The organism is Pseudomonas sp. KCJK9058 (assembly GCF_046230975.1).
Taxonomy (GTDB): domain Bacteria; phylum Pseudomonadota; class Gammaproteobacteria; order Pseudomonadales; family Pseudomonadaceae; genus Aquipseudomonas; species Aquipseudomonas alloputida.
Genome location: NZ_JBJJLR010000001.1, coordinates 55,718 through 110,872, shown reverse-complemented (window position 1 = coordinate 110,872; position 55,155 = coordinate 55,718). Strand labels below are relative to the sequence as shown.

At 63.0% G+C, this 55,155-nt stretch carries 51 protein-coding genes, 1 other RNA gene and 1 pseudogene (2 of these 53 only partly in view); 29 read left to right on the top strand and 24 right to left on the bottom strand.

The window, feature by feature from the left end:
• The 6 genes in view from ACK59Z_RS00515 to lptM are tightly spaced (at most 13 nt apart) and all read right to left on the bottom strand, a layout consistent with a single transcriptional unit that may run on beyond the window.
• Positions 1 to 137 carry the 5' portion of an HAD family hydrolase gene (locus tag ACK59Z_RS00515; protein ID WP_003253644.1) on the bottom strand. 559 nt of this gene lie to the left of the window's left edge, so only the first 137 of its 696 coding nucleotides appear in the window; its start codon is at positions 135 to 137; its stop codon lies off the left edge, out of view.
• Complete coding sequence (gene xerC / locus ACK59Z_RS00510; protein ID WP_003253645.1) at positions 134 to 1,033, bottom strand: tyrosine recombinase XerC; 900 nt, start codon at positions 1,031 to 1,033, stop codon at positions 134 to 136. The genes ACK59Z_RS00515 and xerC overlap by 4 nt, the downstream gene beginning before the upstream one ends.
• Complete coding sequence (locus ACK59Z_RS00505; RefSeq protein WP_003253646.1) at positions 1,033 to 1,743, bottom strand: DUF484 family protein; 711 nt, start codon at positions 1,741 to 1,743, stop codon at positions 1,033 to 1,035. Before ACK59Z_RS00505 ends, xerC begins: the two co-directional genes overlap by 1 nt.
• A 13-nt stretch (positions 1,744 to 1,756) precedes the next feature.
• Positions 1,757 to 2,587, bottom strand: a complete 831-nt coding sequence (dapF, locus tag ACK59Z_RS00500; RefSeq protein ID WP_014754812.1) for a diaminopimelate epimerase — start codon at positions 2,585 to 2,587, stop codon at positions 1,757 to 1,759.
• Positions 2,588 to 2,591: 4 nt separating this feature from the next.
• Positions 2,592 to 3,839: a diaminopimelate decarboxylase gene (gene lysA, locus ACK59Z_RS00495; protein ID WP_003253648.1), complete on the bottom strand. Its 1,248-nt coding sequence runs from the start codon at positions 3,837 to 3,839 to the stop codon at positions 2,592 to 2,594.
• Between the two features lie 9 nt (positions 3,840 to 3,848).
• Positions 3,849 to 4,067: an LPS translocon maturation chaperone LptM gene (lptM, locus tag ACK59Z_RS00490; RefSeq protein WP_108191106.1), complete on the bottom strand. Its 219-nt coding sequence runs from the start codon at positions 4,065 to 4,067 to the stop codon at positions 3,849 to 3,851.
• Between the two features lie 239 nt (positions 4,068 to 4,306).
• Here lptM and cyaY point away from each other — a divergent pair, with 239 nt between their 5' ends.
• From cyaY to rnk, 3 genes are all read left to right on the top strand, one after another.
• A complete protein-coding gene (gene cyaY, locus ACK59Z_RS00485) occupies positions 4,307 to 4,639 on the top strand; it encodes an iron donor protein CyaY (RefSeq protein ID WP_004575827.1) in 333 nt (110 codons plus the stop codon).
• 1 nt (position 4,640) lies between these two features.
• Positions 4,641 to 4,865, top strand: coding sequence for a DUF1289 domain-containing protein (locus tag ACK59Z_RS00480; protein WP_003253651.1), 225 nt, complete (start codon positions 4,641 to 4,643; stop codon positions 4,863 to 4,865).
• Between the two features lie 146 nt (positions 4,866 to 5,011).
• A complete protein-coding gene (gene rnk / locus ACK59Z_RS00475) occupies positions 5,012 to 5,422 on the top strand; it encodes a nucleoside diphosphate kinase regulator (protein WP_003253652.1) in 411 nt (136 codons plus the stop codon).
• 90 nt (positions 5,423 to 5,512) lie between these two features.
• On the opposite strand, the gene ACK59Z_RS00470 is transcribed toward rnk, so the two are convergent.
• A complete protein-coding gene (locus tag ACK59Z_RS00470; protein WP_108191107.1) occupies positions 5,513 to 8,368 on the bottom strand; it encodes a class I adenylate cyclase in 2,856 nt (951 codons plus the stop codon).
• Positions 8,369 to 8,534: 166 nt separating this feature from the next.
• Here ACK59Z_RS00470 and ACK59Z_RS00465 point away from each other — a divergent pair, with 166 nt between their 5' ends.
• A complete protein-coding gene (locus ACK59Z_RS00465; RefSeq protein WP_003253654.1) occupies positions 8,535 to 8,987 on the top strand; it encodes a YaiI/YqxD family protein in 453 nt (150 codons plus the stop codon).
• 201 nt (positions 8,988 to 9,188) lie between these two features.
• On the opposite strand, the gene elbB is transcribed toward ACK59Z_RS00465, so the two are convergent.
• Positions 9,189 to 9,848, bottom strand: a complete 660-nt coding sequence (gene elbB, locus ACK59Z_RS00460; RefSeq protein ID WP_409292058.1) for an isoprenoid biosynthesis glyoxalase ElbB — start codon at positions 9,846 to 9,848, stop codon at positions 9,189 to 9,191.
• A 112-nt stretch (positions 9,849 to 9,960) separates the two neighbouring features.
• Here elbB and ACK59Z_RS00455 point away from each other — a divergent pair.
• Positions 9,961 to 10,587: pseudogene (locus ACK59Z_RS00455) on the top strand (sterol desaturase family protein); the annotation flags it as partial.
• A gap of 501 nt (positions 10,588 to 11,088) precedes the next feature.
• Here ACK59Z_RS00455 and ACK59Z_RS00450 read toward each other — a convergent pair.
• On the bottom strand, positions 11,089 to 11,733 hold the full coding sequence (locus ACK59Z_RS00450; RefSeq protein WP_012054060.1) for a DedA family protein: 645 nt from the start codon (positions 11,731 to 11,733) through the stop codon (positions 11,089 to 11,091).
• A 213-nt stretch (positions 11,734 to 11,946) separates the two neighbouring features.
• Here ACK59Z_RS00450 and ppk1 point away from each other — a divergent pair, with 213 nt between their 5' ends.
• Complete coding sequence (ppk1, locus tag ACK59Z_RS00445) at positions 11,947 to 14,190, top strand: polyphosphate kinase 1 (RefSeq protein WP_108191109.1); 2,244 nt, start codon at positions 11,947 to 11,949, stop codon at positions 14,188 to 14,190.
• Here the strand turns inward: ppk1 and ppx are convergent.
• The gene (gene ppx / locus ACK59Z_RS00440; RefSeq protein WP_003253659.1) at positions 14,177 to 15,679 is read right to left on the bottom strand and encodes an exopolyphosphatase; all 1,503 of its coding nucleotides are present in this window, start codon (positions 15,677 to 15,679) and stop codon (positions 14,177 to 14,179) included. The two genes, ppk1 and ppx, sit on opposite strands and share 14 nt — an antisense overlap.
• A 253-nt stretch (positions 15,680 to 15,932) precedes the next feature.
• On the opposite strand from ppx, the gene trxA reads away from it, so the two are divergent.
• The 5 genes from trxA (at position 15,933) to ACK59Z_RS00415 (ending at position 21,288) form a co-directional block, all read left to right on the top strand.
• A complete protein-coding gene (gene trxA / locus ACK59Z_RS00435; protein ID WP_003253660.1) occupies positions 15,933 to 16,262 on the top strand; it encodes a thioredoxin TrxA in 330 nt (109 codons plus the stop codon).
• Positions 16,263 to 16,489: 227 nt separating this feature from the next.
• Entirely contained in the window at positions 16,490 to 17,749 is a 1,260-nt protein-coding gene (gene rho / locus ACK59Z_RS00430; RefSeq protein WP_003253661.1) for a transcription termination factor Rho, read from the top strand.
• Positions 17,750 to 17,956: 207 nt separating this feature from the next.
• Positions 17,957 to 19,423, top strand: coding sequence for a 4-hydroxy-3-polyprenylbenzoate decarboxylase (gene ubiD, locus ACK59Z_RS00425; protein ID WP_003253663.1), 1,467 nt, complete (start codon positions 17,957 to 17,959; stop codon positions 19,421 to 19,423).
• Entirely contained in the window at positions 19,423 to 20,391 is a 969-nt protein-coding gene (locus ACK59Z_RS00420; RefSeq protein ID WP_003253665.1) for a CDP-6-deoxy-delta-3,4-glucoseen reductase, read from the top strand. Before ubiD ends, ACK59Z_RS00420 begins: the two co-directional genes overlap by 1 nt.
• 246 nt (positions 20,392 to 20,637) lie before the next feature.
• Entirely contained in the window at positions 20,638 to 21,288 is a 651-nt protein-coding gene (locus ACK59Z_RS00415) for a gamma-glutamylcyclotransferase (protein ID WP_012054059.1), read from the top strand.
• Between the two features lie 165 nt (positions 21,289 to 21,453).
• Here the strand turns inward: ACK59Z_RS00415 and ACK59Z_RS00410 are convergent, their stop codons facing one another.
• Positions 21,454 to 22,431, bottom strand: coding sequence for an NADPH:quinone oxidoreductase family protein (locus tag ACK59Z_RS00410; protein WP_012054058.1), 978 nt, complete (start codon positions 22,429 to 22,431; stop codon positions 21,454 to 21,456).
• 157 nt (positions 22,432 to 22,588) lie between these two features.
• Between ACK59Z_RS00410 and ACK59Z_RS00405 the strand changes: the two genes are divergently transcribed.
• Positions 22,589 to 22,993, top strand: coding sequence for a flagellar basal body-associated protein FliL (locus tag ACK59Z_RS00405; protein WP_003253671.1), 405 nt, complete (start codon positions 22,589 to 22,591; stop codon positions 22,991 to 22,993).
• 163 nt (positions 22,994 to 23,156) lie between these two features.
• Positions 23,157 to 23,591: a type II toxin-antitoxin system PemK/MazF family toxin gene (locus tag ACK59Z_RS00400; RefSeq protein ID WP_060489058.1), complete on the top strand. Its 435-nt coding sequence runs from the start codon at positions 23,157 to 23,159 to the stop codon at positions 23,589 to 23,591.
• Positions 23,592 to 23,771: 180 nt separating this feature from the next.
• On the opposite strand, the gene ACK59Z_RS00395 is transcribed toward ACK59Z_RS00400, so the two are convergent.
• The 4 genes from ACK59Z_RS00395 to ACK59Z_RS00380 form a co-directional block, all read right to left on the bottom strand.
• The gene (locus ACK59Z_RS00395; protein WP_108191111.1) at positions 23,772 to 24,884 is read right to left on the bottom strand and encodes an ABC transporter permease; all 1,113 of its coding nucleotides are present in this window, start codon (positions 24,882 to 24,884) and stop codon (positions 23,772 to 23,774) included.
• A 1-nt stretch (position 24,885) separates the two neighbouring features.
• On the bottom strand, positions 24,886 to 27,606 hold the full coding sequence (rbbA, locus tag ACK59Z_RS00390; RefSeq protein ID WP_014754796.1) for a ribosome-associated ATPase/putative transporter RbbA: 2,721 nt from the start codon (positions 27,604 to 27,606) through the stop codon (positions 24,886 to 24,888).
• Entirely contained in the window at positions 27,603 to 28,562 is a 960-nt protein-coding gene (locus ACK59Z_RS00385; protein WP_003253678.1) for an HlyD family secretion protein, read from the bottom strand. The genes rbbA and ACK59Z_RS00385 overlap by 4 nt, the downstream gene beginning before the upstream one ends.
• Positions 28,563 to 28,657: 95 nt before the next feature.
• Positions 28,658 to 29,107: an EVE domain-containing protein gene (locus ACK59Z_RS00380; protein WP_003253680.1), complete on the bottom strand. Its 450-nt coding sequence runs from the start codon at positions 29,105 to 29,107 to the stop codon at positions 28,658 to 28,660.
• A gap of 178 nt (positions 29,108 to 29,285) precedes the next feature.
• On the opposite strand from ACK59Z_RS00380, the gene ACK59Z_RS00375 reads away from it, so the two are divergent.
• Positions 29,286 to 29,438 carry a hypothetical protein gene (locus ACK59Z_RS00375; RefSeq protein ID WP_003253683.1) on the top strand — a complete coding sequence of 51 codons (153 nt, stop codon included), beginning with the start codon at positions 29,286 to 29,288 and terminating at the stop codon, positions 29,436 to 29,438.
• A gap of 19 nt (positions 29,439 to 29,457) precedes the next feature.
• Here ACK59Z_RS00375 and ACK59Z_RS00370 read toward each other — a convergent pair whose 3' ends face one another.
• The 4 genes from ACK59Z_RS00370 to ACK59Z_RS00355 form a co-directional block, all read right to left on the bottom strand.
• On the bottom strand, positions 29,458 to 30,066 hold the full coding sequence (locus ACK59Z_RS00370) for a 5-formyltetrahydrofolate cyclo-ligase (RefSeq protein WP_003253685.1): 609 nt from the start codon (positions 30,064 to 30,066) through the stop codon (positions 29,458 to 29,460).
• Between the two features lie 124 nt (positions 30,067 to 30,190).
• Positions 30,191 to 30,370: non-coding RNA, 6S RNA (ssrS, locus tag ACK59Z_RS00365), on the bottom strand.
• Between the two features lie 17 nt (positions 30,371 to 30,387).
• Positions 30,388 to 30,708 carry a cell division protein ZapA gene (locus tag ACK59Z_RS00360; protein WP_010955726.1) on the bottom strand — a complete coding sequence of 107 codons (321 nt, stop codon included), beginning with the start codon at positions 30,706 to 30,708 and terminating at the stop codon, positions 30,388 to 30,390.
• Positions 30,705 to 30,887 (bottom strand): TIGR02449 family protein, encoded by a 183-nt coding sequence (locus ACK59Z_RS00355; protein ID WP_029886233.1) that lies wholly within the window; start codon positions 30,885 to 30,887, stop codon positions 30,705 to 30,707. The genes ACK59Z_RS00360 and ACK59Z_RS00355 overlap by 4 nt, the downstream gene beginning before the upstream one ends.
• Positions 30,888 to 31,068: 181 nt before the next feature.
• On the opposite strand from ACK59Z_RS00355, the gene ACK59Z_RS00350 reads away from it, so the two are divergent.
• The 10 genes from ACK59Z_RS00350 (at position 31,069) to gcvP (ending at position 43,543) form a co-directional block, all read left to right on the top strand.
• The gene (locus tag ACK59Z_RS00350; RefSeq protein ID WP_108191113.1) at positions 31,069 to 31,623 is read left to right on the top strand and encodes a YecA family protein; all 555 of its coding nucleotides are present in this window, start codon (positions 31,069 to 31,071) and stop codon (positions 31,621 to 31,623) included.
• A gap of 21 nt (positions 31,624 to 31,644) precedes the next feature.
• Entirely contained in the window at positions 31,645 to 32,979 is a 1,335-nt protein-coding gene (gene pepP, locus ACK59Z_RS00345; RefSeq protein ID WP_003253692.1) for a Xaa-Pro aminopeptidase, read from the top strand.
• Positions 32,976 to 34,175, top strand: a complete 1,200-nt coding sequence (ubiH, locus tag ACK59Z_RS00340) for a 2-octaprenyl-6-methoxyphenyl hydroxylase (protein ID WP_108191114.1) — start codon at positions 32,976 to 32,978, stop codon at positions 34,173 to 34,175. Before pepP ends, ubiH begins: the two co-directional genes overlap by 4 nt.
• The gene (locus ACK59Z_RS00335; protein ID WP_003253696.1) at positions 34,172 to 34,654 is read left to right on the top strand and encodes a DUF4442 domain-containing protein; all 483 of its coding nucleotides are present in this window, start codon (positions 34,172 to 34,174) and stop codon (positions 34,652 to 34,654) included. The genes ubiH and ACK59Z_RS00335 overlap by 4 nt, the downstream gene beginning before the upstream one ends.
• Before the next feature lie 9 nt (positions 34,655 to 34,663).
• A complete protein-coding gene (locus tag ACK59Z_RS00330; RefSeq protein WP_162996151.1) occupies positions 34,664 to 35,881 on the top strand; it encodes a 2-octaprenyl-3-methyl-6-methoxy-1,4-benzoquinol hydroxylase in 1,218 nt (405 codons plus the stop codon).
• A gap of 168 nt (positions 35,882 to 36,049) precedes the next feature.
• Complete coding sequence (locus ACK59Z_RS00325) at positions 36,050 to 37,051, top strand: extracellular solute-binding protein (RefSeq protein ID WP_012054051.1); 1,002 nt, start codon at positions 36,050 to 36,052, stop codon at positions 37,049 to 37,051.
• Positions 37,052 to 37,205: 154 nt separating this feature from the next.
• Positions 37,206 to 38,828: an ABC transporter permease gene (locus tag ACK59Z_RS00320; protein WP_409292053.1), complete on the top strand. Its 1,623-nt coding sequence runs from the start codon at positions 37,206 to 37,208 to the stop codon at positions 38,826 to 38,828.
• A 127-nt stretch (positions 38,829 to 38,955) separates the two neighbouring features.
• The gene (gcvT, locus tag ACK59Z_RS00315) at positions 38,956 to 40,038 is read left to right on the top strand and encodes a glycine cleavage system aminomethyltransferase GcvT (RefSeq protein ID WP_003253703.1); all 1,083 of its coding nucleotides are present in this window, start codon (positions 38,956 to 38,958) and stop codon (positions 40,036 to 40,038) included.
• Between the two features lie 51 nt (positions 40,039 to 40,089).
• Positions 40,090 to 40,473, top strand: a complete 384-nt coding sequence (gene gcvH / locus ACK59Z_RS00310; RefSeq protein WP_020191591.1) for a glycine cleavage system protein GcvH — start codon at positions 40,090 to 40,092, stop codon at positions 40,471 to 40,473.
• Positions 40,474 to 40,669: 196 nt separating this feature from the next.
• Positions 40,670 to 43,543: an aminomethyl-transferring glycine dehydrogenase gene (gene gcvP, locus ACK59Z_RS00305; protein WP_108191115.1), complete on the top strand. Its 2,874-nt coding sequence runs from the start codon at positions 40,670 to 40,672 to the stop codon at positions 43,541 to 43,543.
• A 65-nt stretch (positions 43,544 to 43,608) separates the two neighbouring features.
• On the opposite strand, the gene ACK59Z_RS00300 is transcribed toward gcvP, so the two are convergent.
• The 3 genes from ACK59Z_RS00300 to ACK59Z_RS00290 all read right to left on the bottom strand — a co-directional run bounded on the left by ACK59Z_RS00300 (position 43,609) and on the right by ACK59Z_RS00290 (position 46,177).
• On the bottom strand, positions 43,609 to 43,923 hold the full coding sequence (locus ACK59Z_RS00300) for a DUF2388 domain-containing protein (protein ID WP_003253711.1): 315 nt from the start codon (positions 43,921 to 43,923) through the stop codon (positions 43,609 to 43,611).
• Between the two features lie 88 nt (positions 43,924 to 44,011).
• On the bottom strand, positions 44,012 to 45,685 hold the full coding sequence (locus ACK59Z_RS00295; protein WP_409292051.1) for a GspE/PulE family protein: 1,674 nt from the start codon (positions 45,683 to 45,685) through the stop codon (positions 44,012 to 44,014).
• A gap of 186 nt (positions 45,686 to 45,871) precedes the next feature.
• Complete coding sequence (locus tag ACK59Z_RS00290) at positions 45,872 to 46,177, bottom strand: hypothetical protein (RefSeq protein WP_108191117.1); 306 nt, start codon at positions 46,175 to 46,177, stop codon at positions 45,872 to 45,874.
• Positions 46,178 to 46,303: 126 nt separating this feature from the next.
• On the opposite strand from ACK59Z_RS00290, the gene ACK59Z_RS00285 reads away from it, so the two are divergent.
• Complete coding sequence (locus tag ACK59Z_RS00285) at positions 46,304 to 46,774, top strand: Lrp/AsnC family transcriptional regulator (RefSeq protein WP_003253717.1); 471 nt, start codon at positions 46,304 to 46,306, stop codon at positions 46,772 to 46,774.
• A 131-nt stretch (positions 46,775 to 46,905) separates the two neighbouring features.
• Here the strand turns inward: ACK59Z_RS00285 and ACK59Z_RS00280 are convergent, their stop codons facing one another.
• Positions 46,906 to 48,273 (bottom strand): inorganic triphosphatase, encoded by a 1,368-nt coding sequence (locus ACK59Z_RS00280; protein WP_003253720.1) that lies wholly within the window; start codon positions 48,271 to 48,273, stop codon positions 46,906 to 46,908.
• Between the two features lie 116 nt (positions 48,274 to 48,389).
• Here ACK59Z_RS00280 and argE point away from each other — a divergent pair, with 116 nt between their 5' ends.
• Together argE and argA are read left to right on the top strand one after the other, a co-directional pair.
• Complete coding sequence (gene argE, locus ACK59Z_RS00275; RefSeq protein ID WP_003253722.1) at positions 48,390 to 49,532, top strand: acetylornithine deacetylase; 1,143 nt, start codon at positions 48,390 to 48,392, stop codon at positions 49,530 to 49,532.
• Between the two features lie 124 nt (positions 49,533 to 49,656).
• A complete protein-coding gene (gene argA, locus ACK59Z_RS00270) occupies positions 49,657 to 50,955 on the top strand; it encodes an amino-acid N-acetyltransferase (protein ID WP_003253723.1) in 1,299 nt (432 codons plus the stop codon).
• A 147-nt stretch (positions 50,956 to 51,102) separates the two neighbouring features.
• On the opposite strand, the gene ACK59Z_RS00265 is transcribed toward argA, so the two are convergent.
• On the bottom strand, positions 51,103 to 52,479 hold the full coding sequence (locus ACK59Z_RS00265) for a glutamine synthetase family protein (protein ID WP_003253725.1): 1,377 nt from the start codon (positions 52,477 to 52,479) through the stop codon (positions 51,103 to 51,105).
• Between the two features lie 574 nt (positions 52,480 to 53,053).
• Between ACK59Z_RS00265 and ACK59Z_RS00260 the strand changes: the two genes are divergently transcribed.
• Together ACK59Z_RS00260 and ACK59Z_RS00255 are read left to right on the top strand one after the other, a co-directional pair.
• Positions 53,054 to 54,412, top strand: coding sequence for a glutamine synthetase family protein (locus tag ACK59Z_RS00260; RefSeq protein ID WP_003253727.1), 1,359 nt, complete (start codon positions 53,054 to 53,056; stop codon positions 54,410 to 54,412).
• Positions 54,413 to 54,460: 48 nt separating this feature from the next.
• On the top strand, positions 54,461 to 55,155 hold the 5' portion of the coding sequence (locus tag ACK59Z_RS00255) for an aspartate aminotransferase family protein (protein WP_019437291.1). The gene runs 667 nt beyond the window's last position; 695 of the gene's 1,362 nt are visible here — the first part of the coding sequence; it begins with the start codon at positions 54,461 to 54,463; its stop codon lies beyond the right edge, outside the window.

Here is a 55,155-nt window from a genome sequence, read left to right as displayed (position 1 = left end):
TGTTCCACCGGCACACTGCCGAGGGTGGGTGCGTTGGCCTCGAGCCAGTCGCGCAGCACGACTTCCGCGGTAGCAATCACCGGCGCGGTGTCCCACAGGGTATCGTCGAGGTCGAAGGTGATCAGCTTGATGCTCATGAGTCTGTGCCTTTGCTGCGTTTGGCCCGAGGGTGGGCGCTGTCGTACACCGCGGCCAGGTGCTGGAAGTCCAGGTGGGTGTAGATTTGCGTCGTGCTGATGTCGGCGTGGCCGAGCATCTCCTGCACCGCGCGCAGGTCCTGGGATGATTCCAGCACATGGCTGGCGAAGGAATGGCGAAGCATGTGCGGGTGCAGGTGTTGGCCCAGCTCACGCTCACCGGCGGCCTTTACCCGCAGCCGAACTGCCTGGGGGCTGATGCGATTGCCCTGGCGGGTGATGAACACTGCACGGTCGCGTGGGTTGCCGATGCCGCGCAAGCGGTACCAGGCCTGCAACGCCTCGCGAGCCTTGCGACCCACCGGCAGTACGCGGGCTTTTCCACCCTTGCCCAGTACCTGCACCAGGCCGGCGGCGAGGTCGAGGTGATCAAGGTCGAGGTTGGTCAGTTCCGATAGGCGTAGGCCTGAGGAATAAAACAGCTCGAGGATCGCCTGGTCACGCCGGGCAATGAAGTCGTCGTCGACGCCACCATCGAGCAGCTGCAGTGCGCGATCGGTATCCAGTACCTTGGGCAGCCGACGCTCACCTTTGGGTGCGCTCAGGCCGGTGGCCGGGTCGTGCTGGCACAGGCCTTCGCGGTTGAGGTAACGGTACAGGCCGCGTACTGCCGACAGCAGGCGTGCCAGGCTGCGCGGGGACTGGCCATGGTGGTGCAAGCGGGCGATCAGCTGGCGCAGTTGCTGGATTTGCAGCGCCTGCCACTCGGCAATGCCGTGTTCTTTGCAGTAGGCGATGACTTTTTCCAGGTCGCGACGGTAGCCCAGCAAGGTGTGCTCCGACACCTGGCGCTCGTTGCGCAGGTGTGCGCAATAAGCCTCCAGCTGGCGTTTCATCAGCGTACCGAGCGCAGTGTCTGGGTAACGCGTGGCACAACGCGGCCGAGCACTTCGGCGATATAGCCGAGGAAAAGGGTGCCGACGCTGCTCTTGTAGTGTTGCGGGTCGCGGCTGCCGATGGCCAGAACCCCATGCAGCCCTTGGTACTCAAGAGCTGCCACGGCGCTGGAGCCTACTTCCCGGCGCTGTTCTTCACCGAACAGGAAAGCCAGTTCGTGCTCGCGCAGGTTGCCACTGACGGTCTTGCCACCGCCCAGCAGGGCACCGATGGCTTGCTGCGCCTCGGCATTGCTGACCCAGCGCCCCACCGGCGCGACGTTGTCGCCGAACAGGATCAGGCTGACGAAGGGCACCTGGAATTCCTGGCGCAGGCTGTCTTCGACCGCCATTACCACTTCTTCCAGGCTGCCGGCATCGAGCAGGTCAAGGATCAGCCGGCGGGTCTTGTCGAACAGCCGGTCGTTGTCGCGGGCCACGTCCATCAGTTGCGACAGGCGATGGCGCATTTCGATGTTGCGGTCACGCAGCAGCTTGAGCTGGCGTTCCACCAGCGACACGCTGTCTCCTCGCTGGTGCGGGATGTGCTGTTCGATCAGCAGCTCGTCGTGCTCGGCGAAGAAGGTGGGGTGGGCGCGCAGGTAGGCGACCACCGCTTCGGCATCGAGCTCGGCGGACTGCTTGGGTACAACCTTGGGCTGATCGGTCATGGCGGTTACTCGTTTAGAGACGAACCTGTCCTTCGTAGACGCGTACGGCCGGGCCGGTCATCATCACGGGCTTGCCGGGGCCGGCCCATTCGATGTGCAGGCGACCACCGGGCAGGTCGAGGGACACCGGGGAATCCATCCAGCCCTGGCTGATCGCCGCCACGGCTGCGGCGCAGGCGCCGGTGCCGCAAGCCTGGGTTTCGCCGGCGCCGCGTTCCCACACGCGCAGGTTGGCGCGGTGGCGGTCGATGACTTGAATGAAGCCGGCATTCACCCGCTGTGGGAAGCGTGGGTGGTTTTCGATCTTCGGGCCCAGCTCATGCACAGGCGCAGTAGACACGTCGTCGACACGCAGCACGGCGTGCGGGTTACCCATGGACACGGCGGCTATCGAGTACAACTGGCCGTCAACTTCCAGCGGGTAGCTTGGCGCCTGTGCGTCGGCGACAAAGGGAATTTCGGCAGGGATGAAGCGCGGCGGGCCCATGTTGACACTCACCTGGCCGTCGTTCTGCACGTCCAGCACGATGATGCCGCTCTTGGTTTCCACGCGGATGCGCTTTTTGGCGGTCAGGCGCTTGTCCAGCACAAAGCGGGCAAAGCAGCGCGCACCGTTGCCGCATTGCTCGACCTCGGAGCCGTCGGCGTTGAAGATGCGGTAGCGGAAGTCCACTTCCGGGTTGTTCGGCGCCTCGACGATCAGCAACTGGTCAAAGCCGATGCCGGTGTGACGGTCACCCCATTGCTTGGCGTGCTTGGGCTGAATGTGCGCGTGCTGGCTGACCAGGTCCAGGACCATGAAGTCGTTGCCCAGCCCATGCATCTTGGTAAAACGCAGCAGCATGGGCTTACTCCGGCAGCAGGCTTTCGCCAGCATACAGTTCGGCGACGGTCTCGCGGCGGCGTACTTCGAACGCCTGGTCGCCGTCGACCAGGATTTCAGCGCAACGGCCGCGGGTGTTGTAGTTGGAGCTCATGACAAAACCATAGGCGCCCGCGGACTCTACGGCCAGCAGGTCACCTTCGGCCAGGTTGAGTACGCGGTCCTTGCCGAGGAAGTCGCCAGTCTCGCAGATAGGGCCGACCAGGTCATAGGCACGGCCTTCGCCTGCACGTGGCTTGACCGCGCTGACACCCATCCAGGCCTGGTACAGGGCCGGGCGGATCAGGTCGTTCATCGCTGCATCGATGATCGCGAAGTCCTTGTGTTCGGTGTGCTTGAGGTATTCCACGCGGGTCAGCAGCACGCCAGCATTGGCGACGATGTAGCGGCCAGGCTCGAACACCAGGGCCAGGTCGCGCTCGCCCACGCGTTCGCGGATGGCCTTGATGTAGTCGGCCACCTGTGGTGGCTGTTCGTCGCGGTAGCGCACACCGACACCGCCACCCAGGTCCAGGTGGCGCAGGTGTATGCCGCACTCGGCCAGGCGGTCGACCAGCACCAGCAGGCGGTCGAGGGCGTCGAGGAATGGCTCGACGGTGGTCAGTTGCGAGCCGATGTGACAGTCGACACCGACCACTTCCAGGTTCGGTAGCTGTGCGGCGCGTACGTAGATGGCCTCGGCATCGGCAATGGCGATGCCGAACTTGTTTTCTTTAAGGCCGGTGGAGATGTACGGGTGAGTACCGGCATCGACGTCCGGGTTGACCCGCAGCGACACCGGGGCAACCTTGCCCATTTCGGCGGCGACTACTTGCAGGCGCTCCAGCTCGTCGGTGGATTCGACGTTGAAGCAGTGCACGCCAACTTCCAGGGCACGGCGCATGTCTTCACGGGTTTTGCCAACGCCGGAGAACACCACGCGGTCGGCACGCCCGCCAGCGGCCAGTACACGCTCCAGTTCACCACCGGAGACAATGTCAAAGCCTGCGCCCAGGCGCGCCAGCACGTTCAGCACGCCAAGGTTGGAGTTGGCCTTGACCGCGAAGCACACCAGGTGCTCGGTGCCTTGCAGGGCGTCTGCGTAGCTACGGTACTGGGCCTCGATGTGGGCGCGCGAGTACACATAGGTGGGGGTGCCGTAACGTTCAGCAATGGCCGACAGGGCCACGCCTTCCGCGAACAGCTCACCGTCGCGGTAGTTGAAAGCGTTCATCTGGTTTCCTTACTGCGCTGGCGACTGCTCGGACTCGGACTCGGACTGCAGCTCGGGCTGCTGTTCTTGTGCCGGGGCCGGCTTGGCTTTTGGCTGGTGCTGGTGCGACTTGTGCGCTTTGCCGTTATCGCCATCTTCAGGCAGATACAGCGGGCCTTTCTGGCCACAGGCCGAAACGAGGCAGGCAACAGCGACCAGCGCCGCGAAGGAGGAAATCAGGCGCTTCATGGGTGAAATCCTTAGAAAAATGCAGTATTGCGCCCGAGTATACCGAGCGACCGGCGGCTTGCCTATGCAAGGACCGGTCCGCCGGGCGGGCTATGCTTAGCCTCTGCGCAGCCCCCCGTAGGAGCGGGCTCGCCCGCGAAGAGGCCGGTGAACGCAACGGCTAAACCTTTGCATTCGGCGGCAAGCGCCCGTATCTTGCCCGGCTTGCCTGTAACGCAGCCAATTTCGAGGTTCCTGCAATGAGTTTGAGTGAAGCGCGTTTCCATGATCTGGTCGACGCGACCCAACAGGCCCTGGAAGATCTGTTCGACGAGAGCGGTCTGGACCTGGACATGGAGAACTCCGCCGGTGTCCTGACCGTCAAGTTCGAGGGCGGCGCCCAGCTGATCTTCAGCCGTCAGGAGCCATTGCGCCAGCTGTGGCTTGCCGACCGCTCCGGTGGTTTCCACTTCGATTACGACGAGGACAGCGGCAAGTGGGTGTGCGAAAAGAGCGAAGAGTTGCTGGGTGAAATGCTCGAGCGTATCGTCTGGGAGCGGGCCGGCGAGAAGCTGGACTTCGACGAAATCTGACATGAGTAGCGCCCAGGCCCGGCCGCCCAAGCCGCTTTACAGCAACGTCAGCCCTGCAGTGCCGTCACCGTGCATCAGCGTATGCCGGCTGGACGAACAGCGGGTGTGCACCGGTTGCCATCGGCATGTCGAGCACATTCGCGAATGGCGCTCGGCCGATGACGAACGGCGCCGGCAGATCTGCCGCGAGGCCCAGGTCTTGCGCGAGCAGGCTAAGGCACACTGAGCGCAGGGGCTTGAGTATTTGCCCGGCTGTGGTAGTGTCGGGTTCTGCGTCGGTGACGCCAAAGCCTTCTCAAACCCCGCCCTTGGGCGGGGTTTTGCTTTATTTGCACATTGAAAACTGCCTGTTCAAAGGAGTCTGACTGGATCATGAGCACCAAGCCTTCCCTCATCCTCACCCGATTGGACGTACAACGTCTGGAGCGTCTGATCGACAGCCTCGACGAGAGTACGCCGGGTGTGCTCGCCCTGCAGGACGAGCTTGACCGCGCCGAGCAGGTGGTCGGTCACGAGGAAGTGCCGGCGGGCGTGGTGACCATGAACTCGCGGGTGCACTGCCGTGAGGAAGCCAGCGGCAAGGACTACCACCTGACACTGGTGTACCCCAAGGATGCCGGGCCGGAAGGCAAGGTCTCGATCCTGGCGCCGATTGGCTGCGCTTTGCTGGGGCTGTCGGTGGGCGAGCAGATCGACTGGCCGGCACCGGGGGGCAAGACCCTCAAGCTGAAGCTGCTGGAAGTGGAGTACCAGCCGGAGGCGGCGGGCGATTACGACCTGTAAGGGCCAGGGGGCCGTTTCGCGGCCCGTTTGCAGCGCAAGGCTGTTGCTACAGAGAGATGCACTCTTTTGTCGCCGCCTTGTGCTGCGAGTTCAGGCGCCCTCCGCCAAAACCTGCTCCAACCCCTCATTCAAAGCCTGCTCCAGCACCCGCTTGTAGCTCAGGTAGGCCTGCGTTGCCCCCAGCCGGTCATCCAGCAACTCGGACAAATCCAGGTCGGTGATATAGCACCGGTACTGCGCTGTGCCACGGCGCTGACCGATGATCTGCCTGGCCACCACCGCATACAGCTGCTCACCATGTTCCAGCTCGGAAAACTCCTGCTGGTCGCAGTACAGCGTCACATGCGCCACGCCCGCTACACCCGCCTGGATAATCGCCTGTACCTCATAGTAAGGCTGGTCGCTGCCCTCGGCCGGGGCCAGGCGCGGCTCGATGTTGCGTGCCTTGCCTGGGCCGGTGGGCAGCAGCTGCGCGTAGTGGATATCCAGCCAGGCGGGTCGCAGGCTATCGAGGGGCAGGTGGGCATCGCGGCGCATCACCACCGAGCGCAGAAAACGTTGCAGTGGCAACAGCAGATGCGCTTCGTCATGCAGCGGCAGGCGTTGTTGCCACAATGCGTTGTATTCATCCAGCACATACACATCGGCCCAGCCGCCCTGCAGGCGGTAGAACACCTGAATGCAGGCTGGTCGGCCTTGCTCCAGCACCAGGCGCAGGTCGTGGTCCTGCAGCGCATTGGCATCCAGGTACAGCGGGCTGTAGGTGCCTCGCTCTTCGCCCAGGTAGGCCAGTAGCGCCTCATGCTCGGCCAGGGTCGTCAGGCTGACATGCTCGGGCAACAGCTCCAGCACATGGGTGTGGTGGGCCACTTGCAGCAGGTAGCGGTGGTGGAGCCCTTGATCCCGCAGCAGCTGGGCGGTGTCGAAAATTTCCTCTACGCGCTGGCCGATCGGCTGGGCGCGGCTTTGGCAGAAGCAGCGTACTCGCACCCTTGGCCGGTGGCCGCGCTGCGCCGGGCTGTTGAGGAAGTCGCGCAGGCAGCGCACCAGCGCGTGTTCACCGTCATAGCGCTGGACCAGCACCTCGTTCCAGCTGTTGACGGTGACCTGGTCCAGGGTCAGCACCAGGTTTTCGCGCACGCCAGCGTAGCTCAACGCGTCGGTGCGCTCTGTGGTCATCAAAACGTTCAGCTCGCGGTGGTGGCGCAGCGGGTCGACGCCGACGTTGACCAGCAACAACACCTCATCGGCAACGCTGGGCTGCAAAAGGCGCACTTCGCTGACGGTCGGCAAGGGCAGGGGGATACTTTGCCGCAGACAGCCCAGCAGGTTGAACAGCTCGAATTCCCCGAGGTCGCTGGCCCCTGGATGCAGCGCCATGCGGGTGCTGCTGTCGATCACTCCGTTGCGATGGGCCCAGGTCAGCAGTTCGAGTAGCTCGCGGCAGCGTTTGATCGGGCTGAAGTGCTGCACCTCATGGGTGCTCAGGTTGCCGCTGTACAGCTCCCAGTGGTAGCTGCCCGGCTCCTTGCGGTTGGGTGCCTGGACCAGCGTCAGGGTGCCTTCGGCGAGGTCAGGGGCGATGCCGGGGTTAATCACTTCGACCTTGCCGGCGCGGCGCTCGAAGGCTGCGTACAGGCGCCGGCCCAGCACATTGAGGTCGCGCTGGTCGGCGCGGCTGCTGGCGTTCTGGGTGCGAGCGAACTGGCTGAGGAAGCGATAACTGAGGTTAAGCTCGGCCACCAGCTCACGCCGCTCGACGGCAACCTGCTGCACTTTCCATTGGCTGCGGCTGTCCAGCAGGGCCAACTGGCGCTGGTCCCAGCCCCACTCGTCGGTCAGGCGCTGCAGCAGCCGGCGTTGCCAGCCATGGCTGCGGCCTTGGTCGCTGAGCTTCTTGTTCACCTTCAGGTACAGGCTGCGCCGTACCAGCTCCAGGCGCGCGGGTTCGCCGCGTTGCAGCAGGTAACGTTCGATGCGCCGGTAGACCATCACGTAGGGGTCCAGCTCGTCGAGGTCGAGCTGGTTGGCAAATACTGCCTGCTTGTAGTCCAGGCTCAGGCAGCGCACCGCAGGGTGTTCGCCGGCGTAGGCTTCGGTCAGCAGCAGTTTGAGCAGCGATTTGTAGGGCGAGTCGATGCCTTTGAACAATTGCCACAGGCCAGCGCCGACGAACTCACCGGGCGGAATGTGCGCCAGGTTGCCGAGGTCAAGGGCTTCCTGGCTGCGGATAAAGCGCTTGGACAGCAACGTCTGGGTGTAGCTGTAGTAATTGTGTTCCTCGTACACCGGTACCAGCCACCACAGCGGCGTACGCCCGGCCAGCCACAGGGTGGTGCGGTAGAACTCGTCCAGCAGCAGGTAGTGCTGGGTGGTGCCGCAGTCGTCGGAGCCGAGCTGGCCATCGCGCTGACCCTGGGCGAAGCCCTGTGTGTCGATCAGGAAAAAGTGTGCTTCGGCGCCCAGGCTTGCCGCCCAGGCCTCCAGCAGCTGGCACTTGCGGCGCAGCTCACCCAGCAGCTGTTCGGGCAAGCCGGGTGCATGGCACACCCACAGGTCCATGTCGCTGTGCTCGGCCTGCGCCAGCGAGCCCAGGCTGCCCATCAGGAACAGGCCGTGGATCGGGCGTGGCGGGTTGCCATGCTGGGCCTTGTAGGTGAACGAGCGGGCCAGGCGTTGGGCATCGGCCACCAACTCGGCGCTTGGCTCGTAAGCCGATACGCCCGCAGGGGTGCTGCCGGAGACGTAACCCGGCAATAGCGGGTGGTTCACGTGAAACAGCAGCGGCAGCAACGACAGTACCTGTTGCTGGCGCGTTGACAGGCCTTCCTTTGCCCGCTGCAGTCGGCCCTGGTTCAGATGCAGGAAGCGCGCACGCAATGTCGCCAGGACCTTGCGGTCGATGCCTTCGTCCAGGTCAGGGCGGATTTCGTGAGGGTGGTTCATTGCGCGCTCGGGCAGGCCATTGAAGCTGTGGCGAGTTTAGCCTGAGTGGCGGGGTCGGATAAGCGGTAATTGAAATTCTGGCGCCATTTTTCCAGCGCTGGCCTGCTCCAGCTTTCGCTGCGCTTCAGGCATGATGGGCGCATTGAGTTCATGTAGAGAGTGTCCAATGCGTGTATGGATCGATGCCGACGCCTGCCCCAAGGCGGCCAAGGATCTGATCGTCAAGTTCGCCCTCAAGCGCAAGTTCGAGGTGGTGATGGTGGCGGGGCAGGCGGTGGCCAAGCCGGCGTTCGCGATCGTGCGTCTGATCGTGGTGCCCAGCGGCATGGATGCGGCCGACGATTACATTGTGGAGCACGCCGTGCCTGGCGAGCTGGTGATCTGCAGTGACGTGCCGCTGGCCGACCGCCTGGTGAAAAAGGGCGTGGCCGCACTGGACCCGCGTGGGCGTGAGTTCGACGAGCGCAACATGGGCGACCGCCTGGCGGCGCGCAACCTGTTCACCGAGCTGCGTGAGCAGGGGCAGGTGGGGGGCGGGCAGGCGGCCTATGGCGAACGTGAGAAACAGGCGTTTGCCAATGCACTGGACCGGATCATTGCCCGCCTCTCGAAAAGCTGAGCGCTGACACGGTTCCTGTCGGCGACAGCCCAGCGTGGCGCGGTGGATGGTACCGGCTTTGCCGGTGTTCGCGGGTGAACCCGCTCCTACAGGTGATCGCGCAGGCTTTTCATGAGTTGCCCCCACAGGTACCGCGTGACCTTGAAGCCTGCGCTGGACCTGTGGGAGCGGGCATGCCCGCGAAGAAGCCAACGCAGTAACTTACTCGTGCGTCAGCTCCAGCACTCGGTCTACCAGCTTGTAGATCCCGCCCGCCGCCTCGCTGATCGACTTGGCCTCCATGTACGCCGGGGTCGTCACGAGCTTGCGCTGGGTGTCTTCGACAATGTCGTGTACATCGCACGCTTCATGGGTGCCGCCCATCTTCTCGACAGCCGCCGCAGTGCCGGCATCGCTGCCGATGGTGCAGACCACGCCCGGCCCGTAGATCTTCGCCGCAAGCGCCGGCGAGATGCAGATCAGGCCAACGGGTTTGCAGGCGTCGGCAAAGGCTTCGGCCAAGGCCAGCACGTCTGGGTTCACGCTGCAGTTGGCGCCTTCCACGGCAAAGTTGGACAGGTTTTTAGCCACCCCGAAACCGCCCGGCACGATCAGTGCGTCGAAGTCTTCGGCCTTGGCTTCACGGATATCCTTGACCTCGCCGCGAGCAATGCGCGCCGACTCCACCAGCACATTGCGCGATGCGGGCATTTCTTCGCCGGTCAGATGGTTGATTACATGCATCTGTGCGATGTTCGGCGCGAAGCACTGCACCTGCGCACCGCGCTGGTCGAGGCGCAGCAGCGTGATCACGCTTTCGTGGATTTCGGCGCCGTCATACACGCCACAGCCGGAAAGAATCACCGCTACTTTTTTTGTCATGCTCATTACTCCAGTGTCGAGGCGCTAAATGTCCTCTAGTTTGGCAGATGTCGCCATAGGGATTCCTGCGGGGGCGGCCTAATCTTGGTGGATAACGCCTGAGGTCGCGCCCATGGACCTGATACTGCTGGCCGTGCCGTTCTTTTTTGTGCTGATAGCCGTAGAGCTGGTCGCCGACCGCGTGCGCGGCCAGCACAACTTCACCCTGGCCGACTCGATCAACAGCCTGAGTACCGGCGCACTGTCGACCAGTACCGGCCTGCTGACCAAAGGCGTAGGGCTGGTCGCCTATGCTCTGGTCTTCGAGCACCTGGCGCTGTTGCATTTGCCGGCGCAGGCAGGGTGGGTCTGGTTGCTGGCCTTTGTCCTGTACGACTTCTGCTACTACTGGCTGCACCGCCTGGGGCATGAGCGCAACGTACTGTGGGCTGCGCACTCGGTGCATCACCAGAGCGAGGAGTACAACCTCACCACGGCGCTGCGCCAGACCAGTAGCGGGTTCCTCTTCTCGTGGTTGTTCTACCTGCCGCTGGCGCTGCTGGGTGTGCCGCCACTGGTGTTCATCACCGTCGCCTCGCTCAACCTGCTGTATCAGTTCTGGGTGCATACCCGGCATATCCCTAAACTTGGCTGGCTGGAGTGGGTGTTGATCACGCCGTCCAATCATCGCGTCCACCATGCGCAAAACCCTGCTTACTTGGATCGCAATTACGGTGGTGTGTTCATTCTCTGGGACCGTCTGTTCGGCACGTTCAAGGAGGAGGACCCGGCCGAGCCGGTGGTGTTCGGGGTGACCACGCCGCTGGCCAGCTGGAACCCGCTATGGGCCAACCTGCAGTTCTATGCCCAGCTCTGGCGCGACGCCCGGCGCACCACCAGCCTGTGGGACAAGCTGCGTATCTGGTTCATGCCTACCGGCTGGCGCCCGGCCGATGTGGCCGCACGCTACCCACAGGCCAAACAGGACTTGGCGCTTTTTCGCAAGTTTGAGATTGCCCTGGGGCGCGGGCAGCAAGCCTATGTGGCGGCGCAGTTCGTGGTTTATGTGGCCTTGGGCAGCTACCTGATGGACGTGGCCGACCGCGTGCCGGCCGCCGCGCTGGTGCTCGGCTGGTCACTGATGGCGTTTGGTTTGTTCGTGCTGGGCGCGTTGCTGGAGAACCGGCCCTGGTCTGCACGCCTGGAGCTGGCGCGGTTGTGTCTGAATGCGCCGGCATTGTACCTGGCCGGCGCCTTGGGCTTAGCGGTGGTCGCGCCGCTGGCCTGGTTTCTGCTCGTGGCTTACAGCCTGCTCAGCCTCTGGGGGCTGGGCCTGGCTCGCCGCCCTGCGCTCCGCGCGCAGAGTACGGAAGCGCCGGCGCAGCCACAGCAGGCCGCCCAGCGCCACCAGGCCGCCAAGCACCCATAGCTCGTAACGTTTGACGTTGCCCAGCAAGCCTTCGAGGATGGCGCCGAAGTGGTAGGCGGCGGCGCCCAGGGCCACTGCCCAGATGCCCGCGCCAATCCCGTTCAGCAGCAGGTAGCGACGTGGCGGGTAACCCGACAGGCCGATGGCCACCGGCATGACCGTGCGCAAACCATAGACAAAGCGGAAGCTCAGCACCCAGATATCGGGGTGGCGGCGGATATGGTCCAGCGCCCGGTCGCCCATTGCCTGCCAGCGCGGCTTGCGCGCCAGGATCCTGCGCCCGTGGCGTCGGCCCATGAAGTACCACAACTGGTCGCCCGCGTAGCTGCCGAAGAAGGCCACCAGGCACACCAGATTGATATCCATGTAACCGCGGAACGCAAGGAACCCCGCAAGCACCAGAATGGTCTCGCCTTCAAAGAAGGTGCCTAGAAAAAGGGCGAAGTAGCCGAAATCCTGCAGGAATTGTTGAAGCATTTTCTGAGGTGCTGGCGAAATGAACGCGCAGCCTACCCCTTCGCGCGCGTTCGTGAAAGTGTCCAAATGTGTCTCGACGTGAACAATTCCAGCGCAGACAATGCCAGAGGCCCCTTGCCACGGCTTGCCCATATGTGTAACACGGGCGTCATAATGGGCGCTTATCTTGCCGCTCAATAGATGATAGGGCGTTAACGTCCTCAGGAACGCCAGATGAATAATGAAGTGCTAAGCCCTGTCGCGATCAAGGATGCTCAGGAGCTCCCAGAAGAGATGCTGCAGACCCCGCCAGACCTGCCTCCGGCGGCTGAGCCTGTAGCGGAGCCGGTGGCCGAGCCTGTAGCTCCGGTGCCTGCGCCGTCCCCGGCCATCGCCGTCCCTGGCCTGGACGACAGCAGCCTGTACATTCATCGCGAACTCTCGCAACTGCAGTTCAATATCCGGGTGCTGGAGCAGGCACTGGATGAGAGCTATCCGCTGCTGGAACGCCTCAAGTTCCTGTTGATCTTCTCCAGCAACCTCGACGAGTTCTTTGAGATTCGTGTCGCAGGCCTGAAGAAGCAGATCAACTTCGCCCGTGAACAGGCCGGCGCCGATGGCCTGCAGCCGCACCAGGCGCTGGCGCGTATCAGCGAACTGGTGCACATCGAGGTAGAGCGCCAGTACGCGATCCTCAACGACGTGCTGCTGCCAGAGCTGGAAAAGCACCAGATCCGCTTCATCCGCCGCCGCTACTGGACACCCAAGCTCAAGACCTGGGTACGCCGCTACTTCCGCGACGAAATTGCCCCGATCATTACCCCGATTGGCCTCGACCCGACTCACCCGTTCCCGCTGCTGGTGAACAAGAGCCTCAACTTCATCGTTGAGCTCGAGGGGGTGGACGCCTTCGGTCGCGACTCGGGCCTGGCGATCATTCCGGCGCCACGCCTGCTGCCGCGGGTTATTCGCGTGCCGGAAGAGGTGGGCGGCCCGGGCGCAAACTACGTGTTCCTGTCGTCGATGATCCACGCGCACGCCGACGACCTGTTCCAGGGCATGAAGGTGAAAGGCTGCTATCAGTTCCGTCTGACGCGCAACGCCGACCTGGCGCTGGACTCTGAAGAGGTCGACGACCTGGCCCGTGCGCTGCGCGGCGAGCTGTTCTCGCGCCGCTACGGTGACGCCGTGCGCCTGGAAGTGGCCGACACCTGCCCGAAACACCTGTCGGACTACCTGTTGAAGCAGTTCAGCCTCAGCGAAAGTGAGCTGTACCAGGTCAATGGCCCGGTCAACCTCACCCGCCTGTTCAGCATCACCGGCCTGGACAGCCACCCGGAGCTGCAATACACACCGTTCACCCCGGCGATCCCCAAGCTGCTGGCGAACGCTGACAACATTTTCAGTGTGATCAGCAAGCAGGACATCCTGCTGATGCACCCGTTCGAGTCCTTCACGCCAGTGGTCGACCTGCTGCGCCAGGCCGCCAAGGACCCGCACGTGCTCGCCGTGCGCCAGACTCTGTACCGCTCGGGGGCTAACTCGGAAATCGTCGACGCCCTGGTGGACGCAGCGCGTAACGGCAAGGAGGTCACTGCGGTGATCGAGTTGCGTGCGCGCTTTGACGAAGAGTCCAATCTGCAGATGGCCAGCCGCCTGCAAGCGGCCGGTGCGGTAGTGATCTACGGTGTGGTCGGGTTCAAGACCCACGCCAAGATGATGCTGATTCTGCGCCGCGAGCAGGGCGAGATCGTGCGTTATGCGCACCTGGGTACCGGTAACTACCACGCCGGCAACGCCCGCCTGTACACCGACTACAGCCTGCTGACCTCTGACGATGCGCTCACCGAAGACGTCGGCAAGCTGTTCAGCCAGTTGATCGGCATGGGCAAGACCTTGCGCATGAAGAAGCTGCTGCATGCCCCGTTCACCCTGAAAAAGGGCATGCTCGACATGATCGCGCGGGAAACCCAGTTTGCCCTTGAAGGCAAGCCGGCGCACATCATCGCCAAGTTCAACTCGCTGACCGACGCCAAAGTCATCAAGGCGCTGTACAAGGCCAGCCAGTCGGGCGTGAAAATCGACTTGGTGGTGCGTGGCATGTGCTGTCTGCGCCCGGGCATTCCGGGGGTTTCGCACAACATCCAGGTGCGCTCGATCATTGGCCGCTTCCTCGAGCACACGCGGGTGTTCTACTTCCTCAATGGCGGCGAAGAGCAGATCTTCCTGTCTAGCGCCGACTGGATGGAGCGCAACCTCGACAAGCGTGTCGAGACCTGCTTCCCGGTGGAAGGCAAGAAACTGTTGCTGCGGGTGAAGAAGGAGCTGGAAGGCTACCTGACCGACAATACCCACGCCTGGACCTTGCAGCCGGACGGGCGCTACGTGCGCAGCACCCCGACCGGCAACCAGAACCCGCGCAGCGTTCAGGCGACCTTGCTGGAGCGCCTGAGCAACCCGGTCCTCAACGTACGCTGAGGACGAAGCCGACCCGGGCCAGCCACTCCGCCTCGTTGGCGAAGTCGGCCTGGGTCAGCTGGTTCTGCTCCAGCCAACCGTCAGGGAAGGCTACATCCAGGCTGTTGTCCCCGCCGTGCAGTTCTACCTTTGGCATTTGCTGAGTGCCGCGGATGTGGTGGAACAGGATGGCAAAGCGCAGCAGCACGCACAGGCGCAGCAGCTTGACCCCTTCATCACCCAGTTCGGCGTAACGGTCCTTGGGGATGTTGCGGCGGTGGCCGCGTACCAGCAGGGCCATCATCTGCTGATCTTCCCGGGAAAAGCCTGCCAGGTCCGAGTGCTCGATCAGATAGGCGCCGTGCTTGTGGTAGTGATAATGGGCAATGTCCAGCCCGATTTCGTGCACTTTCGCGGCCCAGCCCAGTAGATCGCGCCAGTTTCCGTCTTTCAGGTTCCAAGCGTCGGCCACCTGGTCGAATGCGTGCAATGCCTTGCGCTCGACGCGCGCAGCCTGGCCCTGGTCCACGTGATAGCGCTCCATCAGCGAGTTCAGGGTGCGTTCGCGCACGTCTTCGTGGTGGTGGCGGCCAAGCAGATCGAACAGCACACCTTCGCGCAGGGCGCCGTCGCAGTGGTCCATGCGGTTCAGTTCAAGGGCATCGAAGATCGCTTCGAGAATCGCCAAGCCCGCCGGGAAGATAGTGCGGCGGTCTGGCTTGACGCCGTCGAAGTCGATCTTGTCGACCTCGCCCAGCTTGAACAGCTTGCGTTTGACCCAGGCCAGGCCTTCGGCGTTGACCTCGCCATTGCCCAGGCCACCGGCCTTGATGGCAGCGCCGATGGCGCGAATGGTGCCGGATGAGCCGATGGCCTCATCCCAGGTCAGGCGGTGCAGGGCATTTTCGATGCTCATCAGTTCCAGGCGCGCGGCCGTGTAGGCCTGGGCATAGCGGGCCGGGGTGATCTTGCCGTCGCGGAAGTAACGCTGGGTAAAGCTCACGCAACCCATCTGCAGGCTTTCACGCAGCAGCGGCTCGAAGCGCTGGCCGATGATGAACTCGGTACTGCCGCCGCCGATGTCGGCCACCAGGCGCTTGCCGGGGGTGTCGGCCAGGGTGTGCGACACGCCCAGGTAGATCAGGCGCGCCTCTTCACGGCCAGAGATGACCTCCACCGGGTGGCCGAGGATGGCTTCGGCGCGCTGGATGAATTCGTTACGATTGCGCGCTTCGCGCAAGGCGTTGGTACCGACGATACGCACGGCGCCTGCCGGCATGCCGTTGATCAGCTGGGAAAAGCGCTTGAGGCAATCCAGGCCCCTTTCCATTGCCTCTTCACTGAGCATGCGCTCTTCGTCGATGCCGGCGGCCAGTTGAACCTTCTCGCCGAGCCGCTCAAGGATACGGATTTCGGTATGGTGGGCCTTGGCCACGACCATGTGAAAACTGTTGGAGCCAAGGTCGATGGCGGCGATCAGGGACAGGTTCTTCGCGATGGTATGCGGCATGATCTGGTTGTTCTCGGTCGTTAACCTGGCAATCGTGCCACGATAGCAGGCTATCGCCAACGCGTGACACTCAGCCGTTGTACTGGCCTTGATGCAAGGCAATGTGCCATTCGATTCTATGACGGCCATATGACAGTTTCGATTCGCGGCGTCTTGCGCAACTATAGTTACACTCAATCGTCCGTGGCTTCCTGTCCGGCGTAGGTGCGGCTATCATGGGCCACGTTTTTTGCTTACGACCCTGGAGATATCCATGAGCAGCGATCTGATCAAACATGTCACCGACGCCTCCTTCGAAGCCGATGTCCTGAAGGCCGAAGGCGCGGTACTGGTCGACTACTGGGCTGAATGGTGCGGTCCATGCAAGATGATCGCTCCGGTTCTGGACGACATCGCTTCCACCTACGAGGGCAAACTGACCGTCGCCAAGCTGAACATCGACGAGAACCAGGAAACCCCGGCCAAGCACGGTGTGCGTGGTATCCCGACGCTGATGCTGTTCAAGAACGGCAACGTCGAAGCCACCAAGGTTGGTGCACTGTCCAAATCGCAGCTGGCCGCATTCCTCGACGCCCACCTGTGATGTGAAAAGGCCCCGCAAATGCGGGGCTTTTCTTTTTCAGAGCACTAGACGCAGAAAAAAGCAAGTGTTACATTCGGCCTCGCACTGCTTTTCCAGTGCCCTCTACATGCCGTCGCCGAAGCATCCCTAATTCGAATCAGTACGCGATCCTGTCGCCATCCAGCGGCGCGGCCTCATTAAGCCAGAAGCTTAATTCTCCCTTCTTACATGATTACGTCATTCCCCTTATGAACCTGACTGAACTCAAGCAAAAGCCGATTACCGATCTTTTGGAAATGGCCGAACAGATGGGCATCGAAAACATGGCCCGTTCGCGCAAACAGGACGTGATTTTCGCCCTGCTGAAGAAGCATGCGAAAAGCGGCGAAGAGATCTCGGGTGACGGCGTGCTGGAGATTCTCCAGGATGGTTTCGGTTTCCTGCGTTCGGCTGATGCGTCCTACCTGGCCGGCCCAGACGACATCTATGTCTCGCCCAGCCAGATCCGCCGTTTCAACCTGCGTACCGGCGACACCATCGTCGGCAAGATCCGCCCACCGAAGGAAGGGGAGCGTTACTTCGCCCTGCTGAAGGTCGATACCATCAACTTCGACCGCCCGGAAAACGCGAAGAACAAGATCCTGTTCGAAAACCTGACGCCGCTGTTCCCGAACAAGCGCCTGAAGATGGAGGCCGGTAACGGCTCCACCGAAGACTTGACCGGTCGCGTCATCGACCTGTGCGCCCCGATCGGCAAAGGCCAGCGCGGCCTGATCGTTGCCCCGCCGAAAGCCGGTAAGACGATCATGCTGCAGAACATTGCGGCCAACATCACCCGTAACAACCCTGAGTGCCACCTGATCGTCCTGCTGATCGACGAGCGCCCGGAAGAAGTGACCGAAATGCAGCGCACCGTGCGTGGCGAAGTGGTTGCTTCCACCTTCGACGAGCCGCCAACCCGCCACGTGCAGGTTGCCGAGATGGTGATCGAGAAGGCCAAGCGCCTGGTCGAGCACAAGAAAGATGTGGTTATCCTGCTGGACTCGATCACTCGACTGGCGCGTGCCTACAACACCGTGATCCCGAGCTCCGGCAAGGTGCTGACCGGTGGTGTCGACGCCCACGCCCTCGAGAAGCCCAAGCGCTTCTTCGGTGCTGCGCGTAACATCGAGGAAGGCGGTTCGCTGACCATTATCGCCACTGCGCTGGTTGAAACCGGCTCGAAGATGGACGAAGTGATCTACGAAGAGTTCAAGGGCACCGGCAACATGGAGCTGCCGCTGGACCGCCGCATCGCCGAGAAGCGTGTGTTCCCGGCCATCAACATCAACCGTTCCGGCACCCGCCGCGAAGAGTTGCTGACCGCTGACGACGAACTGCAGCGTATGTGGATTCTGCGCAAGCTGCTGCACCCGATGGACGAAATCGCCGCCATCGAGTTCCTGGTCGACAAGCTCAAGCAGACCAAGACCAACGATGAGTTCTTCCTGTCGATGAAGCGCAAGTAAGCGAGCGTTTCAGGCTGGATTGATTGGGGCCGCCTTGCGGCCCTTCGCGGGCAAGCCCGCTCCTGCACAGGTCACTGCGGCCCTTGTAGGAGCGGGCTTGCCCGCGAAGGGGTGCAAAGCGGCCCCAATGCATTTTCACCCCCAAACAAGGCCCGAACGGCGCTACACTCTGCACCCCGACCGATACGGCCAACACGAGGCTCCTGCATGCAGTATCGCGACTTGCGCGACTTCATCCGTGGCCTGGAACAGCGCGGCGAGCTCAAGCGCATCCAGGTACCGATCTCCCCCGTCCTGGAAATGACCGAGGTCTGCGACCGCACCCTGCGCGCCAAGGGCCCGGCATTGTTGTTCGAAAAGCCCACCGGCTTCGACATCCCAGTGCTGGGCAACCTGTTCGGTACTCCGGAGCGGGTGGCCATGGGCATGGGCGCCGAGTCGGTCAGCGAACTGCGGGAAATCGGCAAGTTGCTGGCCTTTCTCAAGGAGCCCGAGCCGCCCAAGGGCCTGAAGGACGCCTGGTCGAAGCTGCCGATCTTCAAGAAGGTCGTGTCGATGGCGCCAAAAGTGGTCAAGGATGCGGTGTGCCAGGAAGTGGTGGTCGAGGGTGACGATGTCGACCTTGGCACGCTGCCGATTCAGCACTGCTGGCCTGGCGACGTGGCGCCGCTGATTACCTGGGGCCTCACCGTGACCCGTGGCCCGAACAAGGACCGCCAGAACCTGGGCATCTACCGCCAGCAGGTGATCGGCCGCAACAAGGTGATCATGCGCTGGCTCAGCCACCGTGGCGGCGCCCTCGACTACCGAGAGTGGTGCGAGAAGAACCCCGGCCAGCCGTTTCCGGTCGCCGTGGCCCTGGGCGCTGACCCAGCGACCATTCTCGGCGCGGTGACCCCGGTCCCGGACACCCTTTCCGAGTACGCCTTCGCCGGCCTGCTGCGAGGCAATCGCACCGAGCTGGTCAAGTGCCGTGGCAGCAACCTGCAGGTACCGGCAACCGCCGAGATCATTCTGGAAGGGGTGATCCACCCAGGCGAAATGGCCCCGGAAGGCCCTTACGGCGATCACACGGGCTACTACAACGAAGTGGACAGTTTCCCGGTGTTCACCGTTGAGCGCATCACCCACCGGCAAAAACCGATCTACCACAGCACCTACACCGGCCGGCCGCCAGATGAGCCGGCCATTCTCGGCGTGGCGCTGAACGAAGTGTTCGTGCCGATCCTGCAGAAGCAGTTCCCGGAAATCACCGACTTCTACCTGCCGCCGGAAGGCTGCTCGTACCGGATGGCGGTGGTGACCATGAAGAAACAGTACCCAGGCCACGCCAAGCGCGTAATGCTGGGTGTGTGGTCGTTCCTGCGACAGTTCATGTACACCAAGTTCGTTATTGTCACCGATGACGATATCAACGCTCGTGACTGGAACGATGTGATCTGGGCTATTACCACGCGCATGGACCCCAAGCGTGATACGGTAATGATTGACAATACCCCGATCGACTACCTGGACTTTGCGTCACCGGTGTCGGGGCTGGGTTCGAAGATGGGCCTGGACGCTACGCACAAGTGGCCGGGCGAGACTACACGCGAATGGGGCCGGGTCATCGTCAAGGATGAGGCCGTCACCCGCCGTATCGATGAGCTGTGGGATCAGTTGGGAATAGATTGATGCAGGTAACGTTGCAGCCGTCCGGGGCGGTGCTGGCGCTTGAACCCGGGGAACGGATCCTGGATGGAGCACGGCGGCTGGGCTATGACTGCCCAAACAGCTGCCGCAATGGCAATTGCCATGTTTGCGCCGCGTTGTTGGTTGAAGGACGGGTTCGCCAGGATGGCGAAGTCCGCGACCATGGTGAGTTGTTCACCTGCATTGCCGAACCGCTGGAGGACTGCGTGTTGCTCTGGGACGGTGTGCTTGCCTTGGGCGAGCTGCCAGTGCGCAAGCTGGCGTGCAGCGTCAGTGAGTGCGTCGACGTCGGCGGCGACGTCTGGCGGGTGCGCCTGCGTGCGCCTGCCGGTAAACCTCTGCGTTATCACGCGGGGCAATACCTGATGATCGAACGTGAGGGCGGCAAGCAGGCAGCTTTTTCGCTGGCGTCCGCGCCACATGCCGGGCGTGAACTGGAGCTGCATGTGCTGGCGCGTGAGCCCAGTGCGGTGCAACTGATCGACCAGCTGAGGCGAGATGGCCTGGCGCGCATTGAAATGCCGTTTGGCGACACCCACCTGGCCGAGCTGCCCGACGGGCCGCTGGTGCTGATTGCCGCCGGCACTGGCATGGGCCAGATGCACAGCCTGGTCGAGCACTGCCGGGCTCAGGGCTTCAAGCACCCGGTACACCTGTACTGGGGGGTGCGCCGGCCCGAGGATTTCTATCAGATCGAGCACTGGGACGAATGGCAGCGTCTGCCTAACCTGTTCCTGCATCAAGTGGTCAGCGACCTGTGTGGCTGGGAAGGCCGCTGCGGCATGCTGCATGAAGCGGTCTGCGACGACATTGCCGACCTCAATAGCGTGCATGTGTATGCCAGCGGCTCACCGAACATGATCTACGCCACGCTCGACGCCTTGGTCGAAGCCGGTATGGATGCGCACCGCATGCGTGCCGATGTGTTCGCCTACGCGCCGCGCGGTTAATAACCGAAGTTTGAAAGTGTCGGTATAAGGCGGTAATTGTTACCGCCTTGGCCAATAACTTTCACCGCTGCTGAAACAGTACTTCCCAGTCGTCGGAGCCGTGTATGAAACACGTGCTCAAGGGCTTGAGTATTCCTGCAATTCTGGCCTATGGTTACTGCAAGCGCCCTTGGTAAAGCGGCCTGGGGCCGCAGCGTAATCGAAGCTCGCTACATCCGTAGTTCACAGGAATAATGGCGGCAGCTTATGTCGGCACTTGAAAGTATGTCTTGGGAAGTTTCATACCCTCCGGCACTTGATTTCGGTCAGCAACATACTCGCGAACAGTTGTTCAGCTCCATGAAAACAACCATGTCCAGGCATCAGGGTGGGCCGGTGTGGCTGTTTGCCTATGGTTCGTTGATCTGGCGCCCGGAGTGCAATTCGGTGGAGCGCCAGCGCGCGCGGGTACATGGTTATCACCGTGGCTTGTACCTGTGGTCGCATGAACATCGCGGTACCCCGGAAACGCCCGGACTGGTGTTTGGCCTGGACCGCGGTGGCTCCTGCAGCGGCTTTGCCTACCGGCTGGATGAACGCAACCTGGACGACTCACTGATGGCCCTGTGGCAACGCGAGATGCCCTATCCGGCATACCGGCCGCACTGGCTCAACTGCCGCCTGGGCGATGGTAGCAAGGTGCAGGCCTTGGGCTTTGTACTGGAGCGGCATTTGCCGTGCTATGCCGGTAACTTGCCGGATACGTTGCTCAGCCAGATCCTGGCCAGTGCCAAGGGGCGTTATGGCACCACGCGTGACTATGTCGAGCAGACCTTGAATGCACTGCGCAGTCACCAGATGCCCGATCGCAACCTGGAAGCGCGATTCAGGCGTTGCCACAATCTGCGCGAAGTGTGAGCAACCTGTTCCGGCCTCTTCGCGGGTAATCCTTGTAGGCGCGGGTTTACCCGCGAATACGGTGGTGGCGGCAACGGTGAACGGCGGGTGGAATTGGCCGGCAGGCCCGGGCCTTTCGCGGGTAACCCCGCTGCTACAGGCGACCGCGCAGAGGCCGGTACTGCCTTACCTGGCCAGCACCACCAACTTACCCACCGCCTGCCGTTGCCCCAGCTTCTCGATAGCAGCCCCGGCTTCTGCCAGTGGATAAGTCTGCGACACCAGCGGCTTCAACTTGCCCTCGGCATGCCAGGCAAACAGCTGGTGGAAGTTGGCCGCGTTGTCCTCCGGCTGGCGCTGGGCAAATGCCCCCCAGAACACGCCCAGTACCGCCGCGCCCTTGAGCAGCACCAGGTTGGCCGCCAGCTGTGGAATGCTGCCACTGGCAAAACCCACCACCAGCAGCCTGCCATTCCAGGCCAACCCGCGCACCGCTTGTTCGAACAGCTCGCCACCGACCGGGTCATAGATCACGTCCACGCCCTGGCCACCGGTCAGGCGTTTGATTTCTTCGCGCAGGTTGGCCTGGCTGTAGTCGATCAGCTCATCCGCCCCGGCAGCCTTGGCCACGGCCAGTTTTTCGGCACTGCTGGCCGCCGCGATCACCCGCGCGCCCATGGCCTTGCCGATCTCCACCGCCGCCAGGCCCACCCCGCCGGAAGCGCCCAGTACCAGCAGGGTCTCGCCGGCTTGCAACTGGCCCCGCTGGCGCAGGGCGTGCATCGAGGTGCCGTAGGTCATGCCGAAGGCCGCAGCGGTGGTGAAGTCCATGCTCGCCGGGATCGGCAGAACGTTATAGAACGGCACCGCCACTTGCTCGGCGAACGCACCCCAGCCGGTGAGCGCCATGACCCGGTCGCCGACCTTGAACGCGCCGGCCTTTTCGCCAACGGCGGCCACCACGCCTGCTGCCTCGCCACCTGGAGAGAACGGCAGCGGTGGCTGGAACTGGTACTTGCCTTCGATGATCAAGGTGTCGGGGAAGTTGACCCCGGCAGCCTGCACGTCCAGCAGGATCTCGTTCTTCTTCGGCAGTGGGCTGGCCACCTCTTCCAGCACCAGGTTGCGCGCCGGACCCAGGGTTTTGCACAACACAGCTTTCATCGGGGCTATTCCTTTGCGGGTAGTGGCCGATAAGTGTAGGAGGGCCGCTTGGCAGGTCAACGAGCATGGCCCGCCCTGATGGGCCGGCATAAGCCCGGGCTTGGGTTTGAGCGGTGTGCTGGGTAAGCTGGCGCCAACTGTATTGAGGAGCGAATTCGTGAAAGCGTGGATCTTGATGGTGCTGGCGCTGCTGTTGCCGGCTGCGGCCATGGCCGAGGAAGCCAAGGAAGGGGTGCCCAAGGTCGCCTACATCAGTCTGAGCCCGCCCTTCGTTGGCAACTATGCGCTCGACGGCAGCCCGCGGCTGCGCGTGTACAAGGCTGACGTGGCCCTGCGCGTGACGGGCGACGAAGCGGCCAAGACGGTAAAGCACCACGAACCGCTGATCCGTAACCAGCTGGTGGCACTGTTCACCCAGCAGACGGTGGACAGCATGAGCAACGTCGAGGCCAAGGAGCATCTTCGCCAAGAGGCGCTGAAACAGGTGCAGCAGGTGCTGGAGGCGGAAGAGGGTAAGCCGATCGTTGAAGACTTGCTGTTCAACAACCTGATCGTGCAGTGACCTGAAACAGGGTGAGGTCCATCACTGGTAAGTCGGATTGAATTCAGGCTTACCCCGTGTGTAGGACCCTTCTGTCTTTCCTGTAAGCCCGCCAGTTTTCAGTTTTTGGGGCCATGGCCAAGCTAGATTGTGCCTTGTCTTCAGTTGCTCGAGAGTGTTGGCAATGGCTTTGAAGTACCAGCCGAAAGAGGCGACTGTACTGATGTGCGACTTTTCAGGCTTTCAAGTGCCTGAAATGATCAAGGTGCGTCCCGTGGTCGTTCTTCGCAAGCACAGTCAAAATCGCCAGTTAGTGACGATAGTCCCGTTGAGTACCACGGCACCGGATCACATGGCAGGGCATCACGTTGTGCTGCCGAGTTATCTACCTGGTTCGGCCCTGACATGCTGGGCCAAGTGCGACATGATCTACACGGTGGCTACCTCCAGATTGGACAGATGTCGGGTCAAATCGCGGCAAGGAAGTGGTCGGGAATACATGACCTTTACAATGCGGCCAGAGCATTTCGCCGCCGTGAGGGCTGCAGTTGGCTTTACGCTGGGTTTCACACATCCAGCAACAGAGCGGTCTGTTGTCAATGTTACGCTCGATGCGTGATAATCAGCCTGTTCCCGCAAGGGGCTTGTAAGACTCTGAGGATCCTGGTTCGACCAGCAATTACAGAGCCGGGCAGGTATATGGCGATGACAAGTCGACCTGTCTGTGAGTAGGGCGCCGAAAGGCGCCCTTTGTCTTTGTGCCAGTTTTCCAATTTTCGGCGGACGCTCGCGCATGCCTTCAAGACGTCAGGGTACGGCGGAACCGCGCGAGGGCCACGCTGAAGAACACCAGGCCGATCAGCGTCAGCGCCAGGATATCCGGCCATACCACCGCCCACCCGGCATCCCTGAACAGGATTGCGGCACTCAGGCTGACAAAGTGCGTTGAGGGTGACCCTTGCATCACCCACTGCAGCCACTGCGGCATGCTGTCCAGAGGTGTGCTGCCGCCGGACAGCAACAGCATCGGGATGATCACCGGGATCGCCAGCAGGCCGAACTGCGGCGTCGAGCGCGCCAGGGTGGCGAGGAAAATGCCCAGCGATGTACTGGCGAACAGGTACAGCGCGGTCACGGCCAGGAACAGCCCCATCGAGCCAGACAGCGGCACGCCCAGTGCACCTTTGACGACGACCACCAACGAAATCCAGGTGCAGATCACCACCACCAGCGCGTTGCTGCCGATCTTGGCCAGCATGATCTCCAGCGCGGTCAACGGCAGCACCAGCAGGTGGTCGAGGGTACCATGCTCACGCTCGCGCAGCAGCGCGGTCCCGGTGAGGATGATCGCCAGGATGGTGATGTTGTTGACGATCTGGATCACGGCCAGAAACCAGCCCCCCTCCAGGTTGGGGTTGAACAGCGCCTTGGGGTTGATCAGCACCGGGCTTTGCTCGTTACCACGCTGGCTGTAGTCGAGCAGCTCGCGCTCGAAGATGCGGCCGATGTAGCCGGCGCCCATGAACGCTTGGCTCATGGCTGTAGCATCGACGTTGATCTGCAGCTCCGGCGAGCGCCCGGCCAGCAGGTCGCTCTGAAAGTTCACCGGTATGTTGATGACGAAGGTGTACTGGCCGCTGTCCATGGCCTGGTCCAGGCGCTGCGGAGGCAGCGGCACGGCTGGCTGGAACTCGGGCGGTTGCAGGGCTTCGCTGAGCTTGCGCGAGAGCAGGCTATGGTCTTCATCCACCACCGCCACGCTGGCGTTGTGTACACCGATCACCGAGCCGGCTGCCGGCATGTAGATCGCCACGCTGAAGGCATATAGCAGGAACAGCAGCAGGACGCTGTCATGGCGCAGGCTGGTCAGTTCTTTCAGGCCCAGGCGCAGGGTGTGGTTCAGGCGCGACATGTCAGGCCTCCTGCTTTTTCAGCATTGCCAGGCTCAGGCCGGTGAACGCGGCAAAGAAGCTCAGCAGGATCAGGCACTGCGGCCACAACTCGCGCAGGCCTAACGCCTTGGTGAAGGTGCCGACTGCGATGTCGAGGAAGTAGCCCGCCGGGAACAACTGGCCCATCACCGCTGCCGCGCCGTCCAGCGACGAGCGTGGCACGATCAGCCCGGAAAACTGGATGGTCGGCAGGCTGGTAATGATCATGGTGCCGAGAATGGCGGCGATCTGGGTGCGGGTGAATGCCGAAATCAGCAGGCCCAGGCTGGTGGTTGCCAGCAGGTAGGCCACGCCGCCACATGCCAAAGCCAGTACGCTGCCCTTGAGCGGTACGGCGAACAGCCAGCGGTTCATCGCCACCAGCAGCGCCAGGTTGACCAGGCTCACAGCCAGGTAGGGCATCTGCTTGCCAAGCAGGAATTCCAGGCGGGTGAGGGGTGTGGCGTAGAAGTTGGTGATGGAGCCGAGCTCCTTCTCGCGCACGATGCCCAGTGCCGTGAGCATGGCCGGAATGAAGGCCAGTATCAGTGCCATCACGCCCGGGCCGATGGCGTTCACGCTGACCACATCCTGGTTGTAGCGGAAACGCGTTTCCAGGCGCACCGGGTCCTGGCGTGGCTGCGGTTGTGGGCTGGCCTTTGCCAGTTGCTCCAGGTTGGCCTGGTGCACGGCTTCCACGTAGTTGCGGCTGGTTTCGGCGCGGAACGGCATGCCACCGTCGAGCCAGGCAGCCACCACCGGCTGGCGTCCTGCGTACAGGTCGCGACCAAAGCCGGGCGGAATTTCCAGTGCCAGTTTGATTTCCGAGCGTTGCAGGCGCTGGTGCAGCTCGCTGCTGTCGCGGATCGGCGCCTGTTCGGCGAAGTAGCGTGAGCCACGGAAGGCTTCGAGGTAGGCACGACTTTGCGGGCTCTGGTCCTGATCGTGCACGGCGAAGGCGAGGTTTTCCACATCCAGTGAAATGCCGTAGCCGAAGATCACCATCATGAACAGTGCACCCAGTAAGGCGAAGGCCAGGCGCACCTTGTCGCGCAGCAGCTCCTTGCCCTCACGGCCGGCCACTGCGAGCAGGCGACGCAGGCTGAAACCCTGGCGCAGCGGTAGGGTGGGGGTGGACGCCTGTTCCAGCACGCTGCTGTCGGTGGCGGCTGGCGCCAGTTCCTGGGCCTGTTCCAGGCAGCGGACGAACGCGTCTTCCAGCGTGTCGCCCTGGTACTGGTGCTGCAGGGCATCGGGCGTGTCGCAGGCCAGCACCCGCCCGGCGTGCATCAGCGAAATACGATCGCAGCGCTGGGCTTCGTTCATGAAGTGGGTGGAGAGGAAAATGGTCACGCCCTGCTCGCGGGACAGCTCTACCAGCAGGCGCCAGAAGTCGTCGCGGGCGGCCGGGTCGACGCCGGAGGTCGGTTCGTCGAGGATCAAGACTTCCGGGCGATGCAGAACCGCCACTGCCAGCGACAGGCGCTGGCGCAAACCAAGGGGCAGGGCGCCAGACGGTTGGTCGGCGATAGCGGCGAGGTCGAAGCGCTCGATCAGCTCATCGATGCGCTGGGCGCTCTCGGCTTTGGGCAAGTCGAACAGGCGGGCATGCAGGGCCAGGTTCTGCCGGGTGCTGAGCTCGCCATACAGAGAGAAACTCTGCGACATGAAGCCGACCCGCTTGCGTGTGGCCAGGTCGCTGGCGTCCACCGGGCGACCCAGCAGGCTGGCGCTGCCCTCGCTGGCCGGCATCAGGCCGGTGAGCACTTTCATGGTGGTGGTCTTGCCGCAACCGTTGGAACCCAGGAAGCCGAAGATCTCCCCGCGGCCAATGGCGAAACTGACCTTGTTCACCGCTGTGAAGTCGCCAAAGCGCAGGGTCAGGTCGTGTGCCTCGATGGCGACCGGGCCGTCCGTGGCTTGGCGCGGCGGGATTGCCAGTGGTTGATGCTGCGCCTTGCCCGCGCCCTGGTAGTGGGTAAAGGCATCATCCAGTTTGCCGCTCGGGGTGACTGCAGCCAGTTCGTGGCTAGGGCCGGCGGCCAGCAACCGGCCGCCATCGAGCATCAGGCAATGCTCGAACTGTTCGGCTTCTTCCATGTAGGCGGTAGCCACCAGCAAGGTCAGTTGCGGGCGTTGTGCGCGAACCTGTTCAACCAGCTCCCAGAAGCGCCGCCGCGACAGTGGGTCGACGCCGGTGGTCGGCTCGTCCAGGATAAGCAGGTCTGGCTCGTGGATCAGCGCGCAGCAAAGGCCCAGCTTCTGCTTCATGCCTCCCGACAGCTTGCCGGCCGGGCGCTGGGCAAAGCGCTGCAGGTCGGTGGCCTGCAACAGATTGGCCATGCGCTGTTCACACTCACGGCGGCCCAGCCCGAACAGGGTGGCAAAAAAACGGATGTTCTCGCTGATCGACAGTTCCGGGTACAGGTTGTTGCCCAGCCCTTGCGGCATGAACGCCACTTTGGGGTAGAGCGCCGTGCGATGGCGGCGTTGGCGGATCGAGCCACCCAGCACCTGCAGCTCTCCCTGCTGTAGGCGTTTCACGCCGGCGATCAGCCCCAGCAGGGTCGACTTGCCCGCCCCGTCAGGGCCTATCAGCGCGCAGCGGGTACCCACAGGGAGGCTGAAGCCTAGTGGGTGGAGGGCTATCACGTCGCCGTAACGGTGGCTGATGCCTTCGGCCAGCAGTGCCGGGGCGTTCATTGCAGGTTGGCCGGCCAGTCCACCTCAGCCGTGCGTACATAGCCGGCGCCTGGCATGCCTGGTTTGGCTTGCGGCACGGCGCCTGGGTCGCTCAGGCGCAGTTTGACCCGGAACACCAGCTTTTGCCGTTCGTCGCGGGTTTCCACCTGTTTGGGGGTGAACTGGGCCTTGGCTGCGACAAAGGCCACCTTGGCCGGCAGTGCGCGCTCGGGCAGGGCGTCGAGCACGATGCGCGCCTGATCGCCTACGGTCAGCCGGCCGCTGGTAGAGGCCGGGAGGTACAGGTTCATGTACTGGTCGCTGGGGTCGATCAGCATCAGCACACGGCCGCCGGCACCCAGCACTTCACCGGGTTCGGCCAGGCGCAGCTGGATGATGCCGTTGATGGGCGCACGCAGGCTGCTGTCGTCGATTTCGCTGGTGAGCTGCGCCACTTGGGCTTCGGCGGCGCCAATGGCGGCCTTGATCGCTGCCAGTTGGGCGCGGGCAGCGACTACTGCTGCGTTGGCCGTGTCAAAGCGCGCCTGCTGTTGGTCGAGCAACTGCTGGCTGGCGAACTTGCGCTGGAAGATTTCGCGTACGCGCTTGAGCTCCTGGCTGGCCAACAGCAGTTCACTCTGGCGCAGTTGCACGGTGGCCTGGGCGGCGGCGTAGTTTTCCCGGGCGCGCAGCACTTCGGCTTCGGCCTGGCTGCGCTGGGCTTCCATGGTGCGTGTGTCGATGCGTGCCAGTAGCTGGCCACGGGTCACGTTGTCGCCTTCATCGACCAGTACTTCGGCCAGGCGACCGGGGATCTTGCTGGCGATCTGCACTTCGGTGGCTTCAAGGCGGCCGTTGCCCATGCTCAGGCCTTCGGGCAACTGGTCGTGAAGCGACTTCCAGTACCCCAGCCCGCCGGCTGCAGCGAGCAGTGCGATCAGTGCAGTGGCGAAGATTCTAGGGGCGTATCGGTTCATCGTTCTGCATCCTTGCGGTCATGCACAGTCCATCATGCCTGGCGGCCATGTGTGGCGTGTTGATATCGGTCAAGCCCTTGACCATAGCTGCGTATTCAGCGCAACGCGACAATCACCGCCCATTGTTCGGGCGTTACCGGCATGACCGACAGGCGGCTGCCTTTTTGCACCAGGGGCAACTCGACCAGACCGGCCTGCTGTTTCAGCCACCCCAGTTCCAGCACCCTTGGAAAGGTTTGTACGTGGGCCACATCCACCGCGCTCCACGGGTTCTTGTCGATCGTGGCCTTGGCATCGTGATAATGGCTTTCCGGGTCCAGCGCGGTCGGGTCCGGGTAGGCCGCGCGGGTGATTTTGGCAATGCCGGCGATGCCGGGTTGCGGGCAGCTGGAGTGGTAGAAGAAGAATTCGTCACCCACGCTCATGGCCCGCAGAAAATTACGCGCCTGATAGTTACGCACGCCGTCCCAGCGCGCTTCGCCCAAGCGTGCGAGGGCTTCGATGGAGAGCTCGTCGGGCTCGGATTTCATCAGCCAGTAAGCCATGGATGCTGCTCCTGAAAAGGTTTGAAATAACCTGTTGCACGAAACCGACAGCCGGTTGGCGTCAAGGTTTGCGTGCGGACGCATGTTGTCGGAAAATGCGCCCCGTTTAAAGCGCGTGCGCCGGCGGTACCCAGAATATCGCCGAGTACTGAACAGTTTGCCTGGGGGGCAATCTTCGATGAATCAACGTAAAAAGCCGGATCTGCTGTGGATCCTGGTGTTCATTTTTGGCCTGGGTGTGGTCACTACCGGTTATGCGCAAGGGTTCTGGGAGCGCAAGCTGGACAACGCCTATCAGATGCCGGTCGACGCCAGCCAGCCACAACGTTGATACCCCCCGCTGGCGCCGCTCAACGTGGCGCCAGGTACCAGCCACGGTCCGAGACCGTGCCCTTCAGCGGTACATCCCAACTGGCCTGCGCCAGCCGCTCGACCTTCTGGCATTCATGCGCCAGCCCCAGCAGCAACGGTTTTTTCCAGGTTTGCCGACGCGCCTGGTAGGCCAGGCTGCGATCATAGAAGCCACCGCCCATACCCAAGCGGCCGCCCACTTCGTCAAAACCGACCAGCGGCAGCAGAATCAGATCCAGCGCCCAGATCGGCCGCTGGCGTTTGCGATCGATGATCGGCTCTGGAATACGGAAGCGGTTGGGCTTGAGCTTCTCACCCTGCTCAAAACGCTGGAACACCATGCGCGTGCGCGGCCAGGCGTGCAGCACCGGCAGGTAGGTGCACTTGCCGCGACGCTGGGCTTCGCGCATCAGCAGGCGAGGGTCGATTTCACCGTCGTTGGGCAGGTACAGGGCAATGTGGCGGGCGCGGCGGAACAAGGGGTGTTGCGCCAGCTGGCGGTACAAGCCGAGGGTGGCCTGGCGTTGCTGGGCAGGGGTAAGGGCGCGGCGGGCATTGCGAAGCAGGCGACGAAGCTGGGGGCGGGTGAGCGGCACGTTTTCGGTCATGGCACGGGCAATCCCAGATGTGCTGGCTTGGTACGAACAGTGCCTGCGCGGTGAATCGTCGTACAAAGCTTGAAAAAAGTCGGCCAAAACGAATTGCCCGCCTTGGGGGCGGGCAAGAAAATTCAGGCTCCCCGATAAGACCGCTATCGGTGTAGCCCTTGAACCCGAAAGTTCAAGGTGGAGATTGCAGGGGGCGTTAAGGCTTTCCGTCGGGCGGACATGCACACCGGCCCCAGCGTGCAACCCCCGTGGTTGTGCGTATCGGCTCAGGGACATAACCGACTGGCGCATCCCCCAGGGAGTGGCGCCAGTATACCAATCTCAGCCGATTTTGGTATCCGTGTCGTCGGACAAAGCCTTATCTACCCGATCCAGCAGGTCGCGCACCTGTTCGCGGTTCGTGCCGGTGACCGGCGCATCGTTGCGGTCTTCCTGGCGGTGCAGCATTTCGTGGGTAATGTTCAACGCCGCCATCACCGCGATGCGGTCGGCACCGATCACCTTGCCGCTGCTGCGGATCTCGCGCATCTTGCCGTCCAGGTAGCGCGCAGCGCTGACCAGGTTGTTGCGCTCTTCCGGCGGGCAGATGATCGAGTATTCCTTGTCGAGGATCTGCACGGTGACGCTATTGCTTGAACTCATGAGTCTTGCTCCAGAGCCTTGAGGCGTAAAATCATCGACTCGACTTTGCGCTTGGCGATCTCGTTCTTTTCGATGAGGTGGGCGCGCTCTTCGCGCCAGGATTTTTCCTGAGCTACTAGGAGTGCATTTTGCCGTTTTAGTTGCTCGACGCGTTCGATCAGCAACTCGAATCGGCTCATCAGTGCCTGCAGGTCGTTCTCTTGCGTGGGTTGCACTCGATTCGCTCCGTCGTTGAGTCACCTGGCGATGATGCCTCTCCCTGGGCGGCAACGGCCAGTGCCGATGGTCTTGGCGCGCCTGCCGGTGCTAGGATACAAGGTCTTCATTCTAGACATTGCGCCGTCTGGCGCCTAGCTGCCCATGCCCAATACTCAATCGCCCTACAACGCTTTCGCCATACTGCTCTCGAGCAATGGCCATCCTGTCACCCCGGCCGAACTGCACGGCCTGCTGATTGGCCGCAGCTGCGCCGGCGCCGGCTTCGATGCCGATGCCTGGTTGGCCGATGCCGCCCAACTGCTGGAAATCGAGCCTGGTGACAGTGTCCGCAACGCCTTGGTCGGCTTGCAGGAAATGGTCAAGGGCGAGCTGACCAGCGACGACATGGCGATCGTCCTGCTGCTGCCTTCCGATGATGCTGCACTGAGCGACCGCGCCACCGCGCTGGGCCAGTGGTGCCAAGGCTTCGTGACCGGTTTCGGCCTGAACGCTGGCGGTAAGGACTTGTCCGATGAGGCCAAGGAAGTGCTGCAGGACCTAGTGGCCATTTCGCAGGTCCAGGAAGCGCTCGAAGAGTCCGAAGACGGCGAGAGCGACTATATGGAAGTCATGGAATACCTGCGTGTGGCGCCCCTGCTGCTGTTCTCCGAACTGGCCAAGCCGGCCGCCCCCGCACCCAAGCCCTCGCTGCACTGATCAACCAGGGGTAGTCTGCCCATGAGCCACATTCCCAAGGCCGAGTATGCCCGTCGGCGCAAGGCGCTGATGGCGCAGATGGTCCCCAACAGCATCGCCATTCTGCCCGCCGCCGCGGTTGCCATCCGCAACCGCGACGTCGAGCACGTGTACCGCCAGGACAGCGACTTCCAGTACCTCAGCGGCTTCCCGGAGCCCGAGGCGGTGATTGCTTTGATTCCAGGGCGCGAGCATGGCGAGTACGTGCTGTTCTGCCGTGAACGCAACCCCGAGCGCGAGCTGTGGGACGGCCTGCGGGCCGGCCAGGAAGGGGCGGTGCGCGATTTCGGCGCTGACGATGCCTTCCCCATCACGGATATCGACGAGATCCTGCCTGGCCTGATCGAAGGCCGCGAGCGGGTCTACAGCGCCATGGGCAGCAACCCGGAGTTCGACCGCCGGCTGATGGACTGGATCAACGTGATCCGCTCCAAGGCACGCCTGGGCGCCCAGCCACCGAACGAGTTCGTTGCGCTGGATCATCTGCTGCATGATATGCGCCTGTATAAATCGGCGGCGGAAGTGAAGGTGATGCGTGCTGCTGCAGACATTTCTGCGCGGGCCCATGTGCGGGCCATGCAGGCCTGCCGCGCCGGGCTGCACGAATACAGCCTGGAAGCCGAGCTGGACTACGAATTCCGCAAGGGCGGGGCGAAGATGCCGGCCTACGGCTCGATCGTTGCGGCCGGGCGCAATGGCTGCATCCTGCACTATCAACAGAACGATGCGCCGCTCAAGGATGGCGACCTGGTGCTGATCGACGCCGGCTGCGAAATCGACTGCTATGCCAGCGACATCACCCGCACCTTCCCGGTCAGTGGGCGGTTTTCGCCCGAGCAGAAGGCCATCTACGAGCTGGTGCTCAAGGCTCAGGCGGCGGCGTTTGCCGAAATAGCCCCCGGCAAGCACTGGAACCACGCCCATGAGGCGACCGTGCGGGTCATCACCGCGGGCCTGGTGGAGCTGGGCTTGCTCGAAGGTGATGTGCAGGCGCTGATCGACAGCGAAGCCTATCGCGCCTTCTACATGCACCGCGCCGGGCACTGGCTGGGCATGGATGTGCACGACGTGGGCGAGTACAAGGTGGGCGGCGAGTGGCGTGTGCTGGAACCCGGCATGGCGCTGACCGTGGAGCCGGGTATCTACATTGGCGCCGACAATCAGGCCGTGGCCAAAAAGTGGCGCGGCATTGGGGTAAGGATCGAGGACGACGTGGTAGTGACCAGGCAAGGTTGTGAAATCCTGACTTCGGGCGTGCCGCGTACCGTCGCCGAGATCGAGGCGCTGATGCAGGCTGCCCGCAAGGCCGTGGCATGAGCCGGGTAAACCTGGCGATCATCGGCGGTGGCCTGGTTGGCGCAAGCCTGGCGTTGGCCCTGCAGGCCGGCGCCAAGGCGCGCGGCTGGAAGATCCTGCTGATCGAGCCGTTCGCCCCCGGCGACTGCTACCAGCCCAGCTACGATGCGCGCTCGTCGGCATTGTCCTTCGGCACCCAGCAGATTTATCAGCAACTGGGCCTGTGGCAGGTCATCGGCCGCCGCGCCGAGCCTATTCGCCAGATTCACGTGTCCGACCGTGGTCGCTTTGGCGCCACCCGCCTGGATGCCCTGGAAGAGGGCGTACCGGCGCTGGGTTACGTGGTGGAAAACGCCTGGCTCGGCCAGTGCCTGTGGCAAGGGCTGGACAGCGAGGTGGTGAGCTGGCGCTGCCCGGCCGAAGTGACCTCGATGCAGGCCATCGAACGCGGTTACCGCCTGCGGCTGAACGACGACACCCAGCTGGAATGTGACCTGGCGGTACTGGCCGATGGTGGCCGCTCTGGCCTGCGCGAGCAGTTGGGTATCCATGTACGCCACACGCCTTACCAGCAGAGCGCGTTGATCGCCAACATTACCCCGGGTGAGGCCCACGGCGGCCAGGCTTTCGAGCGCTTCACCGAAGAGGGCCCCATGGCCTTGCTGCCGTTGCCGGAAAACCGCTGCGCACTGGTGTGGACCCGCCAGGGCATGGATGCGCGGCGCCTGGCCGACATCGACGAGCGCTGCTTCCTGCGCGAACTGCAGGGTGTGTTCGGCTACCGCTTGGGCGCGCTGCGCCAAGTAGGCGCACGGCACCTCTACCCGCTGTCCTTGATCGAGGCCCAGGAGCAGGTGCGGCCGCACCTGGTGGTGCTGGGCAACGCAGCTCACAGCCTGCACCCCATCGCGGGCCAGGGTTTCAATCTGTCGTTGCGTGACGTGCAATCCCTGGCCGAGGCGCTGCTGGCGGGGCCACAGCAGCCTGGCGACCTGACCACGCTGCAGGCCTATCACCAGCGCCAGCGCCTGGACCAGGCGATGACCATCGGCTTCTCTGACCAGGTCACCCGCCTGTTTGGCAGCAATCAGCCGTTGCTGGCTGCCGGGCGCAACCTTGGCCTGCTTGGGCTCGACCTGCTGCCACCGGCAAAAAGCTGGTTCGCCCGCCAGGCCATGGGCCTGGGCACCCGCCCTGATCCGCGGGGCCAGGCATGAGCAACCCGCGTAAACTGGCGCGTCGGGCGCGCATGCTGCGCTGGATGCTGAACCTCTACCCACCATACCTGGGTGCCGGTATTCGTGTGCAGCACATCAGCCCGGACCTGCGTAGCGTCAAGGTGGCGATGAAACTGACTCGCTGGAACCGCAATTACGTCGGTACCCAGTTCGGTGGCAGCCTGTATGCCATGGTCGATCCGTTCTACATGCTGCTGTTGATCGAGCAGTTGGGGCGTGACTACATCGTCTGGGACAAGGCCGCCAGCATCGATTTCATCTCGCCGGGCAAAGGCCCGGTGTATGCCGAATTCCACGTCGATGATGCGCTGCTGCAGGAAATCCGCCAGCAGGCCGCCACCGGCAAGAAATGCCTGCCGCGTTTGCAGGTCGATATCCGCGATGGCGCCGGCGAGTTGGTGGCGCGGGTCGATAAAACCCTATACGTGCGGCTCAAGCCGCAAGCGAGGCTGGCGTAAGGCATGGACATGCGCGCAGATCTGTTGATTGTGGGTGCCGGTATGGTCGGCAGCGCCCTGGCCTTGGCGTTGCGCCACAGTGGCCTGCAAATTTTGTTGCTCGACGGTGGCCCGCTGACGGTCGTACCTTTCGATGCCCAGGCCCCGTTCGAGCCGCGTGTCAGCGCGCTATCGGCGGCCAGCCAGCGCATCCTCGAGCGCCTTGGCGCTTGGGACGGCATTGCCCAGCGACGCGCCACGCCATATTCCGACATGCATGTGTGGGATGGCAGCGGCACCGGTCAGATTCACTTCTCGGCGGCCAGTGTGCATGCCCAGGTGCTCGGCCATATCGTCGAGAACCGGGTGGTACAGGACGGCCTGCTGGAGCGCCTGCACGACAGCGACATCGGCCTGCTGGCCAATGCGCGGCTGGAGCAATTGCGCCGCTCTGGCGATGAGTGGCTGCTGACGTTGGCCGATGGCCGGCAACTGCGTGCACCGTTGGTGATCGCCGCCGACGGTGCCAATTCGGCGGTGCGGCGTCTGGCCGGCTGCGAAACCCGCGAATGGGACTACCTGCACCATGCCATTGTCACCAGCGTACGTTGCAGCGCCGGGCACCAGGCCACGGCCTGGCAGCGCTTCACTGACGAAGGGCCATTGGCCTTTTTGCCCTTGAGCCGCGATGGCCAGCAAGATTGGTGCTCAATCGTATGGTCGACCACTCCGGAGCATGCCGAGCAGCTGATGGCGATGGATGAAGCGGCCTTCCTGCAAGCCCTCGGGCGTGCCTTCGAGGGCCGCCTGGGCGACGTGTTGCAGGCCGACCCAAGGGTATGCGTGCCGCTGCGTCAGCGCCACGCCAAGCGCTATGTGGGTGAAGGCCTGGCATTGATTGGCGATGCCGCGCACACCATCCACCCGCTGGCCGGGCAGGGTGTGAACCTCGGCTTCCTCGACGCGGCGGTGCTGGCCGAGGTGCTGGTCAATGCTTGCGAGCGCGGCGAGAGACTGGCCGATGTGAAGGTGCTGAGCCGTTACGAGCGCCGGCGCATGCCACACAACCTGGCGTTGATGGCGGCGATGGAGGGCTTCGAGAGGTTGTTCCAGGCCGATCCGCTGCCGTTGCGCTGGTTGCGCAACAGCGGGTTGAAACTGGTGGAGCAGATGCCGGAGGCCAAGGCGCTGTTTGTGCGCCAGGCGTTGGGTTTGAGTGGTGACCTGCCAGATCTGGCCAAGGCTTGAGAGTGCCGGGGCCGCTCTGCGGCCCTTTCGCGACACTAGGCCGCTCCCACAGCGTGGCGCAATCACCTGTGGCAGTCCTTTGCAACATCCGGTAACGCCTAGGTAGGTGAGCCAGAAAATGGGATTCACTACCATTCGCACCTCTCATACGATCGAGGAGTGCTTAAAATGTTGCCACGCAAGCCCCTACTGGCCGCCTTGGCCCTGACCCTGTTCGGCGGCACTGCCCAGGCAGCGGACGAAGTGGTGGTGTACTCCTCGCGCATCGACGAGCTGATCAAGCCGGTGTTCGATGCCTATACCGCCAAGACCGGGGTCAAGATCAAGTTCATCACCGACAAGGAAGCCCCGCTGATGCAGCGCATCAAGGCCGAGGGCGACAACGGCGTGGCCGACCTGCTGCTGACCGTCGATGCAGGCAACCTGTGGCAGGCCGAGCAGATGGGCATCCTGCAGCCGATCGAGTCCGACGTCATCGACCAGAACATCCCGTCGCAGTACCGCGCCTCGTCCCATGACTGGACCGGCCTGAGCCTGCGTGCCCGCACCATCATCTACTCCACCGAGCGGGTCAAACCCGAGGAGTTGAGCACCTACGAAGCCCTGGCTGACAAACAGTGGGAAGGCCGTCTGTGCCTGCGTACGGCCAAGAAGGTGTACAACCAGTCGCTGACCGCCACCCTGATCGAAACCCACGGTGAGGCCAAGACCGAGCAAATCGTCAAAGGGTGGGTCAACAACCTGTCCACCGATGTGTTCTCCGACGACAACGCGGTGATCCAGGCCATCGAGGCCGGGCAGTGTGATGTGGGCGTGGTCAACACCTACTACTACGGCCGTCTGCACAAGCAGAACCCGAACCTGCCGGTGAAGATCTTCTGGCCCAACCAGGGTGACCGTGGTGTGCACGTGAACCTGTCGGGCATTGGCCTGACCAAGCATGCGCCACACCCGGAGGCCGCGAAGAAACTGGTGGAATGGATGACCGGCGAAGAAGCGCAAAAGCTGTTTGCTGATATCAACCAGGAGTTCCCGGCCAACCCGAAGGTGAAGCCATCGGAGGAAGTGGCGGCGTGGGGCAGCTTCAAGGCCGACAGCATTCCGGTGGAAATTGCCGGCAAGCGCCAGGCTGAAGCCATTCGTCTGATGGATCGGGCTGGCTACAACTAAGCGCCAGGCCTTATCCTCGTTGGGCCCGTTAGGGCCCTTTCGCGGGTAAACCCGCTCCTACAGGATCTGCACTGCCTTGCGCGGTCCCCGTAGGAGCGGGTTTACCCGCGAACGACCGCAAAGCGGTCGCAAATCAGCCACAGAGACATTCAATTTGCCCCACACCCCCCAACGCCGCTGGTACCTCCCGGTCTCCCTGATCGCCGCCTTGGTGCTGCTACCCCTGAGCGTGCTGCTGTTGTCCTGGCAATCCATCGACCTGCAGATCTGGTCCCACCTGCTCGACACCCAGATGGGGCGCCTGCTCGGCAATACCCTGACCCTGGTGGTGGGTGTGGGTGTGGGTGTCACCGTGCTGGGCGTCAGCCTGGCCTGGCTCACCAGCCTCTGCGACTTCCCCGGTCGACGCTGGCTGGACTGGGCGCTGATGCTACCGTTCGCCATCCCGGCCTACGTGCTGGCATTCGTCTTCGTCGGCCTGCTGGACTTTGCCGGCCCGGTGCAAAGCGCCCTGCGCGAGGTGTTCGGGCCAATGCGCCTGCCTCGTGTGCGTTCCACTGGTGGGGTAATCACCGTCCTGGTGCTGGTCTTCTATCCCTATGTCTACTTGTTGGCGCGCACGGCTTTTCTGGCTCAGGGCAAGGGCCTGATGGAGGCGGCGCGGGTACTTGGGTTATCGCCCCTGCAGGCATTCTGGCGGGTGGCCTTACCCATGGCTCGGCCGGCGATCGGTGCCGGTATCGCCCTGGCGCTGATGGAAACCCTGGCCGACTTCGGTGCAGTGGCCGTGTTCAACTTCGACACTTTCACCACGGCCATCTACAAGACCTGGTACGGCTTCTTCAGCTTGTCCAGTGCGGCCCAGCTGGCCAGCCTGCTGCTGCTGGCGGTGATGCTGGTGCTGTACGGTGAGCGCCGCGCCCGCGGTGCCAGCCGAAGCGGCAACGAACGGCCGCGCGCGCAGGCGCTGTATCACCTGCGCGGCCTCAAGGCGCTGTTGGCCAGTGGCTGGTGCCTGTTGGTGTTTGCCTGCGCTTTCGTCATCCCGCTGCTGCAGTTGCTGGTGTGGTTCTGGCAACGCGGTCGGCATGACCTGGATGAGCGTTACGTCGGCCTGGTGCTGCACACCCTGTACCTGGGCAGCATGGCGGCGCTGGTCACGGTATGCGTGGCGCTGCTGCTGGCCTTCGCCCGGCGCCAGGCACAGACGGGCGGAATCCGCGCCGGGGTTGGCCTGGCCAATCTGGGGTATGCCCTGCCCGGTTCGGTGTTGGCGGTATCGATCATGCTGGCCTTCAGTTACCTCGACAACCACCTGGTCATCCCGCTGTCCAGCTGGATGGGCGGCGCCGGCAAGCCGCTGCTGCTAGGCAGCCTCTCGGCGTTGCTGCTGGCCTACCTGGTGCGCTTCATCGCGGTGGCCTACGGGCCGCTGGAGAGCAGCCTGGAGCGCATCCGCCCGTCACTCCCTGAAGCCTCGCGCAGCCTGGGTGTTGGCGGCGCAAGATTGTTTTTCAAGGTGTATCTGCCGCTGCTGGTGCCGGGGGCACTTAGCGCCGCGCTGCTGGTGTTCGTCGATGTGCTCAAGGAAATGCCCGCCACCTTGCTGATGCGGCCGTTCGGCTGGGACACCCTCGCCGTGCGGGTGTTCGAGATGACCAGCGAAGGCGAGTGGGCGCGCGCCTCGCTGCCGGCACTGACCTTGGTATTGGTGGGGCTGCTGCCGGTCATCGGCCTGATTCGCCGTTCGGCACGTCGACCCGGTCACAGTCACTGAGGATGTCAGTTTGCGACCTTGCGGCTACAATGCGCGGCATTCGCGCGGCGGGTGTGAGTAACAAGAAAAGCTGACGACCCAACGTCATCGACCGCCGCCGCTTCGCCACGCCCGGAAGGAGAAACCCATGGGACAGCGCACGCTTTTGTATGACCTGCACCTGGCGCTAGGCGCCAAGACGGTCGATTTCGGTGGCTGGGACATGCCCCTGCACTATGGCTCGCAGGTCGAGGAGCACCACCAGGTGCGCAGCGATTGCGGCGTCTTCGATGTCTCCCATATGACCGTGATCGATGTCGACGGCACTGATGCCACTGTTTGGCTGCAGCGCTTGCTGGCCAACGATGTGGCCCGCCTCGACGACACCGGCAAGGCGCTGTATAGCCCACTGCTGAACGAACAGGGCGGTGTAATCGATGATCTGATCGTCTACCGCACGGAAACCGGCTATCGCCTGGTCAACAACGCCGCCACCCGTGCCAAGGTGCTCGATTGGCTGCAATCGCAGCGTGCCGGGTTTTCCGTGGACTTCCAGGTCCGCCCTGATCTGGCCATCCTTGCCATCCAGGGGCCGCGGGCCCGCGAAAAGGTCGCGGCCCTGCTCAGCCCCGCGCGCGCGGCACTCATCCGCGAACTGCGCCCGTTCGAGGGCGTTGCTGACGGCGACTGGTTCATTGCCCGCACCGGCTATACCGGTGAGGACGGCCTGGAGATCATTTTCCCGGGCGATCAGGCGGTGGCCTTCTTCAACGACCTGGTCGGCGCCGGTATCGCCCCAAGCGGCCTGGGCGCCCGCGATACCCTGCGCCTGGAAGCCGGCATGAACCTGTACGGCCAGGACATCGACGAAAACCACACCCCGCTCACCTCCAACCTGGGCTGGAGCATCGCCTGGGAACCGGCCGAGCGCGACTTCATCGGCCGTGTCGGCCTGCTTGCGGAAATCGAGCACGGCGTGCAGGAAAAGCTGGTGGGTCTGGTGCTGGAAGAGCGCGGTGTACTGCGCGCCCATCAGGTCGTGCGTGTAGCCGGCATTGGCGAAGGGGAGATCACCAGTGGTAGTTTCTCGCCTACGCTGAGCAAGTCCATTGCGTTGGCGCGCGTGCCTATGGCTACCGGTGATCGGGCCGAGGTGGAAATTCGCGGCAAGTGGTACCCGGTGCGGGTGGTCAAACCGACCTTCGTGCGCCACGGCAAGATCCTGATCTGAACAATTTATAACCGGCGGGCGTACCGCTGAGCCAATCGAGGAATTCAAGACATGAGCAATATCCCCGCCGAACTGCGTTTTGCCGAAAGCCATGAGTGGGCTCGCCTGGAAGCCGACGGCAGTGTGACCGTGGGTATCAGCGATCACGCCCAGCAAGCCTTGGGTGATGTGGTGTTCGTCGAACTGGCTGAAGTCGGCAAAGTGTTTGGCGCTGGCGACGCTGCAGGTGTGGTGGAGTCGGTCAAGGCCGCTTCGGACATCTATGCCCCGGTCGGTGGCGAAGTGATTGCGGTCAACGAAGAGCTGGCCGATAGCCCGGAACTGCTCAACGAAGAGCCTTACGGTTCGTGGATCTTCAAATTGAAGCCAAGCAACCCGGCCGAGCTGGACAAGTTGCTGGATGCGGCTGGCTACCAGGCGCTGATTGGCGAGTAAGGCCGCGTCGCTTGCTTCGCGGCTAAAGCCGCTCCTACACAGGTACAGCGCGGCATTCGAGACCGGTGCAGCCCCTGTAGGAGCGGCTTTAGCCGCGAAGAGGCCGGGCCTGCAGACAAGTTTCCCCGCACAATCGGCAATCCCTTCCTAGACTTGTAAGTCTCCATGAGGCCTGGTCTAGGAAGAGAGCGTCGTCATGTCCCAGTCGCCATCCCTGCATCAACTGCAAGAGCTCAACCCATTTCTGCGCCGCCACCTGGGCCCCGATGCCACAGAGCAGCAGGCCATGCTCAACGCGCTGGGTATCGCCAGCCGCAACGAGCTGATCGAGCAGACCGTTCCCCCAGACATCCGCCTCAATCGCCCCCTCGACCTCCCAGCGGCACTGGACGAGCAAGCCGCCCTAGCCAAGCTGGCCGGTTATGCCGAACAGAACCAGGTCTGGACCAGCCTCATCGGCATGGGCTACCACGGTACCATCACCCCCACGGTCATCCTGCGCAACGTGCTGGAAAACCCCGGTTGGTACACCGCCTACACGCCCTACCAACCCGAAATTGCCCAAGGCCGGCTGGAGGCGCTGCTGAACTTCCAGCAAATGGTCATCGACCTCACCGGCCTGCCTCTGGCCAATGCCTCGCTGCTTGATGAAGCCACCGCTGCCGCCGAAGCCATGGCCCTGGCCAAGCGGGTGGCACGCAACAAGAGCAACGCCTTCTTCGCCGACGAGCACTGCCACCCGCAGACCCTTTCGGTACTCAAGACCCGCGCCGAGGGGTTCGGCTTCGAGCTGATCGTCGATTCTGTGGATAACCTTGCCAAACACTCGGTGTTCGGCGCTTTGCTGCAGTACCCCGACACCCACGGCGAAGTGCGCGATTTGCGCCCGCTGATCGACCATTTGCACGGCCAACAGGCCTTGGCCTGCGTAGCCGCTGACCTGCTGAGCCTGGTGGTGCTGGCACCGCCCGGAGAGCTGGGCGCCGATGTGGTGCTGGGCTCGACCCAGCGCTTTGGTGTGCCGATGGGCTACGGCGGGCCTCACGCGGCCTATTTCGCCTGTCGCGACGACTACAAGCGGGCCATGCCGGGGCGCATCATCGGCGTATCGCGCGATGCCCGTGGCAACACTGCATTACGGATGGCCCTGCAAACCCGCGAGCAGCATATTCGCCGCGAAAAGGCCAACTCCAACATCTGCACGGCCCAGGTGCTGTTGGCCAACATTGCCGGCTTCTACGCGGTGTACCACGGCCCGGAAGGCCTGCAACGCATCGCGCAGCGTGTGCACCGGCTGACCTTCATCCTGGCTGCCGGCCTTGAGGCCAAAGGCATCAAACGCATCAATCAGCACTTCTTCGACACCCTTACCCTGAATGTTGGTGGTGCCCAGGCTGCCATCATTGAAAGCGCCGAGGCCGCGCACATCAATTTGCGCATTCTCGGTCGCGGGCACCTGGGCGTGAGCCTGGACGAAACCTGCAACGAACAGACGGTGCTGCGCCTGCTCGACATCTTCCTGGGGGTGGATCATGGCCTGGAAATCACCGCCCTCGATCAGCTGGCCCTGCCTGAAGGCATCCCCGCCAGCCTGGTGCGACGCACGCCATTCCTCGCCCACCCCGTGTTCAACCTGCATCACAGCGAAACAGAGATGCTGCGCTACCTCAAGCAGCTTGAGAACAAGGACCTGGCGCTGAACCAGTCGATGATTCCGCTGGGCTCGTGCACCATGAAGCTCAACGCCACCAGTGAGATGATCCCCATCACCTGGCCCGGTTTTGCCCAGCTGCACCCGTTCGCCCCGGCGGCCCAGGCGGCAGGCTACAAGGCGATGATCGACGAACTGGAAAGCTGGCTGTGCGCGATCACCGGCTTCGATGCGATCTGCATGCAGCCCAACTCCGGTGCTCAGGGTGAATACGCCGGCCTGATGGCCATTACGCGCTATCACCGCAGCCGCCATCAGCCGATGCGCACGTTGTGCCTGATCCCGTCGTCGGCCCACGGCACCAACCCGGCGTCGGCACAGATGGCCGGCATGGACGTGGTGATCGTCGATTGCGACAACGATGGCAACGTCGACCTGGCTGACCTCAAAGCCAAGGCGCACGCGGCCGGGGAGCGTCTGTCGTGCCTGATGATCACCTACCCTTCGACCCACGGTGTGTACGAGGAAGGGATACGCGAAATCTGCGATGTGGTGCACCAGCACGGCGGCCAGGTTTACATGGACGGTGCCAACCTCAATGCCCAGGTGGGCCTGGCGCGCCCCGCAGACATTGGGGCCGATGTTTCACACATGAACCTGCACAAGACGTTCTGCATTCCCCACGGCGGTGGCGGCCCCGGTATGGGGCCGATCGGTATCCGCGCGCACCTCAAGCCGTTCGTCGCCAGCCACCCGGTGGTGCCGGTGCCTGGGCTGGACCCGAACAACAGCGCGGTCAGCGCCGCGCCCTGGGGCAGCGCAAGCATCTTGCCGATCAGCTGGATGTATATCGCCATGATGGGCCCGCAGCTGGCCGACGCCAGCGAGGTGGCCATCCTTTCGGCCAACTACCTGGCCAGCCAGTTGGGCGCGGCGTTCCCGGTGCTCTACCGCGGCCGCAACCAGCGCGTGGCGCATGAATGCATCCTCGACCTGCGGCCGTTGAAAGCGCTGACAGGCATCAGCGAAGAGGACGTGGCCAAGCGCCTGATGGACTATGGCTTCCACGCACCGACCATGTCGTTCCCGGTGCCGGGCACGCTGATGGTGGAGCCGACCGAGAGTGAGTCGAAGGCCGAGCTGGACCGGTTCGTCGAGGCGATGCTGGCGATTCGGGCGGAAATTGACGAAGTACAGCAGGGCAACTGGCCAGCGGAGAACAACCCGCTGAAGCATGCACCGCATACCTTGGCTGATGTGCTGGGGGGGTGGGAAAGGCCGTATAGCCTGGAGCAGGCGGTGGCCCCCAGTGCTCACGTGCGCCAGCACAAATACTGGCCGGCGGTGAACCGGGTAGACAACGTGTATGGGGACAGGAATCTGTTCTGTGCGTGTGTGCCGGTGGAGGCTTATCGCTGAGGTAGGTGTTGGATGCTTCGCGGGTGCCTGTAGGAGCGGGTTTACCCGCGAAGCAGGCGACGCAGTTACTCGGCTACTGCATTTTTGGCCAGGATGGCATTGGCCAACTCCATGTCGGAAGCCTGCATCCCTGGGTTCTCTGCCCGTGCCTCGCGCATGGCCGCTTCCAGGAACGGCCCGCGGATCGCGCCTTCGCTGGCGACGAAGCTGCTGGCGTCATCCTGCGCGGCCACTACCAGCTTGTGATCCCGCGAGGTCAGGTAGCTCGACGCCGTGGTAGCACCGGAAGTCATCACGTTACGCCAGAAGGTATCGGCCATGGCCGAGCCAAGAGGCAGCGAAAGCAAGGTAGCGGCGGCAATCGCGGTTTTGAGACGCATGTTGAAACACCTCGAAGGGTGATGGTTGAAGATGCGCGCTTGGATCTTTTCGGGCGAGGCAAGTTCCTTGAATACAAAGGACTTTTCGTCAGTTGCAGGCGCGCAGCACTTCCTCGGCACGGGTCTGTCCAGCGGCCACTTTGGCCTCGCCGCAATGGCGCAGGTCAATCAGGCCATCGGCCAGCGCCTGGCGCCGCAATCGGGTCAGGTCGGCATCAGGGCCGATCAATGCGCGCAAGGTGTCGCTGGGCTCGAGCAGTTCGAATAATCCTGTGCGCCCCTGAAAACCGGTGCCGCGGCAGGCTCGGCAGGTGGCTGATGAACCTGCCTGGCAGTCGGTGCAGACGGTTCGCACCAGGCGCTGGGCCATCACCCCGATAAGCGTCGCCTTGATGAGGTAGTCGGCCACACCCAGCTCTTGCAAGCGGGTAATCGCTGCACAAGCGTCGTTGGTATGCAGGGTCGACAGTACCAGGTGCCCGGTCAGCGCTGCCTGAACTGCCACCAGGGCGGTTTCGCGGTCGCGAATTTCGCCGATCATGATGATATCGGGATCTTGGCGCAGCATGGCCCTGACCGCGTTGGCAAACCCCAGGTCCAGCGCGGGCTGTACCTGCAGCTGGTTGAAGGCTGGCTCCAGGCGCTCGATCGGGTCTTCGATGGTGCACAGGTTGACCTGTGGGGTGGCCAGCAGTTTGAGGCTGGTGTACAGCGTGCTGGTTTTGCCGGAACCGGTGGGGCCGGTGACCAGGATGATGCCTTGGCGCTGACGTAGCAGGCGCTGCCATTGGGCCAGTTGCTGGCCTTGCAGGCCAAGGCGGTCGAAGCCCTCTTGCAACTGGTGCGGGTCGAACAGGCGCAGCACCAGTTTCTCGCCAAACGGGGTGGGCAGGGTTGAAAGCCGCAGCTCCACTTCGCCACCACCGGGCAGGCGGCTTTGCAGCCGGCCGTCCTGCGGCCGGCGTTTCTCTGCAACGTCCATGCGGCCCAGGTGTTTCAGGCGGCTGACGAGGGCCAGGGTGACCCCCGCGGGGAAGGCATAGACGGTGTGCAGCAGGCCATCGATGCGGTAGCGCAGCTGGCCCTGTTCGCGGCGTGGTTCCAAGTGGATATCGCTGGCGCGTTGCTCGATGGCGTACTGCAACAGCCAGTCGACGATATGCACGATATGCGCGTCGTCTGCGCTGGCCTCGGCCTGGCGTTTGCCCAGCTCAAGCAATTGCTCAAGTTCCCCCAGGCTGGCCGACTGCTGATATTGCGCGCCTTTTACCGACTGGGCCAGGCGGTGGAACGACTGCGCTGACTGACGGATCTGCTGCGGGCTGGCCAGTACGCGACGGATCGACCGGCCGAGGCTGCGGGCCAGGTCGGCCTGCCAGTCATCCTGGAAAGGCTGGGCGCTGGCGACGGTGACGCTGGAGGCATCGGCCGCGACGATGAGGATGCCGTGGCGCTGGGCGAAGGCTGGGGAGATCAGGCCGGTGACCTGGGGCAGGTCGAGTTGCATGGGGTCGATGCGCAGGTAGGGTTGGCCGACCTTGTCGGCCAGCCACTGGCAAAGGTGCTCAAGGTCCAGGGGCTGGCCGGGGTGCTGGCGGCTTTCCAGGCTGCAGGCGGCAATGTGCTCCAGCGGGTGGCTAGCGGGGTGGGCAGCGGCGTGTTCGAGTACTTGCAGGGTATCGCTGGCGTGCAGGTGCTGGTCAGCGAGCAGGGCCTGGAGCACGCGCTTGAGGTCGAGCGCGGGGTTGTCGGGGGTGTGCATGGTTGGCGTCCGTGCCTGATCGGGTAGTGCTGATCAAGGCTAGCCGGGCGGCGGGAGGCTATCGGAGGTGAAAGGTTTCGGGATTTTGCTGCGCCTGTACCGGACGCTTCGCGGGTGGACCCGCTCCGACAGGGATCGTACGGGCACTTGAGTGCTATGCGGTACCGGCCCGGCAGAGAGGATGGTTCAGACCACTGCCAACGCCACTCGCTGCAAGTTGGTCAGGCTCACCTCACCCACACACACCAGGTTACGCAGTTTCTGTGCAATGACCTCGGCCCGGTGCCAGCTCAACCCGCCAATGCCGATTTCGATATCCAGCCAGTCATCCTGCTGGCTGACCTGCACGCTATGCGGGGTCAGGAACTGCAAGGCGAACAGGTTGAGTACCCGGCACAGGCTATCGGGCTCGGCCTCGGCCTGCAGGCGATAGAGCACGGTGCTGTGGGCGTTGGTGGCGGCCCAGGCGTCGGTACGGGGCTGTGCGTTCATGCTGGTCTCCGCAAATGAGGGAGAAATTCTTGCACGTTGGTGGCGGTATTTTTTCGCTATGATTGGGTGATTTCGCCTTATTGGTGAATTCTTTTATTCAAAAAAATCTGATGTGGAGAATAAACAATGCACAGCGAGCTGGACGCCTACGACCGTCGCATCCTCGAACTGCTGCAGGAGGACGCTTCGCTGTCCAGTGCACAGATCGCCGAGCGCGTCGGGCTGTCGCAATCGCCGTGCTGGCGCCGCATTCAGCGCTTGAAGGAAGAGGGGGTGATTCGGGGGCAGGTGACCTTGCTGGACCGTAAGAAGGTCGGCCTGAACACGCAGATTTTCGCCGAAGTGAAATTGAACGCCCACGGGCGCTCCAACTTCACCGAGTTCACCGAGGCGATCCGCGGGTTCCCTGAGGTGCTGGAGTGTTATGTACTGATGGGGGCTGTGGACTTTCTGCTGCGAATCGTCACGTCGGACATCGAGGCCTACGAGCGGTTCTTCTTCGAAAAACTGTCGAACGTGCCGGGGATTCAGGAGGTGAATTCGATTGTGGCGCTTTCCGAGATCAAGTCCACCACTAGCCTGCCGCTATCGCGTTGAGGCCATTCGCGGGTAAACCCGCTCCTACACCGGTGAGGCCATTCGCGGGTGGACCCGTTCCTACACTGGTCCCACGCCTGGCGCGGATCCTACGTAGGAGCGGGTTTACCCGCGAAGCAGGCGGCGCGGTATCACGCCTTGAGCAGGTGCTTCCAGCCGCGGCTCTGGTCCACCGCCCGAGCCTGTTCGATACGCGCTTCCAGCACTTCATCGCTGATAGGCTGCTCGGCCAGCTCGTGCAGCTTTTTCAGGTCGCCGTACAAGCGGTCCATTTGCGGCGCTTCCAGCACCTGGCGGGCGTGGTGCAGCCAGGCCAGAAGCTGCTCGATACGTGGCAGCTGCTCGGCCAGGTCTTCCGGGCGCTGGGTGTACAGCGGCAGCTTCAGCGCGCGGCCTTCCTCACCCAGCAGGTGCCCCAGCCAGCTGGCCAGTTGCGCCTTGCCCTGGCGTTCGCCGCGGCCCTTGCGCTCTGCGGTCCAGGTCCGGGCCATCAGCCAGCGTGAGGTTTCCAGCGAGAACTGGCCCCAGCGTACGTCTTCCAGTTCTTCGGCGAACTGCTCGGGCGCGGCGCGACGGATGTCTTCGTCATCGTTGCCGGCCTGCACCAGCGGGCGCCAGTCTTCAAGCAAGGCATCAAGGCTGGCGCGCAGGTCGCGGGTGGTGGCGCGCGGTGCTGCCTGGCCCAGGCTGGCGGTGAGTGCGCGCAGCTCGCTCAGGCACTCGACCCAGTCCTGGAGCAGGCGCCAGTGGCCGTTGTGGCGGTACTGCTCGGCCAGGCGCTGGCTGCTGCCCAGCAGTTGCCAGGCGAGGGCGGCATAGGCGTCGTCCAAGGCCATTTCGGCTTCCAGCGCGGTGTGCGGCAGGTCCAGCTCGTAGCTGTCCGGTTCCAGCAGGCGGTAACCGCGCTCAGCCTTGCTGATGTCGCACGGCATCAGCGGCAGGCTGGCGGCCAGTTCTGCAGCCAGTTCCAGCAGTGCTTGCGGTTCACCTTCACGCAGCTCCAGCTCCAGCTCGCAGATCTCTTCCTTGCGCTTGCCGGCGATCACGAAGCCTTGGTCCAGCGCGGCCTCGATCACCACCTTGCTCTTGCCGCGGCCCCAGGCGATTTCAGCGTATTCACGGCTGAAGTCGGTGGTGAACAGCGGCTTGATGGTTTTCTTGTCCAGGTTGGCCAGTTGCTCGGGCCAGCAGGTGGCGTCCAGCTTCTTCAGGTCGAGCTTGACCTTGTCCAGGTTCCATTCGTACTCGTTGCGCTCTGACAGGCCAGCCACGCTCTGGCCGCGGCACTTGAGGGTTTGGATGACAGCGTCGCCATCGCGGCGCAGGCGCAGGGCGACACGGGCGGCGGACAGCTCACGCTCGGGGGTGTCGAAGTACTGGTTGAGCAGTTCACGGGTCTGCCAGCCGGACTTGTTGCGCTTTTTCAGCAGAGGGTGCTCGCGAAGTGCGGCAAGGGTCTCGCGGCTGGCGCGGAGCTTCAGTTCGGTTTCTTTGTGCATCACAGACTCGAAAGAGGGGGCGTGGTTGGCAGAGAGTCTACAGCAGTCAGCCCTCAACGGTTTATTCCAGACAGCGGATAGTCCTATGATGGGCAACGTTTCCGAGGAGTACGCGCATGCCGTTGCCGACGCTGAAAGACCAGTTTGCCGCCTTGATCGCCGCGCCTTCGGTTAGCTGTACCCAACCTGCGCTGGACCAGTCCAACCGCCAGGTTATCGACCTGTTGGCCGGTTGGCTCGGCGACCTGGGTTTCAAGTGCGATATCCAGCAGGTCAGCCCCGGCAAGTTTAACCTGCTGGCCAGCCGTGGCACCGGCCCGGGAGGGCTGGTGCTTGCCGGGCACAGCGATACCGTGCCCTATGACGAACAGCTGTGGGCCAGCGACCCGCTGAAGCTGACCGAAGCCGATGGCCGTTGGGTCGGCCTGGGCAGCTGCGACATGAAGGGCTTCTTCGCCCTGGTCATCGAAGCGGTCATCCCGCTGCTGGAGCACGACTTCAAGGAGCCGCTGCTGATCCTTGCCACCTGCGACGAAGAAAGCTCCATGTCCGGCGCCCGTGCCCTGGCCGAGGCCGGCCAGCCACTGGGGCGTGCAGCGGTCATCGGTGAGCCTACCGGGCTGCGGCCAATTCGCATGCACAAGGGCATCCTCATGGACCGCATCGACATCCTCGGCCGCAGTGGCCATTCGTCGGATCCAAGCCTGGGCCGCAGCGCCATGGAAGCCATGCATGCGGTCATGGGCGAGCTGATGGGCCTGCGCCAGCACTGGCAAAACACCTATAGCAACCCCCAGTTCACCGTGCCGACCCCGACCATGAACTTCGGCTGCATCCACGGCGGTGACAACCCCAACCGCATCTGCGGCCAGTGTGCCCTGGAATTCGACCTGCGGCCGCTGCCGGGCATGGATGTGGAGCAACTGCGCGCGGCCATTCGCGAAAAGCTGGTACCCGTGGCCGAGCGCCATGAGGTGCGCATCGACTATGCGCCGCTGTTCCCGGAGGTGCCGCCGTTCGAGCAGGCTGCCGATGTCGAACTGGTTCAGGTCGCGGAGCGCCTGACTGGCCATCGCGCTGAAGCGGTGGCGTTCGGCACCGAAGCACCTTATCTTCAGCAACTGGGCTGCCAGACCATCGTGCTGGGCCCTGGCGACATTGCCTGCGCCCACCAGCCCGGCGAATACCTTGAAATGTCACGAATCGAGCCTACCGTGCGTCTATTGCGTGACCTGATCCGGCACTATTGCCTGCACTAAACGTCAATCGAACTGATTCGTTCCTGCCTAGAGGAGACCGCGCGTGACCGCAAGCCTGTTCCGACGATGATCCTGAACGCCCCCTGCATCGCCGTTCTCCGTCCACTTATCCACAGGCCCTGTCATGCCCGATTACGTCAACTGGCTGCGTCATGCATCCCCCTATATCAATGCCCATCGCGACTGCACCTTTGTGGTCATGCTCCCTGGCGATGGGGTGGAACACCCTAATTTTGGCAATATCGTCCACGACCTGGTGCTGCTGCACAGCCTGGGCGTGCGCCTGGTGCTGGTGCATGGCTCGCGCCCGCAGATCGAAAGCCGGCTGGCCGATCGCGGCCTGACGCCGCACTATCACCGGGGCATGCGTATTACTGATGCGGCCACCCTGGACTGCGTGATCGATGCCGTCGGCGCCCTGCGCCTGGCCATTGAAGCGCGGCTGTCGATGGACATCGCCGCTTCGCCCATGCAGGGCTCGCGCCTGCGCGTGGCCTCCGGCAACCTGGTCACTGCGCGGCCGATCGGCGTGCTCGAAGGCGTGGACTACCACCACACTGGCGAAGTGCGCCGCGTCGACCGTAAGGGCATCAGCCGCCTGCTCGACGAGCGCTCTATCGTGCTGTTGTCGCCCTTGGGCTACTCGCCTACCGGTGAAATCTTCAACCTGGCCTGCGAAGACGTGGCTACCCGCGCGGCCATCGAACTGGGTGCCGACAAATTGTTGCTGTTCGGCGCCGAGCCGGGTCTGTTGGACGCTGACGGTAGGCTGGTGCGTGAACTGCGCCCGCAGCAGGTTGCTCCGCATCTGCAGCGTCTAGGCAGCGACTACCAGGGCGAACTGCTGGATGCTGCGGCCGAGGCTTGCAAAGGCGGTGTGGCGCGCAGCCATATCGTCAGCTATGCCGAGGACGGCGCGCTGCTCACCGAGCTGTTCACCCGGGGCGGTGGCGGTACGCTGGTGTCGCAGGAGCAGTTCGAAGTGGTGCGCGAGGCGACCATCGAGGACGTCGGTGGCCTGCTGGAGTTGATCAGCCCGCTGGAAGAGCAGGGCATCCTGGTGCGCCGTTCGCGCGAAGTGCTGGAACGAGAGATCGAGCAGTTCAGCGTGGTCGAGCGCGAGGGCATGATCATCGCCTGTGCGGCGCTGTACCCGATTGCCGATTCCGAGGCCGGGGAGCTGGCTTGCCTGGCGGTGAACCCGGAGTACCGCCATGGCGGACGTGGCGATGAGCTGCTGGAACGCATCGAGAGCCGGGCACGGCAAATGGGTTTGAGTACTTTGTTCGTGCTGACTACGCGCACTGCGCACTGGTTTCGCGAGCGCGGCTTTGCGCCCAGTGGCGTGGAGCGGCTGCCGGCGGCGCGGGCTTCGCTGTACAACTACCAGCGCAATTCGAAGATTTTCGAGAAGCCCTTGTAAGCCTGTACCGCAGCTCATGTGGGAGCGGCCTTGCGTCGCGAAAGGGCCGCAAAGCGGCCCCGACATTATCAGCTTGATGCGCAAATATTGGGGGCACTTTCGCCCCTATCGCGACGCCGCTCCCACAATGGGGGGCGGCGTTTTCGTTTACACGGTATGCAGGTACCAGTTGTACTCGAGGTCGGAGATCGAGTGCTCGAACTCTTCCAGCTCGCTTTCCTTGCACGCGACAAAGATGTCGATGTACTTCGGATCGATGTACTTGTTCAGGATTTCGCTGTCGTCCAGCTCGCGCAGGGCATCGCGCAGGTTGTTCGGCAGGCTCTGCTCCAGCTGCTCGTACGAGTTGCCTTCGATCGGCTCGCCCGGTTCGATCTTGTTGGTCAGGCCGTGGTGCACGCCCGCCAGCACCGCAGCCATCATCAGGTACGGGTTGGCGTCGGCACCGGCCACGCGGTGCTCGATGCGCACGGCGTCCGGCGAGCCGGTCGGTACGCGCAGGGCCACGGTGCGGTTGTCCAGGCCCCAGCTTGGCGCGTTCGGTACGTAGAACTGCGCGCCGAAGCGGCGGTACGAGTTGACGTTCGGGCAGAGGAACGCCATGGACGCGGGCAGGGTCTCGAGCACACCGCCGACAGCGTGACGTAGCGCGGCGTTCTGCTCGGGATCCTCGCTGGTGAAGATGTTGTTGCCATCTTTGTCCAGCACGGAAATGTGTACATGCAGGCCGTTACCAGCCTGGCCCGGGTAGGGCTTGGCCATGAAAGTGGTGTCCATTTCATGGTCGTAGGCGATGTTCTTGATCAACCGCTTGAGCAGTACCGCGTAATCGCAGGCCTTGAGCGGGTCGGGCACGTGGTGCAGGTTGACTTCGAACTGCGCCGGGGCGCTTTCCTTGACGATGGCGTCGGCCGGGATGCCTTGCTCCTTCGCGCCTTCGAGGATGTCCTGCAGGCAGTCGGCATACTCGTCGAGGTCGTCGATCAGGTACACCTGGGTCGACTGCGGGCGCTTGCCCGAGATTGGCGAGCGCGGCGGCTGCGGGCGGCCATTCACGTTCTCCTGGTCGATCAGGTAGAACTCCAGCTCGAATGCGGCGCAGATGGTCAGGCCCATATCGGTGAACTTGCTCACCACCTGGCGCAGCACTTCACGCGGGTCGGCGAAGAACGGCTCGCCTTCCAGCTCGTGCATGGTCATCAGCAGCTGGGCGGTAGGGCGTTTTTGCCACGGCTCATTACAGAGCGTGTCGGGGATTGGATAGCAGATGCGGTCAGCATCGCCGATGTCCAGGCCCAGCCCGGTGCTTTCGACGGTGGAACCGTTGATGTCCAGGGCAAAGAGGGAGGCCGGCAGATTGATGCCTTTCTCGTAAACCTTGTGGAGGCTGGTGCGCTCTATGCGCTTGCCACGCACCACACCATTCATATCTGCAATCAGAAGGTCAACGTAGAGAACCTCAGGATGTTCCTTAAGGAACGCGTTCGCTTCGTTAAGCTGAACGGCACGCGGGGGTACCGACATGATGCAACACCTTTGTTGTTAAAAATATCAATCAAGGGGGGCTTGCAGGACCAGTCAACCGAAAAGCCATACTGATGTCAAGCCAACCCCATGACGCCCTGAAATGGCACATCTACGGCAGATTTGCTGCATATCGGGGCAGGCCATTATCCGCTATTTCTGCCTGAAAGGGTGATCTCAAACGTGCCGTGTTTTATTTTTTACGGAAGTGTTGTGTAAAAAAATGAACAAGGCTAAGCTCGGTCACAACCCAGAACACAATAATACGAGGGTCACATGGTCCGCTTGCCGCGACCTGAAAGTACTGCGTGCGCAGTGCAATCGGGTACTTCCGTCGTTTTTGCAAGCTTCGTCAATGGCGTGGTCGCCCTGGCCGCAATAATTGACGTTTGGCGTTCCCGGACCCGTCCTCGTAGCGGCTTGCCGCCCTTCGCTTCGTCTTCCTGCCTTTTGAACTCATTACGGACACAGCTGATTTCAGTGTATCCACTGTGGCTCTGCGCGTGGGTTTTTGCTTTAGCAATCGACTCCATCCAGAATCAAGTCGCGGACCACCTTACCTCCTGAGGTATTTATGAGTAACAACCTCGACCAGCTCACCGATTGGTTGAAAGAGCACAAGATCACCGAAGTCGAATGCATGATCAGCGACCTGACCGGCATCACGCGCGGCAAGATTTCGCCAACCAACAAATTCATCGCTGAAAAAGGCATGCGGCTGCCCGAAAGCGTGCTGCTGCAGACCGTGACCGGCGACTACGTCGACGACGACATCTATTACGAACTGCTCGACCCTGCAGACATCGACATGATCTGCCGCCCTGACGAGAACGCTGTGTTCCTCGTGCCGTGGGCCATCGAGCCAACCGCACAGGTCATCCACGACACCTACGACAAGAAGGGCAACCCGGTCGAACTGTCGCCGCGCAACGTGCTGAAGAAAGTGCTCAAGCTATACGCTGACAAGGGCTGGCAGCCGATCGTCGCACCGGAGATGGAGTTCTACCTGACCAAGCGCAGCGAAGACCCGGACTTCCCGCTGCAGCCCCCGGTAGGCCGTTCCGGTCGCCCGGAAACCGGCCGTCAGTCGTTCTCGATCGAAGCTGCCAACGAATTCGACCCGCTGTTCGAAGACGTCTACGACTGGTGCGAGCTGCAGCAGCTGGACCTCGACACGCTGATCCACGAAGACGGCACGGCGCAGATGGAAATCAACTTCCGTCACGGCGACGCTCTGCACCTGGCCGACCAGATCCTGGTGTTCAAGCGCACCATGCGCGAGGCGGCGCTCAAGCACAACGTGGCTGCCACTTTCATGGCCAAACCGATGACCGGCGAGCCGGGCAGTGCCATGCACCTGCACCAGAGTGTGGTCGACGTGGCCACCGGCAAGAACATCTTCAGCAATGAAGACGGCAGCATGAGCGAGCTGTTCCTGAACCACATTGGCGGCCTGCAGAAGTTCATCCCCGAGGCGCTGCCGCTGTTCGCGCCCAACGTCAACTCGTTCCGCCGCTTCCTGCCCGACACTTCGGCTCCGGTAAACGTGGAGTGGGGCGAAGAAAACCGCACCGTCGGCCTGCGTGTACCGGATGCCGGCCCGCAAAGCCGGCGCGTCGAAAACCGCCTGCCGGGCGCCGACGCCAACCCATACCTGGCCATCGCCGCCAGCCTGCTGTGTGGCTACATCGGCATGGTCGAAGGCATCGAGGCCAGCGCGCCAGTGCAGGGCCGTGGTTACGAACGCCGCAACCTGCGCCTGCCCCTGACCATCGAAGATGCCTTGGAACGCATGGAAAACAGCCGTGCGCTGGTGCAGTACCTGGGCAAGAAATTCATTACCGGGTATGTCGCGACCAAGCGCGCCGAGCACGAAAACTTCAAACGTGTCATCAGTTCGTGGGAGCGTGAGTTCCTGCTGTTCGCTGTCTGATCAACCCTGGTGCCGCAGGAGCGCGGCGGTCCAATAACGGAGAAGCACATGAGCGTCAACAACCCGCAAACCCGTGAATGGCAAACCCTGAGCGGGGAGCATCACCTCGCACCTTTCAGTGACTACAAGCAACTGAAGGAGAAGGGGCCGCGCATTATCACCAAGGCCCAGGGTGTGCATTTGTGGGATAGCGAGGGGCACAAGATTCTCGACGGCATGGCCGGTCTGTGGTGTGTGGCGGTCGGCTACGGCCGTGAAGAGCTGGTGCAGGCGGCGGAAAAACAGATGCGTGAGCTGCCGTACTACAACCTGTTCTTCCAGACCGCTCACCCGCCTGCGCTCGAGCTGGCCAAGGCGATCACCGACGTGGCGCCGAAAGGTATGACCCATGTGTTCTTCACCGGCTCCGGCTCCGAAGGCAACGACACAGTGCTGCGCATGGTGCGCCACTACTGGGCGCTGAAGGGCAAACCGCACAAGCAGACCATCATCGGCCGCATCAACGGTTACCACGGGTCCACCTTCGCCGGTGCTTGCCTGGGCGGCATGAGCGGCATGCACGAGCAGGGTGGCCTGCCGATTCCGGGCATCGTACACATCCCTCAGCCGTACTGGTTCGGCGAGGGTGGCGACATGACCCCTGACGAATTCGGTGTCTGGGCCGCCGAGCAGTTGGAGAAGAAGATCCTCGAAGTCGGCGAAGACAACGTCGCTGCCTTCATCGCCGAGCCGATCCAGGGCGC

What these genes read in the sequence shown, in the direction of transcription:
- ACK59Z_RS00380 (WP_003253680.1), bottom strand. Translation starts at nt 29,107, where the DNA reads ATGGCTTACTGGCTGATGAAATCCGAGCCCGACGAGCTCTCCATCGAA.
- pepP (WP_003253692.1), top strand. Translation starts at nt 31,645, where the DNA reads ATGAGCCACATTCCCAAGGCCGAGTATGCCCGTCGGCGCAAGGCGCTG.
- xerC (WP_003253645.1), bottom strand. Translation starts at nt 1,033, where the DNA reads ATGAAACGCCAGCTGGAGGCTTATTGCGCACACCTGCGCAACGAGCGC.
- ACK59Z_RS00330 (WP_162996151.1), top strand. Translation starts at nt 34,664, where the DNA reads ATGCGCGCAGATCTGTTGATTGTGGGTGCCGGTATGGTCGGCAGCGCC.
- ACK59Z_RS00280 (WP_003253720.1), bottom strand. Translation starts at nt 48,273, where the DNA reads ATGCACAAAGAAACCGAACTGAAGCTCCGCGCCAGCCGCGAGACCCTT.
- ACK59Z_RS00335 (WP_003253696.1), top strand. Translation starts at nt 34,172, where the DNA reads ATGAGCAACCCGCGTAAACTGGCGCGTCGGGCGCGCATGCTGCGCTGG.
- ACK59Z_RS00260 (WP_003253727.1), top strand. Translation starts at nt 53,054, where the DNA reads ATGAGTAACAACCTCGACCAGCTCACCGATTGGTTGAAAGAGCACAAG.
- argA (WP_003253723.1), top strand. Translation starts at nt 49,657, where the DNA reads ATGCCCGATTACGTCAACTGGCTGCGTCATGCATCCCCCTATATCAAT.
- ACK59Z_RS00290 (WP_108191117.1), bottom strand. Translation starts at nt 46,177, where the DNA reads ATGAACGCACAGCCCCGTACCGACGCCTGGGCCGCCACCAACGCCCAC.
- ACK59Z_RS00385 (WP_003253678.1), bottom strand. Translation starts at nt 28,562, where the DNA reads ATGAACCGATACGCCCCTAGAATCTTCGCCACTGCACTGATCGCACTG.
- lysA (WP_003253648.1), bottom strand. Translation starts at nt 3,839, where the DNA reads ATGAACGCTTTCAACTACCGCGACGGTGAGCTGTTCGCGGAAGGCGTG.
- rbbA (WP_014754796.1), bottom strand. Translation starts at nt 27,606, where the DNA reads ATGAACGCCCCGGCACTGCTGGCCGAAGGCATCAGCCACCGTTACGGC.
- ACK59Z_RS00415 (WP_012054059.1), top strand. Translation starts at nt 20,638, where the DNA reads ATGTCGGCACTTGAAAGTATGTCTTGGGAAGTTTCATACCCTCCGGCA.
- cyaY (WP_004575827.1), top strand. Translation starts at nt 4,307, where the DNA reads ATGAGTTTGAGTGAAGCGCGTTTCCATGATCTGGTCGACGCGACCCAA.
- ubiH (WP_108191114.1), top strand. Translation starts at nt 32,976, where the DNA reads ATGAGCCGGGTAAACCTGGCGATCATCGGCGGTGGCCTGGTTGGCGCA.
- ACK59Z_RS00450 (WP_012054060.1), bottom strand. Translation starts at nt 11,733, where the DNA reads ATGCTTCAACAATTCCTGCAGGATTTCGGCTACTTCGCCCTTTTTCTA.
- rho (WP_003253661.1), top strand. Translation starts at nt 16,490, where the DNA reads ATGAACCTGACTGAACTCAAGCAAAAGCCGATTACCGATCTTTTGGAA.
- elbB (WP_409292058.1), bottom strand. Translation starts at nt 9,848, where the DNA reads ATGACAAAAAAAGTAGCGGTGATTCTTTCCGGCTGTGGCGTGTATGAC.
- ACK59Z_RS00300 (WP_003253711.1), bottom strand. Translation starts at nt 43,923, where the DNA reads ATGCGTCTCAAAACCGCGATTGCCGCCGCTACCTTGCTTTCGCTGCCT.
- ACK59Z_RS00370 (WP_003253685.1), bottom strand. Translation starts at nt 30,066, where the DNA reads ATGACCGAAAACGTGCCGCTCACCCGCCCCCAGCTTCGTCGCCTGCTT.
- ACK59Z_RS00470 (WP_108191107.1), bottom strand. Translation starts at nt 8,368, where the DNA reads ATGAACCACCCTCACGAAATCCGCCCTGACCTGGACGAAGGCATCGAC.
- ACK59Z_RS00350 (WP_108191113.1), top strand. Translation starts at nt 31,069, where the DNA reads ATGCCCAATACTCAATCGCCCTACAACGCTTTCGCCATACTGCTCTCG.
- ACK59Z_RS00285 (WP_003253717.1), top strand. Translation starts at nt 46,304, where the DNA reads ATGCACAGCGAGCTGGACGCCTACGACCGTCGCATCCTCGAACTGCTG.
- ACK59Z_RS00505 (WP_003253646.1), bottom strand. Translation starts at nt 1,743, where the DNA reads ATGACCGATCAGCCCAAGGTTGTACCCAAGCAGTCCGCCGAGCTCGAT.
- gcvT (WP_003253703.1), top strand. Translation starts at nt 38,956, where the DNA reads ATGGGACAGCGCACGCTTTTGTATGACCTGCACCTGGCGCTAGGCGCC.
- gcvH (WP_020191591.1), top strand. Translation starts at nt 40,090, where the DNA reads ATGAGCAATATCCCCGCCGAACTGCGTTTTGCCGAAAGCCATGAGTGG.
- ACK59Z_RS00395 (WP_108191111.1), bottom strand. Translation starts at nt 24,884, where the DNA reads ATGTCGCGCCTGAACCACACCCTGCGCCTGGGCCTGAAAGAACTGACC.
- gcvP (WP_108191115.1), top strand. Translation starts at nt 40,670, where the DNA reads ATGTCCCAGTCGCCATCCCTGCATCAACTGCAAGAGCTCAACCCATTT.
- ACK59Z_RS00410 (WP_012054058.1), bottom strand. Translation starts at nt 22,431, where the DNA reads ATGAAAGCTGTGTTGTGCAAAACCCTGGGTCCGGCGCGCAACCTGGTG.
- ACK59Z_RS00265 (WP_003253725.1), bottom strand. Translation starts at nt 52,479, where the DNA reads ATGTCGGTACCCCCGCGTGCCGTTCAGCTTAACGAAGCGAACGCGTTC.
- ACK59Z_RS00375 (WP_003253683.1), top strand. Translation starts at nt 29,286, where the DNA reads ATGAATCAACGTAAAAAGCCGGATCTGCTGTGGATCCTGGTGTTCATT.
- ACK59Z_RS00420 (WP_003253665.1), top strand. Translation starts at nt 19,423, where the DNA reads ATGCAGGTAACGTTGCAGCCGTCCGGGGCGGTGCTGGCGCTTGAACCC.
- dapF (WP_014754812.1), bottom strand. Translation starts at nt 2,587, where the DNA reads ATGCTGCTGCGTTTTACCAAGATGCATGGGCTGGGCAACGACTTCATG.
- ACK59Z_RS00325 (WP_012054051.1), top strand. Translation starts at nt 36,050, where the DNA reads ATGTTGCCACGCAAGCCCCTACTGGCCGCCTTGGCCCTGACCCTGTTC.
- lptM (WP_108191106.1), bottom strand. Translation starts at nt 4,067, where the DNA reads ATGAAGCGCCTGATTTCCTCCTTCGCGGCGCTGGTCGCTGTTGCCTGC.
- ACK59Z_RS00360 (WP_010955726.1), bottom strand. Translation starts at nt 30,708, where the DNA reads ATGAGTTCAAGCAATAGCGTCACCGTGCAGATCCTCGACAAGGAATAC.
- ACK59Z_RS00465 (WP_003253654.1), top strand. Translation starts at nt 8,535, where the DNA reads ATGCGTGTATGGATCGATGCCGACGCCTGCCCCAAGGCGGCCAAGGAT.
- ppk1 (WP_108191109.1), top strand. Translation starts at nt 11,947, where the DNA reads ATGAATAATGAAGTGCTAAGCCCTGTCGCGATCAAGGATGCTCAGGAG.
- trxA (WP_003253660.1), top strand. Translation starts at nt 15,933, where the DNA reads ATGAGCAGCGATCTGATCAAACATGTCACCGACGCCTCCTTCGAAGCC.
- ACK59Z_RS00295 (WP_409292051.1), bottom strand. Translation starts at nt 45,685, where the DNA reads ATGCACACCCCCGACAACCCCGCGCTCGACCTCAAGCGCGTGCTCCAG.
- ppx (WP_003253659.1), bottom strand. Translation starts at nt 15,679, where the DNA reads ATGCCGCATACCATCGCGAAGAACCTGTCCCTGATCGCCGCCATCGAC.
- argE (WP_003253722.1), top strand. Translation starts at nt 48,390, where the DNA reads ATGCCGTTGCCGACGCTGAAAGACCAGTTTGCCGCCTTGATCGCCGCG.
- ACK59Z_RS00355 (WP_029886233.1), bottom strand. Translation starts at nt 30,887, where the DNA reads ATGAGCCGATTCGAGTTGCTGATCGAACGCGTCGAGCAACTAAAACGG.
- ubiD (WP_003253663.1), top strand. Translation starts at nt 17,957, where the DNA reads ATGCAGTATCGCGACTTGCGCGACTTCATCCGTGGCCTGGAACAGCGC.
- rnk (WP_003253652.1), top strand. Translation starts at nt 5,012, where the DNA reads ATGAGCACCAAGCCTTCCCTCATCCTCACCCGATTGGACGTACAACGT.
- ACK59Z_RS00480 (WP_003253651.1), top strand. Translation starts at nt 4,641, where the DNA reads ATGAGTAGCGCCCAGGCCCGGCCGCCCAAGCCGCTTTACAGCAACGTC.
- ACK59Z_RS00400 (WP_060489058.1), top strand. Translation starts at nt 23,157, where the DNA reads ATGGCTTTGAAGTACCAGCCGAAAGAGGCGACTGTACTGATGTGCGAC.